The sequence below is a fragment of the Frankia canadensis genome (genome assembly GCF_900197875.1).
Taxonomy (GTDB): Bacteria; Actinomycetota; Actinomycetes; order Frankiales; family Frankiaceae; genus Frankia; species Frankia canadensis.
The window spans coordinates 1-52,475 of sequence record NZ_FZMO01000146.1 but is presented as its reverse complement, the minus strand read 5'-3'; the positions used below and the strand labels follow the sequence as shown (position 1 = coordinate 52,475).

General features: G+C 74.2%; 38 protein-coding genes. 34 read left to right on the top strand and 4 right to left on the bottom strand.

Going from position 1 to position 52,475, the window contains the following annotated elements; all coding sequences use genetic code 11:
- Positions 1-1,212: bis-aminopropyl spermidine synthase family protein (locus C1A33_RS13985; protein WP_115537950.1), on the bottom strand; the 1,212-nt coding region annotated here is incomplete at its 3' end.
- Between the two features lie 69 nt (positions 1,213-1,281).
- On the opposite strand from C1A33_RS13985, the gene hisD reads away from it, so the two are divergent.
- Genes hisD through hisH form a run of 4 tightly spaced genes read left to right on the top strand, consistent with a single transcriptional unit; the run spans position 1,282 to position 5,040 of the window.
- Complete coding sequence (gene hisD, locus C1A33_RS13980; protein WP_101831948.1) at positions 1,282-2,577, top strand: histidinol dehydrogenase; 1,296 nt, start codon at positions 1,282-1,284, stop codon at positions 2,575-2,577.
- Positions 2,574-3,788 (top strand): histidinol-phosphate transaminase, encoded by a 1,215-nt coding sequence (locus C1A33_RS13975; RefSeq protein WP_423748073.1) that lies wholly within the window; start codon positions 2,574-2,576, stop codon positions 3,786-3,788. The genes hisD and C1A33_RS13975 overlap by 4 nt, the downstream gene beginning before the upstream one ends.
- 44 nt (positions 3,789-3,832) lie before the next feature.
- The gene (gene hisB, locus C1A33_RS13970) at positions 3,833-4,420 is read left to right on the top strand and encodes an imidazoleglycerol-phosphate dehydratase HisB (protein WP_101831946.1); all 588 of its coding nucleotides are present in this window, start codon (positions 3,833-3,835) and stop codon (positions 4,418-4,420) included.
- Positions 4,417-5,040 carry an imidazole glycerol phosphate synthase subunit HisH gene (hisH, locus tag C1A33_RS13965; protein ID WP_101831945.1) on the top strand — a complete coding sequence of 208 codons (624 nt, stop codon included), beginning with the start codon at positions 4,417-4,419 and terminating at the stop codon, positions 5,038-5,040. Before hisB ends, hisH begins: the two co-directional genes overlap by 4 nt.
- 102 nt (positions 5,041-5,142) lie before the next feature.
- Here the strand turns inward: hisH and C1A33_RS13960 are convergent, their stop codons facing one another.
- A complete protein-coding gene (locus C1A33_RS13960; RefSeq protein ID WP_101831944.1) occupies positions 5,143-5,739 on the bottom strand; it encodes a DUF302 domain-containing protein in 597 nt (198 codons plus the stop codon).
- Between the two features lie 164 nt (positions 5,740-5,903).
- On the opposite strand from C1A33_RS13960, the gene priA reads away from it, so the two are divergent.
- From priA to C1A33_RS13925, 7 genes are all read left to right on the top strand, one after another.
- Positions 5,904-6,650, top strand: a complete 747-nt coding sequence (gene priA, locus C1A33_RS13955; RefSeq protein WP_101831956.1) for a bifunctional 1-(5-phosphoribosyl)-5-((5-phosphoribosylamino)methylideneamino)imidazole-4-carboxamide isomerase/phosphoribosylanthranilate isomerase PriA — start codon at positions 5,904-5,906, stop codon at positions 6,648-6,650.
- Entirely contained in the window at positions 6,647-7,411 is a 765-nt protein-coding gene (gene hisF / locus C1A33_RS13950; protein ID WP_101831943.1) for an imidazole glycerol phosphate synthase subunit HisF, read from the top strand. The genes priA and hisF overlap by 4 nt, the downstream gene beginning before the upstream one ends.
- A 75-nt stretch (positions 7,412-7,486) precedes the next feature.
- Positions 7,487-9,514, top strand: a complete 2,028-nt coding sequence (locus C1A33_RS13945; protein WP_101831942.1) for an ABC transporter ATP-binding protein — start codon at positions 7,487-7,489, stop codon at positions 9,512-9,514.
- On the top strand, positions 9,511-11,520 hold the full coding sequence (locus C1A33_RS13940) for an ABC transporter ATP-binding protein (protein ID WP_423748072.1): 2,010 nt from the start codon (positions 9,511-9,513) through the stop codon (positions 11,518-11,520). Before C1A33_RS13945 ends, C1A33_RS13940 begins: the two co-directional genes overlap by 4 nt.
- Positions 11,521-11,524: 4 nt before the next feature.
- Positions 11,525-11,926, top strand: coding sequence for a phosphoribosyl-AMP cyclohydrolase (hisI, locus tag C1A33_RS13935; protein WP_101831941.1), 402 nt, complete (start codon positions 11,525-11,527; stop codon positions 11,924-11,926).
- A complete protein-coding gene (locus C1A33_RS13930) occupies positions 11,923-13,467 on the top strand; it encodes an anthranilate synthase component I (RefSeq protein ID WP_101831940.1) in 1,545 nt (514 codons plus the stop codon). Before hisI ends, C1A33_RS13930 begins: the two co-directional genes overlap by 4 nt.
- Positions 13,464-14,147 (top strand): Trp biosynthesis-associated membrane protein, encoded by a 684-nt coding sequence (locus C1A33_RS13925; RefSeq protein ID WP_101831939.1) that lies wholly within the window; start codon positions 13,464-13,466, stop codon positions 14,145-14,147. The genes C1A33_RS13930 and C1A33_RS13925 overlap by 4 nt, the downstream gene beginning before the upstream one ends.
- On the opposite strand, the gene C1A33_RS13920 is transcribed toward C1A33_RS13925, so the two are convergent.
- Positions 14,148-14,483, bottom strand: a complete 336-nt coding sequence (locus tag C1A33_RS13920) for a hypothetical protein (protein WP_101831938.1) — start codon at positions 14,481-14,483, stop codon at positions 14,148-14,150.
- Between the two features lie 243 nt (positions 14,484-14,726).
- Here C1A33_RS13920 and trpC point away from each other — a divergent pair, with 243 nt between their 5' ends.
- From trpC to C1A33_RS13810, 23 genes are all read left to right on the top strand, one after another.
- Complete coding sequence (gene trpC / locus C1A33_RS13915) at positions 14,727-15,530, top strand: indole-3-glycerol phosphate synthase TrpC (protein WP_101831954.1); 804 nt, start codon at positions 14,727-14,729, stop codon at positions 15,528-15,530.
- Between the two features lie 90 nt (positions 15,531-15,620).
- Positions 15,621-16,958, top strand: a complete 1,338-nt coding sequence (trpB, locus tag C1A33_RS13910) for a tryptophan synthase subunit beta (RefSeq protein ID WP_101831937.1) — start codon at positions 15,621-15,623, stop codon at positions 16,956-16,958.
- A gap of 51 nt (positions 16,959-17,009) precedes the next feature.
- Complete coding sequence (gene trpA / locus C1A33_RS13905; RefSeq protein WP_101831936.1) at positions 17,010-17,837, top strand: tryptophan synthase subunit alpha; 828 nt, start codon at positions 17,010-17,012, stop codon at positions 17,835-17,837.
- Between the two features lie 59 nt (positions 17,838-17,896).
- On the top strand, positions 17,897-18,946 hold the full coding sequence (gene lgt, locus C1A33_RS13900) for a prolipoprotein diacylglyceryl transferase (RefSeq protein ID WP_101831935.1): 1,050 nt from the start codon (positions 17,897-17,899) through the stop codon (positions 18,944-18,946).
- 241 nt (positions 18,947-19,187) lie between these two features.
- Positions 19,188-23,768 carry a glutamate synthase large subunit gene (gltB, locus tag C1A33_RS13895; RefSeq protein WP_101831934.1) on the top strand — a complete coding sequence of 1,527 codons (4,581 nt, stop codon included), beginning with the start codon at positions 19,188-19,190 and terminating at the stop codon, positions 23,766-23,768.
- Positions 23,761-23,904: a hypothetical protein gene (locus tag C1A33_RS34880; protein WP_165818378.1), complete on the top strand. Its 144-nt coding sequence runs from the start codon at positions 23,761-23,763 to the stop codon at positions 23,902-23,904. The genes gltB and C1A33_RS34880 overlap by 8 nt, the downstream gene beginning before the upstream one ends.
- Positions 23,897-25,348 carry a glutamate synthase subunit beta gene (locus C1A33_RS13890; RefSeq protein ID WP_101831933.1) on the top strand — a complete coding sequence of 484 codons (1,452 nt, stop codon included), beginning with the start codon at positions 23,897-23,899 and terminating at the stop codon, positions 25,346-25,348. The genes C1A33_RS34880 and C1A33_RS13890 overlap by 8 nt, the downstream gene beginning before the upstream one ends.
- Before the next feature lie 178 nt (positions 25,349-25,526).
- Positions 25,527-26,123 carry an adenylate kinase gene (locus C1A33_RS13885; protein ID WP_101831932.1) on the top strand — a complete coding sequence of 199 codons (597 nt, stop codon included), beginning with the start codon at positions 25,527-25,529 and terminating at the stop codon, positions 26,121-26,123.
- A gap of 136 nt (positions 26,124-26,259) precedes the next feature.
- Positions 26,260-28,455: a phosphoinositide-specific phospholipase C-related protein gene (locus C1A33_RS13880; RefSeq protein WP_243407527.1), complete on the top strand. Its 2,196-nt coding sequence runs from the start codon at positions 26,260-26,262 to the stop codon at positions 28,453-28,455.
- 183 nt (positions 28,456-28,638) lie between these two features.
- A complete protein-coding gene (locus C1A33_RS13875; RefSeq protein WP_101831931.1) occupies positions 28,639-29,094 on the top strand; it encodes a tellurite resistance TerB family protein in 456 nt (151 codons plus the stop codon).
- Positions 29,095-29,236: 142 nt separating this feature from the next.
- A complete protein-coding gene (locus tag C1A33_RS13870) occupies positions 29,237-30,097 on the top strand; it encodes a sulfite exporter TauE/SafE family protein (RefSeq protein WP_243407526.1) in 861 nt (286 codons plus the stop codon).
- A gap of 417 nt (positions 30,098-30,514) precedes the next feature.
- Positions 30,515-31,066, top strand: coding sequence for a hypothetical protein (locus C1A33_RS13865; RefSeq protein WP_101831929.1), 552 nt, complete (start codon positions 30,515-30,517; stop codon positions 31,064-31,066).
- On the top strand, positions 31,056-33,305 hold the full coding sequence (locus tag C1A33_RS13860; protein WP_101831928.1) for a glycosyltransferase family 2 protein: 2,250 nt from the start codon (positions 31,056-31,058) through the stop codon (positions 33,303-33,305). The genes C1A33_RS13865 and C1A33_RS13860 overlap by 11 nt, the downstream gene beginning before the upstream one ends.
- Entirely contained in the window at positions 33,305-35,050 is a 1,746-nt protein-coding gene (locus tag C1A33_RS13855; protein WP_243407525.1) for a galactose oxidase early set domain-containing protein, read from the top strand. The genes C1A33_RS13860 and C1A33_RS13855 overlap by 1 nt, the downstream gene beginning before the upstream one ends.
- 167 nt (positions 35,051-35,217) lie before the next feature.
- A complete protein-coding gene (locus C1A33_RS13850; protein WP_101831951.1) occupies positions 35,218-36,390 on the top strand; it encodes a glycoside hydrolase family 6 protein in 1,173 nt (390 codons plus the stop codon).
- A 322-nt stretch (positions 36,391-36,712) separates the two neighbouring features.
- Entirely contained in the window at positions 36,713-37,942 is a 1,230-nt protein-coding gene (locus C1A33_RS13845) for a glycoside hydrolase family 6 protein (RefSeq protein WP_243407523.1), read from the top strand.
- Entirely contained in the window at positions 37,939-38,640 is a 702-nt protein-coding gene (locus C1A33_RS13840) for an SCO family protein (RefSeq protein WP_101831927.1), read from the top strand. The genes C1A33_RS13845 and C1A33_RS13840 overlap by 4 nt, the downstream gene beginning before the upstream one ends.
- Positions 38,641-39,153: 513 nt before the next feature.
- Positions 39,154-40,269: a type IV toxin-antitoxin system AbiEi family antitoxin domain-containing protein gene (locus C1A33_RS13835; protein WP_101831949.1), complete on the top strand. Its 1,116-nt coding sequence runs from the start codon at positions 39,154-39,156 to the stop codon at positions 40,267-40,269.
- Between the two features lie 115 nt (positions 40,270-40,384).
- A complete protein-coding gene (locus tag C1A33_RS13830) occupies positions 40,385-42,295 on the top strand; it encodes a methylmalonyl-CoA mutase family protein (RefSeq protein WP_101831926.1) in 1,911 nt (636 codons plus the stop codon).
- Positions 42,295-44,544: a methylmalonyl-CoA mutase gene (gene scpA, locus C1A33_RS13825; RefSeq protein ID WP_101831925.1), complete on the top strand. Its 2,250-nt coding sequence runs from the start codon at positions 42,295-42,297 to the stop codon at positions 44,542-44,544. The genes C1A33_RS13830 and scpA overlap by 1 nt, the downstream gene beginning before the upstream one ends.
- Before the next feature lie 29 nt (positions 44,545-44,573).
- Positions 44,574-45,599 (top strand): methylmalonyl Co-A mutase-associated GTPase MeaB, encoded by a 1,026-nt coding sequence (gene meaB, locus C1A33_RS13820; RefSeq protein WP_101831924.1) that lies wholly within the window; start codon positions 44,574-44,576, stop codon positions 45,597-45,599.
- A gap of 415 nt (positions 45,600-46,014) precedes the next feature.
- The gene (locus C1A33_RS13815) at positions 46,015-47,103 is read left to right on the top strand and encodes a zinc-binding dehydrogenase (RefSeq protein WP_101831923.1); all 1,089 of its coding nucleotides are present in this window, start codon (positions 46,015-46,017) and stop codon (positions 47,101-47,103) included.
- Between the two features lie 361 nt (positions 47,104-47,464).
- Positions 47,465-50,266: an Hsp70 family protein gene (locus tag C1A33_RS13810; protein WP_101831922.1), complete on the top strand. Its 2,802-nt coding sequence runs from the start codon at positions 47,465-47,467 to the stop codon at positions 50,264-50,266.
- Positions 50,267-50,675: 409 nt separating this feature from the next.
- Here the strand turns inward: C1A33_RS13810 and C1A33_RS13805 are convergent.
- Positions 50,676-52,475: WD40 repeat domain-containing protein (locus C1A33_RS13805; RefSeq protein ID WP_423748071.1), on the bottom strand; the 1,800-nt coding region annotated here is incomplete at its 5' end.

Genomic DNA, 52,475 nt, shown 5'->3' with positions numbered 1-52,475 from the left:
CCTCGAGGCGCCGGACCCCTCGTCCGCCGCCGCGGCCAGGAACCGGCCCGCCGCCTCGAGGACCGGCTCGGCGAGCGGTGCGGACCGGCTCTCCTCCGACAGCCGGCCGTGGGTGTAGATCGCCCGCGTCACCGGCTCGCGGCCGGCCGGCCGTTCCAGGCGCTTCCAGGTGGCCGGCGTCGGCTGGCAGACGTACATGTCGGCGCGGGCGCCGACCGCCTCCGCGCCGTCGTAGGTGTGGAACGCCGGCCAGATCGCCTCGAAGACGAGGCCCTGGTCGAGCAGCGCCCGCTGCACCTTGCCGCCGAGCGCGGGCGTGCGCTCGCTGTACCCGTAGGCGACGAGGACCCGCCCACGTTCCCGGTCGGCGAGGGCCTGCGCGCCGCGGGCGGCGAACAACGCCACCCCGGCCGCGGTGTACGGCGGGTCGGTGAAGGCGAGGTCAGCGGACGCGGCCACCGACGGCGGCAGCCCGAAGCGCAGATCCGCGTACCGGCAGCGCACCCGCACGCCGAGCCGGGCGGCCGCGCCGTCGAGGTATTCCAGCAGCTCCTCGTCGATGTCGACCACCGTGACCGACGGTCCGCCGCCCCGGACCGCCCGCCCGGCGGAGCCCGTCCCGTCGCCGCCCCTCGCACCCGCGGCAGCCGCGTCAGCCGCCGTGCCCGCGCCCGCCGTCCCCGTGGCGAACAGGGCGACGGCCAGCGACGTCAGGTCGTGGTCGCCGACGCACAGCAGGTGGGCGCCGCGCAGGTCGTAGTGCGTCCACAGCCACACCGCCCGGCGCACGACCGTCGCCGCGGTGGCGGGTACATGGTCCAGCTCGGCGCGGGGGCGTGGAGCCGCGGCGATCAGCTCGTGCATGGTCGTCGTCAGCGCGCCGCGGCGGCCGATCTCGGCGGCCAGCGGGTCGATCGACGTCGCCGTCCGCAGCTCCGCATAGTCGATCATGTCCCGGTATCGGTCGACGGTGCCCGCGCGCAGCACCAGCCGCCCGTCGGCGGCGGGGCGAAGATCGTCACCGAGGCTCGCCAGGATCTCCTCGACCGAGCGGCGCGGCAGGCCCGAGTCCTGCACCAGCGCGCGCAGCGTGTGAGGCCGCTCGGTCAGGGCCGCCACCACGCGGCGCGGGGCCCGCGCGTGCACCCGGTAGCCGTGTAGCAGCGTCGCGAGGGACTCGTCCGGCGCGGGCGCGGTGCGGGAATCGGTCATCGCACCAGCCTGACATCCCACGCCGCGCGGTGATTTCCCGGTCCTCGCGGCGCCAGTTACCCTCGTAGCGTGCTGAGAAGGCTGGATCTGCGAGGTGCGACGCCCGCCGCGGCGGAGGTCCGGCGGCTGCTGCCGCGTGCTCCGATCGACGTGGACGTCGCCGTCGACGCGGTCCGCCCGGTCTGCGACGACGTGCGCGCCCGAGGCGACGCCGCTGTCCTCGACGCGGCCGAGCGGTTCGACGGCGTGCGGCCCCCCGCCCTGCGGGTACCCCCGGCCGCGCTGGCCGCGGCGGCCGAGGCCCTCGACCCGGCGGTGCGCGACGCGCTGGCCGAGGCGATCCGCCGCGCCCGGCTGGTGCACCGCGCCCAGCTGCGCGAGCCGGTGACGATCGAGGTCGCCCCGGGGCTGACGGTGACGGAGCGCTGGGTGCCCGTCGAGCGTGTCGGGCTGTACGTGCCGGGCGGGCGGGTCGCCTACCCGAGCAGCGTCGTGATGAACGTGGTCGCCGCGCAGGAGGCCGGCGTCGCGTCGCTCGCCGTGTTCTCCCCGCCGCAGCGTGACAACGGCGGCCTGCCGCACCCGGTCGTGCTCGGCGCGTGCGCGCTGCTCGGCATCGACGAGGTCTACGCCGCCGGCGGCGCCCAGGCGATCGCGATGGCCGCCCACGGCACGGCGAGCTGCCCGCCGGTCGACGTGATCACCGGCCCTGGCAACGTCTACGTCACCGCGGCCAAGCGGCTGGTGCGCGGCCTCGTCGGCGTCGACGCCGAGGCCGGCCCGACCGAGGTCGCGATCCTCGCCGACCACACCGCCGACGCGTCGTTCGTCGCCGCTGACCTCGTCGCGCAGGCCGAGCACGACCCGATGACCGCCTGCCTGCTCGTCACCACCTCCGTCGAGCTCGCCGACGCGGTCGACATCGAGCTCGGCAAGCAGGTGCCCGCCACCCGCCACCGGGCGCGCGTCGAGGAGGCGCTGGCCGGCCAGGGGGCGATCGCGCTCGTCGCCGACGTCGACGCCGGCCTCGCCGTCGTCGACGCCTGGGCCGCCGAGCACCTGGAGATCCAGACCGCCGACGCCGCCGCGGTGGCCGCCCGGGTGCGTCACGCCGGTGCGGTGTTCGTCGGTGCCCACACTCCGGTCCCGCTCGGCGACTATCTCGCCGGCTCCAACCACGTCCTGCCCACCGGCGGCACGGCGCGCCACTCCGGCGGCCTGTCGGTCGCCTCCTTCCAGCGGCAGGTCCACCTCGTCGAGAGCACGCCGGACGCCCTGCACGCCGTGTCCGGGCGGCTGCGCGCGCTCGCCGGCGCCGAGGACCTCACCGCACACGCCGATGCCGTGGAGGTTCGATTCCGTTGACAGCCCAGGCAACCGGATTCGGCGGCGCCGTAGCCGCACCGGTGGGGGACGACCGGCCCTGGCGGCCGTTGGATCTCGACGGGTTGCCACTGCGGGACAGCCTGCGCGGCCAGTCCCCGTACGGCGCGCCGCAGCTCGACGTGCCCGTCCGACTCAACACCAACGAGAACCCGCACCCGCCGTCCATCGGGCTCGTCGACGCGCTCGGCAAGGCAGCGACGCTCGCTGCCACCGAGGCCAACCGATACCCGGACCGCGGTGCCGACGCGCTGCGCGCCGATCTCGCCTATTACCTGACGCCGGACGCCGGTTTCGGCGTGCACACCGCGCAGGTCTGGGCGGCCAACGGCTCCAACGAGATCCTCCAGCAGCTGTGCCAGGCGTTCGGCGGCCCGGGGCGGGTCGCCGTCGGCTTCGAGCCGTCCTACTCGATGCACCGGCTCATCGCCCTGGCCACCGCCACGGAATGGGTGGCCGAGCGGCGAGCGGCGGACTTCACGCTGTCCGCCGAGGCGGTCGCCCGGGCGATCGAGCGGCACCGCCCGGCGCTGCTGTTCCTGTGTTCGCCGAACAACCCCACCGGCACCGCCCTGCCGCTGGACGTCGTCGTCGCCGCCTGCGAGGCGATGCACGCCGTCGGCAGCGGGATGGTCGTCGTCGACGAGGCGTACGCGGAGTTCCGCCGGGCCGGGGTGCCCAGCGCGCTGACGCTGCTGCCGCAGCACCCGCGGCTGATCGTCACCCGCACGATGAGCAAGGCGTTCGCGCTGGCCGGGGCCCGGGTCGGCTACCTGGCCGCGCACCCGGCGGTCGTCGACGCGCTGCAGCTGGTCCGGCTGCCTTACCACCTGTCGAGCTTCACCCAGGCCGTCGCCCGCACCGCGCTCGCGCACGCCGACGAGCTGCTCGGCACGGTCGAGTCGGTCAAGGCCCAGCGGGACCGGATCGTCCGCGAGCTGCCCGCCCTCGGGCTTCGGCTCGCCCCCAGTGACGCCAACTTCGTGTTCTTCGGCGTCTTCGGTGACCAGCAGGCTGTCTGGCGGGCGCTGCTGGACGCCGGGGTGCTGGTGCGCGACGTCGGCATCGACGGCTGGCTACGGGTCACCGCCGGCCTGCCCGGCGAGATCGACGCGTTCCTCGCCGCGCTCACCCGCGTGCTGGCCGGCGCCGACGTCGACGCGGACGGCCGCGTCACACTCGCCACCCGCTGATCTCCGTCCGAACCGGTCCCGTCCGAGAGGTCCGAGTAACCCCGATGGCCCGCACTGCCCGTATCGCCCGCAAGACGCTGGAGTCCGACGTCCTGATCGAGCTGGACCTGGACGGGACGGGGGTGGCGAGCTCCGACACCGGTGTGCCGTTCTTCGACCACATGATGTCCCAGCTCGGCAAGCACGGTGGCTTCGACCTCACCGTGCGGACCCGCGGTGACCTGCACATCGATGCCCACCACACGGTCGAGGACACTTCGATCGCGTTCGGGACCGCGCTGCGCGAGGCGCTCGGGGACAAGGCCGGCATCCGCCGTTTCGGCGACGCCACCGTGCCGCTGGACGAGGCGCTCGTGCAGGCCGCCGTCGACCTGTCCGGCCGGCCGTACTGCGTGCACGTCGAACCCGACCTCGTCGGGATGATCGGCACCTACGACACGACGCTGACCCGCCACATCTTCGAGTCGATCACCGCCTCGGCGCGGATCGCGCTGCACGTGCGGGTGCTGTCCGGGCGCAACGCCCACCACGTCGTCGAAGCCCAGTTCAAGGCGGTCGCCCGGGCCATGCGCGACGCGGTGGCCCTCGACGCGCGCGTCGCCGGCGTGCCCTCGACCAAGGGCGTGCTGTGAGCGGGGCCGCCGGCCGGCGGGTGGTGGTGCTCGACTACGGGTCGGGCAACCTGCGCTCGGCGCAGCGGGCGCTGGCCCGGGTCGGCGCGGACGTCACGGTCACCGCCGACCTGGACGCGGCCCGCGCCGCCGACGGGCTGGTCGTGCCCGGCGTGGGTGCCTACGCGGCGTGCATGGCCGGCATCGACCAGGTCGGCGCGGGCGCGGTCGTGCGGGAGCGGCTCGCCGCCGGCCGGCCGGTGCTCGGCATCTGCGTGGGCATGCAGGTCCTCTATGAGCTCGGCGAGGAGCACGGGGTGCGCACGATCGGGCTCGGCGTGCTGCCCGGCCAGGTGCGCCGCCTGGCCGCCCCGATCCTGCCGCACATGGGCTGGAACACGGTTCGCCCACCCGCCGGCTCCGCGCTGTTCGCCGGGCTGCCCGCGGACACCCGCTTCTACTTCGTCCACTCCTACGCGGCGAAGGCCGACGAGGGTGCCGGGGACACGGTCGGCGAGCACGGCGAGCCGTTCGCCGCCGCGGTCGAGCGGGGGCCGCTCGCCGCCACCCAGTTCCACCCGGAGAAGTCCGGCGACGCCGGCGCCCACCTGCTCGCGAACTGGCTCGGTGCCCTGTCCTGACAGCCGCCAGCCGCCAGCCGCCCGTGACCGCCCGCTGTGGCGCGGTCACGAAAGTGCGGGCCCTGGCGGTGGTGGCGGCCGTGACGGGCTCGCCGGCGGCGGTTATACGCAGATGGCCGGCACCCGGCCGCTGGTGAGGGCGTCGGGGACGGGGAAGCCGAGCCGTTCCAGCAGTGTCGCGAGCTTGAGGTCCAGCTCGATGCCGACGATCGTGACGGCGCGGATGCCGTAGCTGCGGAAGTGCGTGCTCGGCTGGTCGACGCTGAACCGGGTGGCCCCCTGCCGGTCGGTGTGGATCGTGACGCGCAGCGGGGCGTGCAACAGCACTCCGGGGTCGTGGCGGAACATCCGCTCGGCGATCACGTGGTTGCCCATCAGGTACTCCACGCAGCGCCCCTCGTCGCCGGCCGCGCGCAGCATCCAGCCGAAGTCGCCGCGCCAGTAGCGCAGGAAGTCGGTGGTCGCGTGCGGCGCGGTGGCGGCGCGCACCTCGTCCCAACTGGGCCGGCCGGCGGCGAGAGCGGCGAAGCGCGTCTCGTCGAGGGTGGGGACCGCCTCCTCGAACCGGCGCACCGTCTCGTCGTAGGACAGGCCGGTCGCCACCGACAGTCGGTGAACTTCGTAACACACGGTGTCGACCGGGCGCGGGACGTGACCGCTGCCGACGGTGGGAGCGGACCGTGGATCTGGGTTGGTCATCTCGCGGGCCTCCCGTCCGGGTGGATGCCGGCGGCATGCCGGGGCGCGCCGCGTCCGGATCGCCGGGATCCCCGTCGTCGGTCGGGTTGAAACCCGGGCCGGACGAGCGGTCCCCGATCCGGTGGCGGATCCTTGGCCTGCGGGAAACCCGTAGGGTGGCGCTCATGGCTCTGACTCTGCTGCCCGCCGTCGATGTGGCCGACGGCAGCGCCGTGCGCCTCGTCCAGGGCGAGGCCGGTTCCGAGACGTCGTACGGCGACCCGCTCGAGGCGGCGCTGACCTGGCAGCGGGACGGCGCCGAGTGGATCCATCTGGTGGACCTCGACGCCGCGTTCGGCCGGGGTTCGAACCGGGAGCTGATCGCCAAGGTCGTGCGCGCGGTGGACGTCGCCGTCGAGCTGTCCGGCGGCATCCGCGACGACGACTCGCTCGACGCCGCGCTCGCCACCGGCGCCACCCGGGTCAACATCGGCACGGCCGCGCTGGAGAACCCCGACTGGGTCCGCCGCGCGATCGACCGGGTGGGGGAGCGGATCGCCGTCGGGCTCGACGTGCGCGGCACCACCCTCGCGGCCCGCGGCTGGACGCAGGAGGGCGGCGAGCTGTTCGACGTGCTGGCCCGCCTCGACGCCGACGGCTGCGCCCGGTACGTCGTCACCGACGTCCGCCGTGACGGCACCCTGACCGGCCCGAACGTCGAGCTGCTGCGCTCGGTGACGGCCGCGACCGACCGCCCGGTGGTGGCCAGCGGCGGCGTGTCGTCGCTGGCGGACCTCACGGCGATCGCCGCCGTGCCCGGCGTCGAGGGCGCGATCGTCGGCAAGGCCCTGTACGCCGGCGCCTTCACCCTGCCCGAGGCCCTCGCCGTCGCCGGCGGGGCGGCGGCCCCGCCGCGGGGGCAGGAGCGTTGACCCTCGCTGTCCGGGTCATTCCCTGTCTCGACGTCGACGGCGGCCGGGTCGTCAAGGGCGTGAACTTCACCGACCTGCGCGACGCGGGCGACCCGGTGGAGATGGCCCGTCTCTATGACGCCGAGGGCGCCGACGAACTGACGTTCCTCGACATCACCGCCTCCAGCGGCGACCGGCGGACCACCTACGACATCGTCGCGCGCACCGCGGAGCAGGTCTTCATCCCGCTCACGGTCGGCGGCGGTGTCCGCTCCGGTGACGACGTCGACCGGCTGCTGCGCGCCGGTGCCGACAAGGTCGGGATCAACACCGCCGCCGTCGCCCGCCCCGAGCTGGTCCGCGAGTGCGCGCACCGCTTCGGCAACCAGTGCATCGTGATCTCGGTCGACGCCCGCCGCTGCCCCGACCCGGACGGGCCCCGCTTCGAGGTGACCACCCACGGCGGACGCAAGGGGACGGGCATCGACGCCGTCGCCTGGACCGCCCGCGTCGTCGAGCTCGGCGCCGGCGAGATCCTGCTCAACTCGATGGACGCCGACGGCACCCGGGACGGCTACGACCTGGAGATGATCACAGCGGTGCGCGCGGAGGTCGACGTGCCCGTGATCGCGAGTGGCGGCGCCGGTGATCTGGCGCACTTCGCGCCGGCGATCGCAGCCGGCGCGGACGCGGTGCTCGCCGCCAGCGTCTTCCACTTCGGCCAGCTGCGCATCGGCGAGGTGAAGGCGGCGCTGCGCGGCGCGGACGTTCCCGTGCGCTGATCCGGCCGGTGCCGACGCCGCGGGCGCCGGCACGGTGACGCGCGGCAGGCACACGGGTTGGTACGGAGGATACGGATGGGTCGGCGGCTGGCGGGTGGCGACCGAGGCCCCGGGGTCCTGGCCCTCGGCTTCGCGAGCCTGTGGCGGGGCGTGCGGGGCGAGCCGCGGATGTTCGCCCTCGCCGCTCTCGGTGGCAGCCTGTTCACACTGACCGGGGTGGCCAGCTCCATCGTCCTCGGGGAGGCCACGGACCGGGTGCTGATCCCGGCCGTCCGCGACGGCCACGCCGACTGGTCGGCCGTCGCGGTGGCGGCCGGGGCGCTCGCGCTCGTCGGACTCGTCCGCGCGCTGGGCATGTTCCTGCGCCGCCTCGCCGGCGGAGCGGTGGTCTTCCGGCTGCAGGCCCACGACCGGCATGCCGTGACCCGCCAGTACCTGCGGCTGCCGCTGTCCTGGCACCAGCGCCACTCCACCGGAACCTTGCTGTCCAACGCCAACGCGGACGTCGAGGCGATCTGGTCGCCGCTCATGCCCCTGCCGTTCGCCCTCGGAGCCCTCGTCATGCTCGGGGCGGCGCTGGTCCTGCTGCTGCTCACCGATCCGGTGCTCGCGCTGATCGGGTTCGTCGTGTTCCCCGCGTTCGGCGCGCTCAACGTCTGGTACGGCCGGCGGGTGTGGCCGCGGTACGCCAGCGCCCAGCGGCTGCGCGGCAAGGTCAGCGCGGTGGCGCACGAGTCGTTCGACGGCGCTCTCGTCGTGAAGTCGCTGGGTCGTGAGGAGGAGGAGACCGTCCGCTTCGCCGAGCAGGCGACCCGGCTGCGCGACGCGATGATCAGCGCCGGGCGGCTGCGCGGCCTTTTCGATCCGCTGGCGGAGGCGCTGCCGAACCTCGGCATCCTGCTTGTCCTGCTGGTCGGCGCGATGCGGATCCGTTCGGGGGCGATGGACGTCGGGCAGCTCGTCCGGGTCGCCTACCTGTTCACCCTGCTCGCCTTCCCGCTGCGTGCCTTCGGCTGGGTGTTCGGCGATCTGCCCCGTGCGGTGGTCGGCTCCCAGCGGGTGGGCTCCGTGACCCGCGCCCGCGGCGAGGACCAGTACGGCGCCCGTGGCCTGTCGACCACCGGCCCCGCGGCACTGCGCCTGGACACGGTCGGCTACGTCTACCCGACCGCCCACCTCCCGTCCGACGACGCTCTCGCCGCCGGCGACGACTCCGCCGCCGATGACTCCGCCGCCGGCGACGCTTTCGCGGCCGAGGGCGCCTCGGCGGCCGGTGGTGGTCCCTCCTGCGCTGGTAACGCCGGCGGGCGGCGCGTGCTGGACGAGGTGAGCTTCGAGGTGGCACCGGGCAGCGTCGTCGCCGTGACCGGCCGCACCGGTGCCGGCAAGTCGACACTGATGGGCCTGCTCGCCCGGCTCGTCGACCCAGGCCACGGCGCCGTGCTGCTCGACGGCGTGGACCTGCGGGAGCTCGCGGCCGGCGAGGTCAGCCGGGCCGTCGCGATCGTGCCGCAGCAGGCGTTCCTGTTCGACGACACTGCCCGGGCGAACATCACCCTCGGCGCGGACGTCACCGATGAGGAGGTCTGGGCCGCACTGCACCGCGCCCAGGCCGCCGGGTTCGTCGCCGCCCTGCCCGATGGCCTCGACACGCGGGTCGGGGAACGCGGGACGACACTGTCGGGCGGCCAGCGGCAGCGGATCTGCCTGGCTCGAGCCCTGCTGCGCAGTCCCCGCCTGCTCGTGCTGGACGACGCGACGGCCAGCGTCGATCCCCGGGTGGAAGCCGAAATCCTGGCCGGCCTGCGGGCCAGCGCCGGCACCTCGACCGTGGTCGTCGTCGCCCAGCGCCGCTCGACGATCGCGCTCGCGGACGAGGTGATCCACCTCGATGGCGGCCGGGTGATCGGGCGTGGTCGACACGAGGACCTGCTTGCCTCCTCGCCGCGGTACGCGGCCCTTCTCACGGCCTACGAGGAGGCCGCCCGCGCCGCCGGCGCGGACCTCGCGCCGGAGACACCCCCCGGGCCACCACCTGGGCCGCATGAGGACCCGCCGGGTGATCCGCGGCCCGAGGAGCGGGTCGCGGAGGCAGCGCCTTGACGTCCTCCATCCCGCACACGCGGCCCGCCCCGTCCGCCCCGTCCACGCGGCCCACCCCGGAGCCGTCACCGGTGCCGCCGCCCTCGGTGGGGCCGCCGTCGCTGGCGTCGACGTTGCGGCGGCTGCGGGCGATCTCGCCGGGGCTGACCCGCGGCCTGCTGGGCACGCTGGCGCTGGCCCTGGTGGCGACCGTGGGCAAGGTCGTCATTCCGGTGGTCGTGCAGCAGATCCTCGACCGCGGCCTGGCGGGCGACACGGTCGATCTCGGCCTGGTCGGTGCTGCCGTCGGGACGGCCGCGGGGGTGATCGTGCTGACCACGGTCGCGACCTACCGGATGAACCTGCGGCTGTACCGGGTGTCGGAGGGCACGCTGGCGACCCTGCGGATCCGCGCGTTCCGCCACATCCACGACCTGTCGGTGCTCAGCCAGTCGGCGCAGCGCCGCGGGTCGCTGACCGGCAGGGTGACCAGCGACGTCGACCAGATGTCGCAGTTCCTCCAGTTCGGTGGCGTGATGCTGCTGGTATCGACCGGGCAGATGCTGCTGGCGACGGTGCTGATGCTCGTCTACTCCTGGCCGCTGACGCTGCTCGTGCAGGCCTTCTACATCCCGATGTTCCTGCTGACCCGGGTGCTGCAGCACCGCCTCGCCCGCCGCTACGCGCTGGTCCGGGAACGGGTCGGGGACCTGCTCGGCGCGGTCGCCGAGGCGGTCGTGGGCGCGCCGGTCGTCCGTGCCTACGGCATCGGCGAGCGCACCGCACGGCGCATCGACGGGTCCATCGACCGCTACCGGTCGGCGCAGACCTCCGCCCAGCGCCTCGTGGCCGGCGTGTTCTCGCTGAGCGAGCTCGTCGCCGCGCTCGCGACGGCCGCGGTCGTCGCCGCCGGGGTCGCGCTGGGCGTCGCCGGCGAGATCAGCACCGGGCGCCTGGTCGCCTTCCTGTTCCTCATGACGCTGTTCGTGATGCCGATCCAGTCGATGACGGAGGTGCTCAACGACGCCGCGAACGCCTTCGCCGGCCTGCGGCGGGTGCTCGACGTCCTCGACCTGCCCACGGACGTGCGAGACCCGGCGCTCGGCCTCGCCGGGCCCGCCGCGGCGAGCGTGGACGGCGAGGCGGGCGCGCGGCCGGGAGCGCCCGCCGGCCGGGACCTGCCCGCCGGCGCCCTGGGCGTGCGGTTCGCCGCCGTCGGGTTCGCCTACCCGCAGGGGCCGCCCGTGCTGCGCGACATCGATCTGGAGATCGCGCCGCGGACCCGGGTCGCCGTGGTCGGTGAGACGGGCTCGGGCAAGACCACGCTGGCGAAGCTGCTGACCCGTCTGATGGACCCGACCAGCGGCGCCGTTTCCGTCGGCGGTGTGCCGCTGCCCGAGGTGAGGTTCGCCTCGCTGCGCTCGCGGGTGCTGCTCGTGCCACAGGACGGCTTCCTGTTCGACCTGACGATCGCGGACAACGTCCGCTACGGCCGTCCGGAGGCCGACGACGCGGACGTAATGACCGCCTTCGAGGCCCTCGGTGTCGCTGACTGGCTGAGCGGGCTGCCCGCGGGCGCACGGACGCGGGTCGGCGAGGGCGGCTCGCGGCTGTCGGCGGGTGAGCGCCAGCTCGTCGCGCTCGCCCGGGCCTGGCTGGCCGACGCGGATCTGCTGGTGCTCGACGAGGCGACCTCGGCGGTGGACCCGCAGACCGAGGTGCGCCTCGCCACCGCGCTCGCCGAGCTGACCCGCGGCCGCACCTCGGTGACCATCGCCCACCGCCTGTCCACGGCCGAGGCCGCCGACGAGGTCGTGGTCGTCGACGCCGGACGGATCGCGCAGCGCGGTCACCACCGCGACCTCGTCGCACGGCCCGGCGTGTACCAGCGCCTGCACCGGTCGTGGGCGGCGGGCATCGGGTCGGCCGCGGGTGGCGCCGACCGCCTCGCCGTCCCGGCACCGGCCGGGCCCGCGGACGCCGACCCGGCCGGGCCGGCGGGGCGGGCCTGGCGGAGAGCAGAATGAAGCCGTGACCGATCGTCCCAGCAGCGCTCTGGATCCCGCCATCGCCGCCCGCGTGCGCCGTGACGGCGCGGGGTTGTTCCCGGCCATCACCCAGCAGCACGACACCGGAGAGGTGCTGATGCTCGGGTGGATGGACGACGAGGCGCTGCACCGGACGCTGACGACCGGCCGGGCCACGTACTGGAGCCGCAGCCGCCGCGAGTACTGGGTCAAGGGAGACACGTCCGGCCACCAGCAGTGGGTGCGCTCGGTAGCGCTCGACTGCGACGGCGACGCCGTCCTGCTCCGGGTCGACCAGATCGGTCCGGCCTGCCACACCGGCACCCGGACCTGCTTCGACGCCGATCCGCTGCCGGCCCGCGTGGGTAACCCGCCCGCCACGGCACAGGCGGGCACCGACCGATGACAACCGGGCGCATCGTCCCCGACCGGGCCGGATTCCACGCCGCCGCTGCGGCCCATCCGGTCGTCGCCGTCACCCGCCGCCTGCTCGCCGACGGGGAGACCCCGGTCGGGATCTACCGCAAGCTTGCCGGTGGCCCGGGAACGTTCCTGCTGGAGTCCGCCGAGCACGGCGGCGAGTGGTCGCGCTACTCGTTCGTGGGCGTGCGGGCGGCGGCAACCCTGACCGAGCGCGACGGGCAGGCGGTCTGGGTGGATGGCACCCCTCCGCCGGGCGTGCCGACCGACGGCGATCCGCTGGACATCCTGCGCGCGGTGGAACGCCACCTGCGCGCGGCGAACGGCCCCGACGTCCCGCCGCTGATGGGCGGCCTCGTCGGCTACCTGAGCTACGACATCGTGCGCCGCATCGAGCGGCTGCCCTCGCACGCCGTCGACGACCTCCACCTGCCCGAGCTGCGGATGCTCCTGGCCACCGACCTGGCAGTCCTCGACCATCGGGACGGCTCCTGCCTGCTGGTGGCCAACGCGTTCACCGGCCGCGAGGCGGCCCGCGACGGCGGTGCCACCGCGGTCGCCGGCGCGGCGGACCTGGACGCGCTGTACGACGACGCGGTGGCCCGCCTCGACGCGATGACCAGCGACCTGGCCAAGTGGAGCGAGCCGACGGTGGCGACCACGACGGGCGCGGTCACCGGCGTCGGGGAGTTCGTCTCCGCCACGCCGCCGGGGGAGTACCACTCCGCCGTCGGGCGGGCGATCGAGGAGATCCGGGCCGGGGAGTGCTTCCAGATCGTGGTCTCCCAGCGGTTCGAGCGGGCCACCGCCGCCGATCCGCTGGACGTCTACCGGGTGCTGCGGACCACCAACCCGAGCCCGTACATGTACCTGCTGCGGTTCGGCGACCACGATGTGGTCGGCTCCTCGCCGGAGGCGCACGTCAAGGTCACGGGCCGGCGCGCCCTGCTGCATCCCATCGCGGGCAGCCGCCCGCGGGGGACGACGCCGGAGCAGGACGCCGAGCTCGCGGCGCAGCTGCTGGCCGATCCGAAGGAACGGTCCGAGCACGTGATGCTCGTCGACCTGGTCCGCAATGATCTCGGGCGGGTCTGTGTGCCCGGTTCGGTGCGGGTCGTCGAGTTCGCCGCTGTCGAGCGGTACTCGCACATCATGCATATCGTCTCCACGGTGATCGGTGAGGTGGCGCCGGAACGCAGCGCCGTGGACGTGCTGACCGCGACGTTCCCGGCGGGCACGCTGTCCGGGGCGCCGAAGGTCCGCGCGATGGAGGTCATCGACGAGCTGGAGCCGACCCGCCGTGGCGTGTACGGCGGCGTGGTCGGCTATCTGGACTTCGGTGGCGACCTGGATACCGCGATCGCGATCCGCACCGCCGTGCTGCGCGACGGCATGGCCTACGTGCAGGCCGGCGCCGGGATCGTCGCCGACTCCGATCCGGCCACCGAGGACCTGGAGAGCCGCACGAAGGCGGCAGCGGTCCTGCGCGCGATCGAGGTCGCCGAGTCGCTGCGGCCGCCGGCATGACCCCCGACGGCCGGCCGCCCACCAGCCCGACCGGCACCCGCCACGCTGATCCCGCCGGGCGCCCGCCGACCTCCGCCGACCGGCAGGGATCGCAGGCCGACCGGCAGGGGCGGCGGGAGCGGGGTCTCGCCGTGCTCGGCTGCCTGCTCGGGTCGGGCCTGGTCCTGGCCTGCGGCGGGGCGACCTGGGTCTCCGCACGGATCGGTGCCCCGCACTCCGGCCAGGACGGCTCCGCCGTGGCGGCGCCGCTCGCCGTCCACTGGACCGGTAACCGACTCGCCTCGGCCGCGACCGCCCTCGCCCTGCTGGGGCTCGCCGCCGTCGTCGCGATCGTCGCGACCCGCCGCATCGGGCGTACCGTCGTCGGCCTGCTCGCCGCCGCCGCGGGGATAGGCGTCGTCTACGTGACCGCCCGGATCGGGCTCGATCCGCTGCCGGCCCTGCGGCGCACCGACGAGGTCCGCCCGTTCGCCGTCGGCGGCCAGGCGTCCATCACCGACATCCATCGCACGGCCGGGCCGTGGCTGGCCATGCTCGGTGGCGTGCTGCTCACCGCCGCCGGCGCGCTCGCCGCCGCGCGCGGCCGCCGCTGGCCGGTGATGTCCGGCCGCTACCAGGCCCGCGATGCCAGGCCGGTCGACGCCTGGGACGCGATCGAGCGGGGCCACGACCCCACCTGATCACCGGGGCCCACCGCGCCGGCCGGCCCCCCGCCCCCCACTACGGCTCGCCGGCCCGGACGAGACCGGGCGCAGGCCACCGCCCGGTCGGTTCGACCCGGCCGGGCGCGGGGCCGGCGCGGGAGGCAGGACAGGCAGGCCAGGCAGATCCGGCGCGGCCGCGAGCGCCGCCAGCGCGCCGCGCTGGCGATCCAGGTCGGCCTCCAGCAGGCTCATCAGTGTGTCCATCCGGGCCAGGCGGCGGCGTAGCCCTTCGAGCGGATCGGCCCGCTCGTCGGCGGCGCCGGGCGGCGCACATCCCGACAGCGACGGCAAGGAGGTGGGGCGAGTGTCCATCGGAACTCCCTCGATCTCGAACGCGTGTTCGACTATAGGGGATCGCGGGCGGGTTCGGCCAGCGCGCCGCGCCAGCCGGCGCGGCGAGTGGCGCGGCGGGCGGATCCGCCCGGGCGTGGCGGCCGGTCCCGCGGATGAGGGTGGCTGGTCGCGGGTGGTAGCAAGGCGCGGGTGCCTCGGGCCCGCCATGGCGCACTGGCCTACCATCGGCGGCATGACCGCGACAGCCGCGAGCGCGGGTCGATGAGCGTTCTCGCCGAGATCCTCGACGGGGTGCGCGCCGATCTGGCCGCGCGTGAACAGCAGACCTCCCTCGCAGACCTCAAGCAGCGCGTGGAGCGCGTCCCCGACCCCAGGGACGCCCTCGCCGTCCTGCGTGACTCCCCGGTGTCGGTGATCGCCGAGGTCAAGCGCCGCTCCCCGTCCAAGGGCAGCCTCGCGGCCATCGCCGATCCGGCCGCCCTGGCCCTCGACTACGAGGCCGGTGGCGCCGCGGCGATCAGTGTGCTGACGGAGGGCCGCCGGTTCGGCGGCTCGCTCGCCGATCTCGACGCCGTGCGGCGGGCGGTGGACGTCCCCCTGCTCCGCAAGGACTTCGTCGTCTCGCCCTACCAGGTCTTCGAGGCTCGCGCGCACGGCGCCGACATCGTGCTGCTCATCGTCGCCGCGCTCGACCAGCCCCGGCTGGTCGGCCTGCGCGAGCGGATCGAGTCGCTGGGGATGACCGCGCTGGTCGAGGTCCACGACGAGGCCGAGCTGGTCCGGGCGCTGGACGCCGACGCCCGGCTGATCGGCGTGAACGCACGCGACCTGCGCACCCTGGAGGTCGATCGGGGCACCTTCGCCCGGCTGGCCCCGATGATCCCGGCGGGTGTGCTCTCGGTCGCCGAGTCCGGCGTACGCGGGCCGCACGACCTGCTCGCCTACGCGGCGGCCGGGGCGGACGCGGTGCTGGTCGGCGAGGCCGCGGTGACCGGTGATCCCCGCCAGACCGTCGCGGACCTGGTGGCCGCGGGGGCGCATCCGGCGGCCCGGGTCGGACGCTGACACCCGGCGCCGGTGTCCACAGCCGGTGCGGTGTCCACAGCCGGTGCCGGCGTCGGCGTCCCGCCGGTCCGGACCGATACAGTCAGGACCGTGTCCAGTCGAACCGCTGCTCCGTCAGCCTCTCCCGCCGCGGCCTCGTCCGATCCGACCGAGGTCGGCACCGGTCGTCCGGGCGTGGGGGACTGGCAGGCGTTCCCTGACGCGTCCGGGCATTTCGGGCGCTTCGGTGGACGGTTCGTGCCCGAGGCGCTCATGGCGGCGCTCGACGAGCTGACCGAGTCCTACGACCGGGCCCGCACGGACGAGGCGTTCACCGCCGAGCTCGACGATCTGCTCGCCACCTACGCCGGGCGGCCCACGCCGCTCACCGACGCGCGCCGGCTCACCGAGCGGATCGGCGGCGCCCGCATCCTGCTCAAGCGCGAGGACCTGGCGCACACCGGTTCACACAAGATCAACAACGTGCTCGGTCAGTGCCTGCTGACCCGCCGGATGGGCAAGTCCCGGGTCATCGCAGAGACCGGCGCCGGCCAGCACGGGGTGGCCACGGCCACCGCCTGCGCGCTGCTGGGCCTCGAGTGCGTCGTCTACATGGGCGAGGAGGACACCCGTCGGCAGGCGCTCAACGTCGCCCGGATGCGCCTGCTCGGCGCGGAGGTCATCCCCGTCACCTCCGGCAGCCGCACCCTCAAGGACGCCATCAACGAGGCGCTGCGCGACTGGGTCGCGACCGTCGACCGGACCCACTACTGCATCGGCTCGGTCATGGGGCCGCATCCCTTCCCGATGATGGTGCGCGACTTCCAGCGCGTGATCGGCGTGGAGGCCCGCGCTCAGGTCCTCGAGCGCATCGGGCGCCTGCCCGACGCTGTCGTCGCCTGCGTCGGCGGGGGATCCAACGCGATGGGCATCTTCCACCCGTTCATCCCCGACGACGGCGTCGCGCTGATCGGCTGCGAGGCGGGCGGGGACGGCGTCGCCACCGGGCGGCACGCGGCGGCGATCGCCGGCGGCTCGGCGGGCGTCCTGCACGGCATGCGGACCTACCTGCTGCAGGACGACGACGGCCAGACGCAGGTGTCCCACTCGATCTCCGCCGGGCTGGACTATCCCGGCATCGGTCCCGAGCACTCCCTGCTGCACGAGACCGGGCGGGCCAGCTACCGCGTGGTCGACGACGCCGCCGCCATGGAGGCGCTCGCGCTCGTCGCCCGCACCGAGGGCATCCTCGTGGCGATCGAGAGCGCGCACGCCTTCGCCGGCGCCTTCGGGGTGGCCCGCGAGCTCGGCCCGGAGGCGACGGTCCTGGTCAACTGCTCGGGCCGCGGCGACAAGGACGTCGACACCGCCGCTCGCTGGTTCGACCTGCTCGATCCGGAGGCCGGTGGCGAGCCCGCCCCCGGCGAGGACGCGCCCGCGCGCGGCTGACCGAGCTCATCCACCCCGGCCCCCGCGGGCCCGACGGAGAACGGACGCACGATGCACAGCCGGTTGGACGCGTGTTTCGCGGCGGCCCGCGAGGAGGGCCGGTCGCTGCTGGTCGGCTACCTGCCGGCCGGGTATCCCACGGTCGACGGCGCGATCGCCGCAATGCGGGCGATGGTCGAGGCCGGCGTCGACGTGGTGGAGGTCGGCCTGCCCTACTCCGACCCGACGATGGACGGGCCGGTCATCCAGGATGCCGCCGACGCGGCGCTGCGCGGCGGGGTGACGACCCGGGACGTGCTGCGCACCGTCGAGGCCGTCGCCACGACCGGCGCTCCGACCGTCGTCATGACCTACTGGAACCCGATCGACCGCTACGGCCCGGCCCGCTTCGCCGTCGACCTCGCCGCCGCCGGCGGGGCCGGAACGATCACCCCCGATCTGCCGCCCGAGGAGGCGGGCCCCTGGCTCGCCGCCAGCGCCGAGCACGGCCTGGACTCGGTGTTCCTGGTGGCCCCGAGTTCGTCGGACGAGCGGATCCGGCGGGTCGCCGGTATCGCCCGCGGGTTCGTCTACGCGGCCTCGCTGATGGGCGTAACCGGGGCGCGCGCCGAGGTCGGGGAACAGGCCGCGAGCCTGGTCGAGCGGGTCCGCGCGGCGACGACACTGCCGGTGGCGGTGGGTCTCGGGGTCAGCACGGCGGCCCAGGCCGCCCAGGTCGCGGGATTCGCCGACGGCGTCATCGTCGGCTCCGCGCTGGTGCGGGTGCTGCTGGACGCCGAACGCCGCGGCCTCGGTGAGGCCGCCGCTCTGGACGGCATCCGGGCCCTGGCCGCCGACCTGGCGGCGGGGGTGCGCGCGGCCGTGCCCGCGTCCGCCTGACAACCGTTCGCCACGTCCCGATCGCCGTCGACCCCAGGCGCCGAGATAGCCTGACCACCGTGGTAGTCGCCGCCATCCCCAGTCCGTCCCGCGGTGTGGTGCATCTCGGGCCGGTGCCGCTGCGCGCCTACGCCCTGATGATCATTATCGGGATCGTGGTCGCCATCGTGGTCACCGGCCGCCGGCTGCGCGCCCGCGGCCTGGAGCCCGAGATCGCCAGCGAGATCGCCTTCTGGGCGGTTCCCTTCGGGATCGTCGGGGCCCGCATCTACCACGTCCTCAGCACGCCGGACCCCTACTTCGGCGCCAACGGGCACGTGGGCGACGTGGTGAAGATCTGGAACGGCGGCCTCGGCATCTGGGGCGCGATCGCCGGCGGCGCCCTCGGCGCGTGGATCGCCGCCCGCCGCCTCGGGATCAGCCTCGCCCTGTTCGCCGACGCGGCCGCGCCCGGCATCGTCCTGGCCCAGGCCATCGGCCGCTGGGGGAACTGGTTCAACCAGGAGCTGTACGGTCGGCCCACCACGCTGCCCTGGGCGTTGCACATCGACACGGCCCATCGGGTCTATCCCGACATCGCCACATACCACCCGACGTTTCTCTACGAATTCCTCTGGAACCTCGCCGTCGCCGGGATCCTGTTCTATGTGGACCGGCGTCACCGCCTCGGCCGCGGGCGCCTGTTCGCCCTGTACGTGGCCCTGTACACGTTCGGCCGGCTGTGGATCGAGTTGCTGCGCATCGACACGGCCGATCACGTGCTCGGCCTGCGGGTGAACGTCTGGACGTCGATGCTGGTCTGCGTCGCGGCGGTCGTCGCGCTGGTGGTCAACCGCAGCCCCGTCGACCAGGACGTCTCCGCGGCGGAGCAGCGGGAGCTCGGCCTCGCGGGCAGGGGCGCCCGCCGCCCCGCCGGCACGTCCAGCGGGTCCACGGGCGCAGGCGAGGGCGAGACCGTGGGGGATGGTTCGCCGGCGGACGACGGCGCGCCCACCGACGACGCCACGGACGGCACGTCGAGCCAGGCTGACGCGCCAGGCCAGGCGGATGCGCCACGTCAGACGAATGCGTCGAGCGAGGCGAACGCGTCGAGCACCGGGACGCGATGAACGCGGGGTGACGTCTCGGCGGCGATGCCATTACCGGGCCGCTCGGGGGGATGCCGGGAAATGTGACGTTATACGGCTGTGATCTCCGGGACATATATGATCAAGGCGTATCGCCGCTACGCGTGGCACACTCGACGGGAGGCATACAGCCGCTGGGCCAGCGTCGTCATGCCATGATCCACCCTCGGACAGCGTCGTCCGCCTCTCCTTCAGCCCCTGAAGACGGACAGGACTTCGCCGGATGCCGAGTGCGCAAGGTCTCTACGACCCCACCTTCGAACACGACGCCTGTGGTGTCGGCTTCGTCGTCGACGTGCACGGTCGTCGCAGCCATGAGCTGGTCGACCAGGGCCTGACCGTCCTGCGCAATCTCGATCATCGCGGCGCGTCGGGCAGCGACCCGGATACCGGCGACGGGGCCGGCATCCTCGTCCAGGTCCCGGACCTGTTCCTGCGCGACGTCGTCGACTTCGCGCTGCCGGCCCCCGGGCGTTACGCGGTCGGTATCGCCTTCCTGCCGCAGGTCGCCGGCGAGCGGGACGAGGCGGTGCGCACGATCAGCCGCATCGTCCGCCAGGAGGGCCTGCGGGTGCTCGGCTGGCGCGAGGTGCCCACCGTCAGTCACATCGTCGGGCACGCGGCCCGCGAGGTGGAGCCGCGGATGCGCCAGCTGTTCCTCGCCCTGCCGGGCAGCCTGGCGGGAACCGAGGCGAACGGTGTGGCGGGTGCGCAGGCGCCGGCCGACGGCGGCGACGGTGGGTTCGACGTGGCCGGCCTGGAGCGGCGCGCGTTCTGCGTGCGCAAGCGGATCCGCCGGGAGACCGGCGTCTACATGGCGTCGCTGTCCTCGCGCACCCTGGTCTACAAGGGGATGCTGACCACCCACCAGCTCTCGGCGTACTTCCCGGACCTCGACGATCCCCGTTTCTCCAGCGCCATCGCGCTGGTGCACAGCCGGTTCTCGACGAACACCTTCCCGAGCTGGCCGCTGGCCCACCCGTACCGCTTCGTCGCCCACAACGGCGAGATCAACACCGTTCGCGGCAACCGGAACTGGATGCGGGCCCGCGAGGCGCTGCTGGCCAGCGACCTCATCCCCGGCGACCTGTCCCGGCTGTCCCCGATCTGCGCCGAGGGCGCGAGCGACTCGGCGAGCTTCGACGAGGTGCTGGAGCTGCTGCACCTGGGCGGGCGCAGCCTGCCGCACGCGGTGCTCATGATGATTCCGGAGGCGTGGGAGAACCACGCCGAGATGGATCCGGCGCTGCGCGCCTTCTACCAGTTCCACTCGACGCTCATGGAGCCGTGGGACGGCCCGGCGTCGATCGCCTTCACCGACGGCACGGTCATCGGCGCCGTCCTCGACCGCAACGGTCTGCGCCCGTCCCGCTACTGGGTGACCGACGACGGCCTGGTCGTGATGGCCTCCGAGGTCGGCGTGCTCGACATCCCGCCGCACAAGGTGGTGCGCAAGGGCCGGCTGCAGCCGGGCCGGATGTTCCTCGTCGACACCGCGCAGGGCCGCATCGTCAGCGACGAGGAGGTCAAGACCGAGCTGGCGAACGCCGCGCCGTACGCGGAGTGGCTGCACGCCGGGCTGATCTCGCTTGATGACCTGCCCGACCGCGAGCAGGTCATCTACGGCCACTCGTCGGTGCTGCGCCGTCAGCAGGTGTTCGGCTACACCGAGGAGGAGCTGCGGGTCCTCGTCGCGCCGATGGCGCGCACGGGCGCGGAGCCGATCGGCTCGATGGGCACCGACACGCCCGTCGCGGTGCTCTCGGCCCGCCCCCGGCTGCTGTTCGACTACTTCACCCAACTGTTCGCGCAGGTCACGAACCCGCCGCTGGACGCGATCCGGGAGGAGCTGGTCACCAGCCTCGGGCGCACGCTGGGTCCGGAGGGCAACCTGCTCGCGCCGAGCCCGGCGTCGTGCCGGATGGTGCACCTGCCCTACCCGGTGATCAGCAGCGGCCAGCTCGCCAAGATCGTTGGCATCAACGACGACGGCGACATGCCCGGCTTCGCCTCGGTGACGGTGCGCGGCCTGTACGACGTCGACGGCGGGGGAGAGGCGCTCGCTGCGCGGCTCGACGAGATCTGTGCCGGGGTCAGCGAGGCGATCGCGGACGGCGCGCGCATCGTCGTGCTCTCCGACCGTGACTCCGACGAGCGCAAGGCGCCGATCCCGTCGCTGCTGCTCACCGCGGCCGTGCACCACCATCTGATCCGGGAGCGGACGAGGACGAAGGTCGGGCTCATCGTCGAGTGCGGCGACGCCCGCGAGGTCCACCACATCGCCCTGCTCACCGGCTACGGCGCGGTGGCGGTCAACCCCTACCTGGCGTTCGAGTCGGTGGGCGGGCTGATCGCCGAGGGCGAGGTCGTCGGCGTCACCCCCGAGCAGGCCGAGAAGCACCTGATCAAGGCGCTCGGCAAGGGCGTGCTGAAGGTGATGTCCAAGATGGGCATCTCCACGGTCGCCAGCTACACCGGCGCGCAGGTCTTCGAGGCGATCGGCCTCGCCCAGGAGTTCGTCGACCGCTACTTCGTCGGCACCCCGTCGCGCCTCGACGGCGTCGGCCTCGACGTCGTCGCCGCGGAGGTCGCCGCCCGGCACCGCCGGGCCTACCCGCGGGTCTCCTCCGAGCTCGCGCACCGCGGCCTGGAGGTCGGCGGCGAGTACCAGTGGCGGCGCGAGGGCGAGATCCACCTGTTCAACCCCGAGACCGTCTTCCTGCTCCAGCACGCCACCCGCACCCGCCAGTTCGACGTCTTCCAGCAGTACACCGACAAGGTCGACGAGCTGTCCCGGGAGAACTCGACCCTGCGCGGCCTGTTCGAGCTGCGCACGGGCGTGCGCCCGCCGGTGCCGATCGACGAGGTCGAGCCGGTCTCGGAGATCGTCAGGCGGTTCGCGACCGGCGCGATGAGCTACGGCTCGATCAGCGCCGAGGCACACGAGACGCTCGCCATCGCGATGAACCGGCTCGGCGGCAAGTCGAACACCGGTGAGGGCGGCGAGGACGCCCGCCGCTTCGTCCCCGACGCCAACGGTGACCTGCGCCGCAGCGCGGTCAAGCAGGTCGCCTCCGGCCGCTTCGGCGTGACCAGCGACTACCTGACGAACGCCGACGACATCCAGATCAAGATGGCGCAGGGCGCCAAGCCCGGCGAGGGTGGCCAGCTGCCCGGCCACAAGGTCTACCCGTGGATCGCGAGGACACGGCACTCCACCCCCGGCGTGGGCCTGATCTCCCCGCCGCCGCACCACGACATCTACTCGATCGAGGACCTCGCCCAGCTCATCCACGACCTGAAGAACGCCAACCCGAAGGCGCGGGTGCACGTCAAGCTCGTCGCCGAGGTCGGCGTCGGCACGGTCGCGGCCGGGGTGTCGAAGGCGCACGCCGACGTGGTGCTCATCTCCGGGCACGACGGCGGCACCGGCGCGTCCCCACTGACCTCGCTCAAGCACGCCGGCGCCCCCTGGGAGCTGGGCCTGGCCGAGACGCAGCAGACCCTGCTGCTCAACGGGCTGCGCGACCGGATCGTCGTGCAGGTCGACGGCCAGCTCAAGACCGGTCGGGACGTCATCGTCGGCGCGCTGCTCGGCGCCGAGGAGTTCGGCTTCGCCACCGCGCCGCTGGTCGTCGCCGGCTGCGTGATGATGCGCGTCTGTCACCTCGACACCTGCCCGGTCGGCGTCGCCACCCAGAACCCGGTGCTGCGCGAGCGGTTCACCGGCCAGCCCGAGTTCGTCGAGGCGTTCTTCCTCTACATCGCCGAGGAGGTCCGTGCCTACCTCGCGGCACTGGGCTTCCGCACCCTGCAGGAGGCCGTCGGCCGGGTGGACCTGCTCGACGCCCGCACGGCGGTGGAGCACTGGAAGGCCTCCGGGCTCGACATCACCCCGCTGCTGCACACCCCCGAGCGGCCTTTCGGCGGCGAGCTGCACAGCACCTCCAGCCAGGACCACGGGCTGGACAAGGCGCTGGACAACTCGCTGATCCAGCTGTGTGAGGGGGCGCTCGACGAGGGCCGGCCGGTGTGGCTGGAGATGCCGATCCGCAACGTCAACCGCACCGTCGGCACGATGCTCGGCTACGAGGTGACGAAGCGCTACGGTGCCGCCGGCCTGCCGGATGACACCATCCAGCTGCGCTTCACCGGGTCGGCGGGCCAGAGCTTCGGCGCGTTTGTGCCCCGTGGCATGACCCTGACCCTCGAGGGCGACGCGAACGACTACACGGGCAAGGGCCTGTCCGGCGGCAAGATCTTCGTCTTCCCGCCGAAGGAGTCGCCGCTGCGCGCCGAGGAGAACATCGTCGCCGGCAACGTCCTGCTCTACGGGGCGACGGCGGGGGAGGCGTTCTTCCGCGGCATCGTCGGGGAGCGCTTCTGTGTGCGCAACTCGGGGGCGACGGCGGTCGTCGAGGGCGTCGGCGACCACGGCTGCGAGTACATGACCGGCGGCACCGTGCTCGTGCTCGGGCCGATCGGGCGCAACTTCGCCGCCGGCATGAGCGGAGGCGTGGCGTACCTGTACGAGCCGGTCGAGGGGCGGATCAACGGCGAGATGGTGGACGTCGAGGAGCTCGACGGCGCCGACGAGTCGATCGTGCGGGACCTGCTGGTCCGCCACCGCCGCGAGACCGGCTCGACGACGGCCGCCCGGCTGTACGCCGACTGGGAGAGCGTGCGCGGCGCGTTCCGCAAGGTGATGCCGCGCGACTACAAGCGGGTGCTGGCCGTGATGCGGCGCGCCGAGGAGCAGGGCCTCGTCGTCGACGAGGAGATCATGGCGTCGACCCGTGGCTGAGACCGGGTGGGCGCTTCTCGCCGCGCCGGCCGCGAGCGCCGCGCCGATCCGCGCCGCCGCGCTCGCCGGCGACCACGAGCTGACCTGGACCTGGGCCGAGGGGCCCGCGCGTATTCGCGAGGAGTGGCATGGCTGACCCGACTGGCTTCCTGAAGAACCGCCGGGAGCTGCCGACCCGCCGGCCGGTCGACGTGCGCCTCCAGGACTGGAACGAGGTCTACCAGCCCTTCCCGGAGGAGGACCTGCGCGCGCAGGCCGCCCGGTGCATGGACTGCGGTATCCCGTTCTGTCACAACGGCTGCCCGCTCGGGAACATCATCCCCGAGTGGAACGACCTGACCCGGCGCGGTGACTGGACCGACGCGATCGAGCGGCTGCACGCGACGAACAACTTCCCCGAGTTCACCGGGCGGCTGTGCCCGGCGCCGTGCGAGGCCGCCTGCGTGCTCGGCATCGGGGACGACCCGGTGACGATCAAGCAGGTCGAGGTCAGCATCATCGACCGGGCCTTCGCCGACGGGACGGTCGTCCCGGTGCCGCCGTCGGTGCGCACCGGCAGGCGGATCGCGGTCGTCGGCTCCGGGCCGGCGGGGCTCGCCGCCGCCCAGCAGCTCACCCGCGCCGGGCACGACGTCGTCGTCTATGAACGGGCCGACAAGGCCGGCGGTCTGCTGCGCTACGGCATCCCCGAGTTCAAGATGGAGAAGAGCGTCCTCGACCGGCGCCTCGCCCAGATGGAGGCCGAGGGCACCTCGTTCGTCACCTCCTGCAATGTCGGCGTGGACATCACCGCGGACGAGCTGCGCTCCTCCTACGACGCGGTGGTGCTGGCCGGTGGGTCGACGGTCGGCCGCGACCTGCCGGTGCCCGGGCGCGCGCTCGGCGGCATCCACCTGGCGATGGAGTTCCTCACCCCGGCGAACCGGGTCGCGCTCGGCGAGCTGGACGCCTCGCCGATCTCCGCGGCCGGCAAGCGGGTCGTGATCATCGGAGGTGGCGACACCGGCGCGGACTGCCTGGGCACCTCGCACCGCCAGGGTGCGGCCTCCGTGCACCAGCTGGAGATCATGCCGCGGCCGCCGCAGCTGCGGGCGCCGGCCAACCCGTGGCCCTCGTACCCGATCATCTACCGGGTGTCGAGCGCGCACGAGGAGGGCGGCGAACGGGTGTTCGCCGTGTCCACCGAGCGCTTCCTCGGCGATGACGGCGACGACGGCGGCAACGTCCGCGCGCTGCGCATGCACGAGGTGCGCTTCGAGGGCGGCCGGTTCGAGAAGGTCGAGGGAACCGACGTCGAGCTGCCCTGCGAGCTCGTGCTGCTCGCGATGGGCTTCACCGGTCCGGAGCGGCCGGGCCTGCTCGCCGACCTCGGCGTCGAGCTCGACGCCCGCGGCAACGTGGCGCGCGACGCCGGCTGGTCGACGTCGGTGCCCGGCGTGTTCGTCGCCGGCGACATGGGCCGCGGCCAGTCGCTCATCGTCTGGGCGATCTCGGAGGGGCGCTCGGCCGCGGCCGCGGTGGACCGCTACCTGATGGGCAGCACGGACCTGCCGGATCCGATCACCCCGACCCGCCGCTGACCTGGACGGCGCCGCCGGCCGGGGGTGGCGGGCGGCGCCGCGGGTGACACGTCTGCGTGGTCATACCTGCGCGTCAGGTGAGAAAGTGCTGTGATCTGTGTTGCTCCCCGCGGGAAGTGCGCCGATTGACCGAGATCGGCGGTGGGAAGCGTCGCCGGTGGCGGTACCGTCCTGTGCCATGAGGCTCGTGCTGCTCGGTCCCCCCGGTTCCGGCAAGGGAACGCAGGGTGCGCGTATCAGCGCCCGGCATGGCATCCCGGCGATCTCCACGGGCCAGCTGTTCGACCGGCAGATCGCCGCCGGCACGCCGCTGGGCCGCCGCGCCGAGCGGTACGTCCGCGCCGGCGAGCTCGTCCCCGACGAGATCGTCCTCGACATCGTCGGCGAGCGGCTCGAGGGCAGTGTCGACTGTGCGGTCGGCTTCCTGCTCGACGGCTTCCCGCGGACCTTCCCGCAGGCCGAGGCCCTCGACCGGATGCTCGCCGTCACCTGCGGCCCGCTCGACGCCGTCATCGACCTCGACGTCGACATCGACGAGGTGCTCGACCGCATCCGCCGCCGCGCGCGTCTCGAGGACCGCCTCGACGACACCGAGGACACCGCACGGCGGCGGATGAAGGTCTTCGCCGAGGAGACCGCACCGCTGCGCCGGTACTACCAGCAGGCCGGCCTGCTGCGCACCATCGACGGTGCGGGCAGCCCCGACGAGGTCGCCGAGCGCATCGAGGCGGTGCTCGCCGACGTCACCCACCCCGAGCTGCGCCTGGGCGGCTGAGCGCCGCTGATCTGGGCCTACGCTGCCCGATCCGCACCTGCCCTGGGCCCGTGCGGCGCCGGACCAGCCGGTGTGACTGGCGCCGTACCCGTCCGCCCGGCGTGATGGACGGGCGCCGCCGCGCGATATCGTGCTGGTGGTGGGCGGAAACACCCGTGGCCGGCGTGTCGCGCATGTCGGGCTGGTGGCCCTGGTGGTGCTGTGCTGGCTGCCGCTGGTCGTGATCATCACCGCGTCGCGGACGGTGCTCAACCCGGCCTTCTACTCCCAGTCGCTCGACCGGGCCCACGCCTATGACCGCCTCTACACCGAGGTGCTGCCCGACCCGGCGGTCGACACCCTGCTGGCCGGCCTGCCGATCGACTCCAGCCTCGTCACCGCGAACCTGCGTACCGTCCTGCCGCCGGCGACGGTGCAGGCGATGACGGACGAGCAGATCACCCGCATCGTCGACTACCTGCGTGCCCGCACCGGCGACGTCGAGCTGGCCGTCGACCTGCGGCCGATCTTCGGCAACATCTCGGGTCTGGCGAACCGGTACATCGCCGGGGAGCTCGGATCCGGCTCCACCTACCGGGCCGCCTCCGTGCAGGACTTCACCCAGGGTGTGCTGAGCACGCTCGACGACATCGCCGCCGGCCGCCCGCCGCGGTCGCTGCCCACCATCGAGCTGACGGCCCAGGACACCGATCGGGTCCTGCCCGTCATCCTCGACCGGGTCGATCCCGCGACCCGCGACCGGGTCGGCCCCCAGCTGCGGGCGATGCTGCGGGCCGGGGACGTCGCCGGCGCGCTCGCCCTGGTCGGCCCGCAGCTCTTCCAGGGCGACGAGCGGGCCACCACCAGCCTGCGGACGTCGCTGCGCGGGTCCACCCTCGACCTCGGGGTGCGCCTGTCGGACCTGCGCGATCAGCCGGCGATCCGCGCGATCGACCGACTGCACGACGTCGCCGCGACGCTGGGCTGGCTGACGGTGCTGCTCAGCGTGGTCATGGCCGGCGCGCTGGCCGGGATCGTGGTGCTCGCCGGCTACCGCGGGGTGTCCCGGGTGCGGGCCGCGGCGACCGCGGTGGTGGCCGCCGGCGCCGGCGCCGCTCTGCTCGGCGTCGGCCTGCGCCTGGGTCTGCCCAATCCGCTACGCCCGCTCGCCGGGCCGCACTCGCCGCTGCCGCCCGGCGCGAGCGCGGTGCTGGTCGACTTCTCCCGGCGCGCCTACGGCGCGGTGGAGGGCGACTACCTGCGCGTCGTGGCCTGGACGCTGGTCGTCGGCCTCGCCGCCGGGGGACTGTCGCTGCTGGTCGCGATCTCCGCGCGGTGGAACCGGACGGGCCGGCGCCGCCGGGTCGCCACCGCGTTCGCCCTCACCGTCCCGGTGATGGTCACCGTCACCTGGACGGCGTTCCCGGGGGCCGCCGCGGAGGCCCGCCAGCTGTGCGAGTCGAGCCCGGTGCTGTGCGACCGGCGTTACGACCAGGTGACCTACCTCGCCACTCACAACGCGATGGCGAACAGCGAGGACCGCTTCCTCGGCCCGTCCCAGGACCCGACGATCACCCACCAGCTCGACCTCGGGGTGCGGGCGCTGCTGCTCGACGTCCACCACTGGACGCCCGCCGCGCAGGTCGAGACGTACCTGGCTGGCCTGCCGGCGCGGACCCGCGACGCGCTCGCGCCGCTGGCCCGGGGCGCCGTCTCGCAGCGGCCGGGCGTCTGGCTGTGCCACGACCTGTGCCAGCTCGGCGCGACGGACCTCACCGCCGAGCTCGGGGCCGTGCGGGACTGGATGACCCGCAACCCCACCGAGGTCGTCACCCTGATCATCCAGGACGACGACGTGCCGGCCAGCGAGATCGCCGGCGGTGTCGCCGCCGCCGGGCTCGCGGACATGGTCGCGACGCCCCCGGCTGATCCGCACGGCCGCTGGCCGACCCTGCGATCCATGATCGATTCGGGGCGGCGGCTCGTCGTCCTCACCGAGCGCCAGGACCTGCCCGGCACGTTCCTGCGCGGGTTCTACCGGTACGCCACCGACACGCCGTTCGACGCGAAGCGCCCGCAGGATCTGCGCGCCTGCCCGCGTAACCGCGGCACGGCCGGCGCCGGCCTGCTGCTGATGAACCACTGGCTCACCGACGCCGCGCCGAGCCGGCGCTCCGCGCTCGGGTCGAACGCCGCCGGCACCATCGTGGCGCGCGCCGAGCGCTGCGAGGCGGACCAGGGGCGGCGACCCACGTTCGTCGCCGTCGACTTCTCGACGATCGGGTCGGCGCAGGTCGCCGTCGACCGTCTCAACCGCGTCCCGACGTCGACCGGTCCGGCCGTCGGCGGCTGACCCGACGTCCCTCGTCCGTCAGCGCGCCGCGTGATGTTCGCCGCAGAGGCATCGCCCGGTGGGAGCATGGGCGGCCGACCGTGCGTTCACCCTGCGAGGACGCCGCCGCGTCGCTCAGCTGAGCGACGCCACACCGTCCGGGCGCCCCGGCGTCCGGGCATCCACCCGTGCGAGGGAGCCGAGGTGCCTATCTGGAACCAGCTGCGTCAGTCGGCCCAGACGATGCAGGGCCAGCTGACCGCGAAGAAGAACGACCTGAAGAGCGGCGCCTTCCGCGACGCGAGCATGGCGATCTGTGCGCTGGTCGCCGCCGCGGACGGCACGATCGACCCGGCCGAGCGGCAGCGGGTGGCCTCCCTGATTGTCTCCAACGATGTGCTCAACAACTTTCCCGCCGACGACCTGCAGCGCCGCTTCAACGAGTACGTCACGAAGCTGCAGGCCGACTTCGAGTTCGGTAAGGTGTCCGTGCTGCAGGACATCGGGAAGACCAAGAAGAAGCCGGCCGAGGCGCGCGCGGTCATCCAGATCGGGATCGTCATCGGCGGCGCGGACGGCTCCTTCGACAAGAGCGAGCAGGCCGTCGTACGCGAGGCGTGCTTCGCCGTCGGGATCAACCCGGAGGAGTTCGACCTCTAGTCCCCTCTAGTCCGGGGTCGGCGCGCGGCCGCCCGGTCGCGCGCCGACCACGTCACATCCGCACCCATCTCCGCCCAGGTGGTTGGATGCTCGGGCAGACCGGCAGCGAGAACGCGCAGGTCGGATGGGACGAGGAGGTCAGGTGGGCCCAGGCGGTGCCGCGCTCACCGCCGCCGCGGGCCTGCTCGCCGGTGCCGTCAACGCCATCGCCGGCGGCGGTACGCTCATCGCCTTCCCGGCCCTGCTGGCCGCCGGGCTGCCGGCGCTGACCGCCAACATCACCTCGTCAGTCGGCCTGGTCACCGGGTACGCGGGCGGCGCGCTGGGCTATCGCCGTGAGCTCGCCGACCAGGTGGACCGGCTGCGCGCGCTCGCCCCGCCGGCGGTGCTCGGCGGGATCCTCGGCGCGGTGATCCTGCTCGCCACGCCCTCGTCGAGCTTCCGGACCGTGGTCCCGTTCCTGGTCCTCGCCTCCTGCCTGCTGCTCGCGGTGCAGACCCGCCTGGCCGCGGTGGTCGCGCGCCGGCGGGCATCCTCGTCCAGCCGCACCGGCCCCGGCGCGCCGCGTCCCGGGCCGGCGCCGGCGGTTCCCGGCGCGGCATCGCCGCCGGCGGGCCCGCCCACCCAGCCGCTCGCGGTCGGCCAGCCCGTCACCTGGCCGACGCGGATCGGTGTGCTGGTGGCCGGGATGTACGGCTCGTACTTCGGGGCGGGGCTCGGCGTCCTGCTGCTCGGCGTGCTCGGGATCCTGCTCGCGGATGAGCTCCAGCGGACCAACGCGCTCAAGACGCTGCTCTCCTTCGGCGTGAACGCGGTCGGCGTCGTGGTGTTCCTCATCACGGCGCGGGTCGCCTGGGGCTACGCCGGCATCCTGGTCGTCGCGTCGCTGGTCGGCGGCCTGCTCGGCGCCCGGATCGCCCGCCGGCTGCGCCCGGACCTGCTGCGGGCGGCTGTGATCACACTCGGCGTGGTCGTCGCCGTCGTCCTGCTGGTGCGCGGCTAGCCACCGCTGCGGCGCGGTTCTGCCACCGTCCGCACCACCCGGCCGCCGGATTGCACGGCCAAAAGCACGTCACCCGCAACGATAACTCTCACGTTACTGTAACGTGCCGGCCGGCTGCCCGACCCCCGGCCGTCTGCTATTCGACCGCCGCTGCATAATCTGTATTCGCGGTGTTCCGCGGGAACGCTGACGTAACGGAACTCCTGTGCGGACGGCGCACCATTCTTGCGCCGCTGCGCGCCTGTCGGCCGGTGCTGTCGGGCGTGTCCGCGCGGGCGGACAGGTCCGGTCGTGCCAAGGGGTGGCGCGATATCGCGGCACGGCACGCGGGTTGGCCAGGTGCGCATACCACGCGCGGCCGTGCGCTGGGAGGGATTGCGTGTTCCACGACGAACCGATCACCGGGGCGGGTCGCCGATGACCGGCTCGGACCCGACGCCCGGCACAGCGGCGGTCTCCCCGCGGCCGTGGCGGGAACGGTCGCTGGCGCTGTGCGGGCTCGCCGGCCTGCTGGCGGCGCTGGCGGTGCCGCGCGGCTGGGCCCACGCGACCCTGTCTGACCGTGGCGCGGACCTGCTGGTCGTCACCCGTACTGGTTGGGACCTGCGTCCCAACGGGCCGCTGGTGGTCGCGCTCGGGCTGCTCGCGGTGGTGCTGTGCGTGCTGGCGCGCTGGAGCGGGCGCACGGCGCTGGCGCTGCCGCTGGTGGCCGCGGGGCTGGCCGTCGCGGGGCTCGCGCTGGGTGAACTGCACGCCGCCGATCCGGACGTGCACCGCATCGGGCGCCTGAGGATCGGCACCTTCCAGACCGACGAACCGGTCGCGGTGGGCACGGTCGGCGCCTGGCTGTGGGTCACCGTCCTGGCCGGCGCCGTGATGGCCGCCGCGGCGGCCACCTGGCTGGTGCTCAGCCGCCGCCCCGCGGCGGGCCCCGGCGGGGGACGCTCCGGAGCCGACCATGGCCTATGACTACGCCTCGTTCTCGACGCTCGCCGGTCCGCTGCGGGAACCGCCGACAAGCGGCGAGTACCACGTCGCGTACCGCAAGATCATGGTTGGCCGGCACCTCTACCAGGTGCTGCCACAGCTTGTCGCGACGGTGGGACTGTCGTCGCTGTTCTTCGTCTGGCTGATCCAGCCGCAGCACTACCCGCACGCGAAGTACCTGCCGACCGCGGTCTCGGTCGGCAACGCGGTCATGTTCTGGCTGATCGTGATCACCGAGGGCATCCGCCTGCTGAACTCGATCACGTTGTGCTGGTCGGCGTTCATCATGCGCAACCCCATCCCGGTCCGCCCGCCGCGCGGACTGCGGGTCGCGTTCACCACGACGATCGTGCCGGCGAAGGAACCGCTCGACGTCGTCCGGGACACCCTCATCGCGGCCCGCAACATCCGCCACGACTCGACGATCGACGTCTGGCTGCTGGACGAGGGAAACGATCCCGCGGTGCGCGCGATGTGCGCCGAGATCGGCGTCAACCATTTCTCGCGCAAGGGCGTGGAACGTTGGAACACCGCGCGCGGAAGTTTCCGGGCCAAGACGAAGCACGGTAACCACAACTCCTGGCTCGACGCGCACGGCGACGCATACGACGTGGTGCTCTCGGTCGACCCGGACCATATTCCGCTGCCGAACTTCGCCCAGCGGATGCTCGGCTATTTCCGGGATCCGAACGTCGCCTTCGTCGTCGGCCCCCAGGTGTACGGGAACTTCCGGCACTACCTCACCCGCGGCGCCGAGGCGCAGAACTACATGTTCCACTCGGTCGTCCAGCGCGCGGCCAACCGGTTCGCCTGCGGCATGTTCGTCGGCACGAACCACGCCTACCGCGTCGAGACGTGGCGGCAGATCGGCGGCTTCCAGGACTCGATCACCGAGGATCTCGCGACGTCGTTCGCGGTCCACGGCGCGCGCAACCCGGTGACGCGGCACCGCTGGACGTCGGTGTACACCCCCGACGTCGTGGCGGTCGGGGAGGGGCCCGCCACCTGGACCGACTTCTTCAGCCAGCAGCTGCGCTGGGCCCGTGGCGCGAACGAGGTGCTGGTCACCGAGGCGGCGGGCCGGATGCGCCGGCTGTCCTGGGGGCCGCGGCTGCACTACGCGACCCTGATGCTGCACTACCCGACGGTGGCGCTCACCTGGATCCTCGGCATGATTCTGACGACCACCTACATGGCGTTGGGGTCCACGGGCGTCGTCGTGCACGTCTCGGCCTGGCTCGCGCTGTATATCGACGTGTTCGCGGCCCGGCTGCTGCTGTACTTCTGGCTGCGCCGGTTCAACACCAGCCCGCACGAGGAACCCGGCAGCGCCGGCATGTCCGGCATCTTCGTCTCGGTGCTGTGCACGCCGTTCTACTCGACGGCGCTCGTTGGTGCGGTGTTCCGGCGCAAGCTCGGCTTCGTCGTGACCCCGAAAGGCGACCAGGCGAGCCCCGACCGCCTGCTGACCTTCCGCAAACACCTGTTCTGGGCGGCCTGGTCGGCCGGGTCGATCGCCGCGGCCGCCGCGCTCGGCCACCTGTACCCGGCGAACATGGTGTGGGTCTCGCTGTCGTTGCTGACCTGCCTGCTGCCGATCGGGCTGTGGCGCCTCGAACCGTTCCTGGCGCCGCGCCGCGCCGCCGCGCCGAACCCGCTGCCCGCCGCGCACGTCCCCGCCCCGCGACGATCCCCGGAACCCGCCCGGGCCTACCCGGCCGATCCGGTCACGGAGGAGGTGGCGGCCGTCGTGGCCGCCGCCTTCGCGGATCCGGTCACTGAGGATGTCCGGATCCCCGAGGAGATCGCCGGCCTGGCCACCGGCGTCACGGCGGACACCATCACCATCTCGCCGTCGCAGATCCCGCGGCGCGACCCGGCCCACAAGCCGCCGGGCCGGCGTGCCCGGCCCGCCGCCGGCCGCCCGCAGGAACCGGCCGCCGCGGCGACGCCGGCGGCCTCCGCCGCGGGCCGGGCCGGGCCCGGCGACAGGGACGGTGGGCTCGCACTCGACCAGGACACCGTCGTCACCCGGTCGCTGCCCGCCCCGGTGCCGGCCGGCGTCGACCAGGACACCGTGCTGACCTCGCGCCGGGAGGCGCTCGCCGGGGTCGCCGCCGCAGCCGGTGACCAGCCGGCCTACGTCGAGGACGTCACGATGCGCCTGACGCCACGCCGCCGCCGAGTCTCTCCTGACGGCATGCTCGAGGAGCTCGCCTGATGGCCGACCGTTCCCACCCGCCGCGCGGCGGCGGGGATCCGCGTCCGGGCGGCCGTCCGACCCCACGCCCGGATCTCGACGCGCCGACGGTGAGCAACCTGCCCGCCGTCGACGCCCCGGAGCCGGTCGACGACCCGCGGATGGCCCCGGTCGTCGCGACGCCGTCGAAGTCCCGGCGCCGCCGCCGGATCCTGCAGGCCGCGGTCATCGTGCTGGTGGTCCTCGGCGGCAACATCCCGTACATGAACTCGTGGGCGTCCGACCGCTACAACGAGTGGCGCTCCCACCAGCCCGACTACATGCGGGCCAACGGGCGCTGGGACATCGTCGCGGACAGCGGCTCCCGCTCGATCCACGCGGCACTGCTGCGCACCGGCAAGGTGCTGCTGATGGCCGGCTCCGGCAACGACAAGAAGTCCTTCGACGCCAAGCGGTTCGAGACCATCCTGTGGGATCCGGTGGCGAACACGTTCCAGAAGGTCTACACGCCCTGGGACGTCTTCTGCGCCGGGCACGCCTTCCTGCCCAACGGCGACCTGCTCATCGCCGGCGGCACCAAGGCGTACGAGGTGCTGGCCCAGGACTCGCCGGACGGCAAGAAGAAGGAGTACCGGGGCCTCAAGGACTCCTACCTGTTCGACCCGATCGCCGAGCGCTACGTCAAGACCGGCTTCCTCGCGCACGCCCGGTGGTACCCGACGCTGGTCACGCTGGCCAACGGCGCGGTGGTCGCGGTGTCGGGGCTCAACGAGAAGGGCGACATCGACCCGGGCAACACCGAGTCCTACGACAGCCAGAGCGCGAGCTGGATCCAGCATCCCGACCTGCGCAAGGAGTTCCCGACCTACCCGTCGCTGCTGCTCGCCGCGGACGGCCGGCTGTTCTTCTCCGGGGCCAACGCCGGCTACGGACCGGCGTCGCTGGCGGCCCGCCAGTCGGGGCTGTGGAACCTGACGAACAACGCCTTCCAGGCTGTTCCCGGCCTGCCGCTGCCCGAGGTCAACGAGACGGCCGGCACCGTGATGCTCGCCCCGGCGCAGGAGCAGAAGGTGATGTTCATCGGCGGTGGAGGCGTGGGTGACACCCAGGTGGCGACCGACCGCACCGCCATCGTGGACCTGACCCAGCCGCAGCCCGCCTGGGAACGCGGCCCGGACCTCAGCTCGCCCAAGCGCTACCCGGGCGCCGTCGTCCTGCCCGACGACACGGTGCTGGTCGCCGGTGGCTCGCGCCGCTACCGGGCCAAGGACACGCTCAGCGCCGAGATCTACGACCCGGCCACCAACCGGTTCCGCCGGGTGGCCGACCCGCACGTCGGCCGCGACTACCACTCCGAGTACCTGCTGCTGCCCGACGGCCGGGTGGCGGTGTTCGGATCCAACCCGCTCACCGACGACAACATCTTCGAGACCAGGGTCGAGATCTACTCGCCCGCCTACCTGTACGCCGGGCCGCGGCCGGTCGTCAGCGGCGCGCCGACGACGATCGGCCGGGCGACCTCGGTCAGTTTCAAGGCCTCCCAGAAGATCGACAAGGTGCGGTTGATCCGCCCCGGCGCCTACACGCACGTGACCGACACCGAGCAACGGTCGGTGGCTCTGCCGATCACCGCCCAGGCGGACGGTACGGTCACGGTGAACGTGCCGGACAATCCGAACGTGCTGCCGGGTGACTGGTACATGCTCTTCGCCGACAACGAGGCAGGCGTGCCGTCGGTCGCGACGTGGGTGCACGTGACCCCGTAGCGCCCGCGCGCGGCCGTCACGCCCGGGCGACGGCCCGCGATGGTCCGCGGCCCGCGCCCGGTCCGTGCCGTCCGTGCTGGTCGGGCCGCCCGTGCCGACGGGTGGTCCGGACGTCACGGACCGTGCCGGTGAGGACACCGCCAAGAGGGAGGAGTGCCTTCGTGCCGATGTCCAGGCCGACGTCGAGGTGGACGGCGGGGTGGGCACCGAGGCGGACCTCGGCGCGCGCCCGCGGCGGGCGGGCCGGCACCGCCCTCGCGGGAGTGCTCGCCGCCGCCCTGCTCGCCGGCTGTGGGCTGGGCGGCTCGCGGGACGCGGGTGGCGGGCAGCGGGACGCCGGTGGGCAGGGCGCCACGGGGACGAGCACGAAGGCCTTGCCCGCTCCCGACCCGACCCGCTGTCCGGCGGGGGCCGGGCAGAGTGGCGGCGGCCAGGACGCCGGGGGCGCCCCCGGCCCCGGGCGCGACCGGGCGCCGCGGGGCCCGTTCCTGGTCGACCCGCGCAGCCAGGCGGCGCAGGTGGCGGCCGCGAACCCGGCGACCGCGCAGGCGATCGCCCCCCTGGTCCAGACGCCGACCGCCTTCCCGGTCGGTGACTGGCTCACGGACGTGACGGGCGAGGTGCGCTCCCGCACCGCCGCGGCGACCGCGTCCGGATCCACCGCCGTCTTCATGATCTATGCCATTCCGCATCGTGACGTCGCCGCCGGCTTCTCGGCCGGCGGGCTGCCGGACGCGGGCGCCTACCGCCAGTTCACCAGGCAGGTCGCCGCCGGCATCGGCGCGGCGCGGGCGGTGCTCGTCCTCGAGCCGGACGCGCTCGGGCAGATCGACGAGCTCGCCCCGGGCCAGGCGGCGGAGCGCTATGTGCTGTTGCGTGACGCCGTCGACGTCTACGCCTCCCTGCCGGCGACGAGCGTCTACCTGGACGGGGCCAACTGCGGGTGGATCGCGCCCGGCGAGATGGCCCGCCGCCTGGCGCAGGCGGGCGTGGCCCACGCCCGCGGGTTCGCCGTCAACGTCGCGAACTACTATCGCACCGGCGACGAGGTCAGCCGTGCCGAGATCGTGGCCGGCCTGCTCGGCGGGGCCCACTACGTGGTCGACACCTCGCGCAACGGCCGGGGCCCGGCCAGCGGCCTGGCGAACGCCTGGTGTAATCCGCCGGGCCGCGGGCTTGGCATCCGGCCGACGACGGAGACCGGCTATCCGCACGCGGACGCGTTCCTGTGGGTGAAGACACCGGGCGCCAGCGACGGGGAATGCGGCCGCGGCGACCCGTCCGCGGGGACATGGTGGCAGCGGGCGGCGACGGACCTCGTCCGCAACGCCTCGGAATGAGCACCGGATGACCGGACGAGCACGGGGATGAAAGGCCGCCGCGCCGCCTGATCGGCTGCGCGCCCGGGCCATCGCGGTGCGCGGAGTATTCGCCGCCGTGACGGAATGGACACTTCCGCAACGGAAGATTTCCGGCTGACCGGACGAGTGCCCCACAACGGCGGTCAGTATGCTTTGCCCGATATGGGCCGCCGTGATGCCCCCGGCCCCGGCGCGAGCAGAATCCGGAGGTCGTGTGTCGCACGCCCGGACCCGCTCCCGGCCTCACCGTCGCGGCCGGTCCGGACCTCGTCGCCTTCCTGGCCTTCCTGGCCTTCGTGGGTTGCCCCGGTCGCTGTGGGCGGTCGCGGCGCTGATGGTCTGCGCCGGATTCGTGCTGGAGCAGGTGGCCCTGGCGCCGAGCGGCGGGTCGAGCACGGTGTCGGCGCGGCCCGGTGTCGTCACGGCGGTCTCGACGGACACCGCCGCCGCCCGCGGCGCCACACCGGCTGACACGGCCGCCGCCACCGGCGGACCCGCCGGGGCGGCCGGACCGCCGCCCCCGGCGGTGCCCACCCCCGGCGGCGTGCGGGGGCGCGTGCCGGCACCCGCCGGTGCCCCGGCGGGCGGCGCCACCTCCGCGCCGGCGGCGCCGGCCGGTGGTGCCACGCCCGCGCTCGGCGGCGCGTTCGCCGGGAACCCGTTCGCCGGCGCCACCCTCTTCGTCGACCCGAACGGTGACGCCGCTGCGGCGGTGCGTGCCCTGCGGGCAAGCGATCCCGCCGGTGCCGCGACGCTGGCCCGCCTCGCCGAGCATCCGCATGCCGACTGGATCACCGACCCCGACCCGGCGGCGGCGCGCGCGCGGGTCAGCGCCCGGGTGGGGGCGTCGCGCGCGGTGGGCGCGCTGCCTGTGCTGGTCGCCTACGCCATCCCGCAGCGCGACTGTGGGGGCGGGCAGTCGGCCGGCGGGGTGGGCGGCGCGGCGGCCTACCGGGCCTGGATCGCCGCCTTCGCGGCCGGCCTCGGCGGCCGGGCGACCGTCATCCTCGAACCGGACGCGCTGGCGCAGATCGACTGCCTGGCACCGGCCGCCGCCGCGGCCCGCTACGCGATGCTCGGCGACGCCGTCGACCAGCTCACCGCCGCCGGTGCCCAGGTCTACATCGACGCCGGCAACGCGACCTGGCATCCGGCCGCCGACATGGCCGCCCGGCTCCGCCAGGCCGGCGTCGCCCGCGCCCGCGGCTTCGCCCTCAACGTGTCGAACTTCGACGAGACAGCCGACGAGACCGCGTACGGCGACGCGATCGTCGCCGCGCTCGGCGGCGGCGCCCACTTCGTCGTCGACACCTCCCGCAACGGTCGCGGCCCCGCGCCGGACAACGCCTGGTGCAACCCGTCCGGGCGCGGGCTCGGCCCGGCACCGACCGGCGCCACCGGTGACCCGCGGGCCGACGCCTTTCTGTGGATCAAGGTGCCCGGCGAGTCCGACGGCGCCTGCAACGGCGGCCCGCCGGCCGGCCAGTGGTGGCTCGACTACGCCCTGGGCCTGGCCAGCCGGGCCACGTGAGAGCCGCCGTGACCCACGCCCGCCGGACGGCCGTGCTCGGGTTCGGTTGCGTGCTCGTCCTGCTCGGCGGACTGATCGCCGGCTGCGGAGCCGGCGGCTCGTCGGCCTCGCCGGGCGGTGGGGCGGCGGGCGGATCGGCGGTGGTGCGCCTCGACGACGTGGCGGGGGCCAGCGGCGTGCGCGGCGTGCGCCTCGACCCGCCGGTGCGCCTGCCGGCCATCACCCTGACCGACACCGCCGGCCGCCCATGGACCCTGCCGGCGGCCACCGACGGCCGGCTCACCCTGCTGTTCTTCGGCTACACGTCGTGCCCGGACATCTGCCCGACCACCGTCGCCGACCTCGCCGCGGCGCTCAGCCTGCTCACCCCGGCGCAGCGGGCCCGCGTCCACGTCGTCGTCGCGACGACCGACCCGATCCGGGACACCGGGCCGGTGCTGCGCCACTGGCTGGACCAGTTCGACAGCTCCTTCGTCGGCCTCACCGGGCCCGCGGACGCCATCACCCGACTCGCCGGCGCGGCCGGGGTCACGTTCAGCACGCCGACGACGGCTGCGGATGGCGGCATCATCGTGCCGCACAGCAGCCAGGTCACTGCCATCGGGCCGGACGGCGTCGCCCGGGTCGGATACCAGGCCGGCACGGACGTCGCCGACTACGCCCACGACCTCCCGCTGCTGCTGGCGGGGCACAGCTGAGCGGTGGGGCCGGCGCCCGTCCCGCCGCGCTGCCCACGCCCCGCCGACCAGCCGGGCGGTGGGTACGCACCGGGTCGAGTACCGGCCCGACACCGGCGTGGAGGCCGGGTGGCTGAGGGAGGCGGGCCGGATGCGTCTGGCGGAGGTCTGTCGTCTCGTCGTCTCGTCGCCCGGCCCGTTCCGCCGGTGGTGCTGACGGTCGGCTGCCTGCTGCCCTCGCCGGCGGGGTGTTGCCGGCGGATCCCCGACGAGTGGGGCGGCGGCGCCGCGACCGCGGGCACCTGCTGACGCCACCGGCCCCAACGCCCGGCGAACCCGGTTGCTTCGCGCCTTTCCCGTGCGGACGACCATTTCCGTGAGCGTCGTCCGAATACTCGGGGGAATGGTGCGACGGGAGCATCCTCGGATGGGCGGAAAGGGCAGACGATCTGCTTACCGATGGTCGCGCGCGTGGTTATCCACAGATTTCTCCCGGGGCTGGATCGCTCGCCGCCGATACTGGATTCTGTGGTCATGACCTCTTCGACCTCGGCCTCGACCCAGCCGACCCGACCCGTCATTCCTCTCTATCCGGGCCTTGACCCGGCCATCGCGGTGGCGCGCCGACAGGGCGGGATGATCACCTTCCGGCAGGCGATCGCCGCCGGCCTGACCCGCGGCCAGCTGCGCCAGCTCGTCCACTCCGGGCAGTGGAACCATCCCGTCCGCGGGGCCTTCGTCGTGCCCGGAGCGCAGGGGTGCCCGCCGCTGCGCCTCGCCGGCCTCCCGGCGGTGGCCGAGGGGCCCGCCGGCCCCCGCCCGACGGCCGAGGTCGAGGCGCTGCCGGTCGTCGCCGCCGGTCCCGTCACGTTTCCGCCCCCGCCGTTCCCGCTGGCCGCCCGCGCCCGAGCGGCGCTGGTCGGGCGTCCGCAGGCGGTCGTGTGCGGGGTGAGCGCGGCGCGTCTGCTCGGTTTTCCCGCCGCGGATTCCGACAGCGCCGAGGAGCCGGTGCACCTGATGCTTCCGCCGAAGCTCACCCGGGCGCAGCCGCGCGGTATTCGCCTGCATTTCACCGAGCTGGGCGCGGACGAGCGGATCGAGCTCGACGGCATCCCGCTGACGTCGCCCGCACGGACGCTGGCCGACCTGGTCCTCTCAGCCCCGGCGCGGGAGGCGGCCGTCGCCGAGATGGACGCCGCCCTGCGTGGCGGTCTCGTGCGGGACCTGCAGGGCGCCCAGGAGTCGGCGCAGGGGCGACGCGGATTCCGCACGGTGCTGCGGTGGTGGCCGCTGGCCGACGGGCGCGCCGAGTCGGCGCTGGAGACCCGGCTACGGCTGCTGCTCACCGACGCCGGTCTCGCGCCGCCCCACCTGCAGTGGCCGGTCACCGACGCGGCCGGGGAGGTGGTCGCGCGGCTCGACCTCGCCTGGCCGCGCCACCGGCTCGACGTCGAGGCGGACACCTGGACCGCCGCCAGCTCGGCGGGTGTCGTGCACCACGAGCGCCAGCGCGGCAACGCGCTGGCGGCGCTGCGCTGGACGGTGCTGCGGTTCAGCGCGCTCGACGTCGCGTGGCACCCGGAGCGCATCGTGGCGGCGGTCGGCCAGGTCCTCGCCGGGAACACGGGCCAGGCGCTGCGCGCCTCCTGAGACCGGCGGATCGCCGGCCGTGAGCAACGCCACCATCCGGGCAAACGGATGCCAGGCCGTGTGATGGGAAGTACATTCCAAGCCCACCGGACGTCCCGCGCCTACGATCCGGAGCATGAGCGTTCCAACTGCCGGAATGTCGCTGGCGGCCGACTTTCCGGAAGCCACGCGTGCCGAGTGGCAGAAGCTCGTCCTCCAGGTGCTGCGCAAGTCCGGCGCGGCCACCGAGGCGACCACCCCGGACGGCGCCGAGGACCTTCTGGCCACGCCGACCTACAGTGGTCCGCGCCTGCGGCCGCTGTACACCGCCGACGATGCCCCCGTCGACGGTGTGGGCCTGCCGGGCCTCGCCCCGTTCGTCCGCGGCGGGCGGGCGCAGGGCGCGGGCAGCGACGGCTGGGACGTACGCGCCCTGCATGCCGGGCCGGACCCGAAGGCGGCGGCGCAGGCCGTGCTCGGCGACCTCGAGAACGGCGTCACGTCGCTGTGGCTGCGCCTCGGGCCCGGCGGCCTGCCGGTCGACGCGCTCGGCACGGTGCTGGCCGAGGTGTTCCTCGACCTCGCGCCGGTCGTGCTCGACGCCGGTGCGCTGACCGTGCCCGCGGCCGAGGAGCTGTTCCGGCTGGCCGCGGCCCGCGAGCTGCCCGGCTCGCGGCTCGCGGGCAGTCTCGGCGCCGACCCGATCGGCCTCGCGGCCCGCGCGGGCCTCGCCGCCGACGGGCCGGCCGGGCTCGGGGACGCCACCGCCCTCGCGGCCCGGTGCGTACGGGAGTTCCCGGGCCTGCGGGCCGTCGTCGTCGACGCCCAGCCCTACCATCGCGCCGGCGCCAGCGACGCCCAGGAGCTCGGCGCGTCGCTGGCCACCGGGGTGGCCTACCTGCGCGCCCTCACCGACGCCGGGCTGGGCCTCGCCGAGGCGCTCGGCCAGCTGGAGTTCCGCTACGCGGTCACCGCCGATCAGTTCACCTCCATCGCGAAGCTGCGCGCCGCCCGCCGGCTGTGGGCGCGGGTCGCCGAGGTGTGCGGCGCGGAGCCGGACGCGCGGGCCCAGCGCCAGCACGCGGTCACCTCGTCGGCGATGATGACCCGTCGTGACCCCTGGGTGAACATGCTGCGCACGACGCTGGCGTGCTTCGGGGCCGGCGTCGGTGGTGCGGACGCGGTCACCGTGCTGCCGTTCGACAGCCGTCTCGGCCGGCCCGACGACTTCTCCCGCCGCATCGCCCGCAACACCCAGACCCTGCTGCAGGAGGAATCGAGCCTGATCCGGGTGATCGACCCGGCCGGCGGCTCCTGGTTCGTCGAGTCCCTCACCGCCGAACTCGCCGAGGCCGCCTGGGCCACCTTCACCGAGATCGAGCAGGCGGGCGGCATCGTGGCGGCTCTGCGCGGCGGAATCGTCGCCAGCCGGATCGAGACGACCCGGCAGGACCGCTTCGACGCGATCGCCCACCGCCGTGACCCGATCACCGGCGTCAGCGAGTTCCCCAACGTCGCCGAGAAGCTGCCCGAGCGTCCCGCCGTCCCCGTCGAGGAGCTCGACGTGCCCGCGGGCGCGGCGCCGGGGCTCCCGGAGATCCACTACGACGCCGACTTCGAGGCGCTGCGGGCCCGCGCCGACGCGCACGCGGCCACCGGCGCCCGCCCGGCGGTGTTCCTGGCGACGCTCGGCAGCGCGTCCGCGTCGACCGCGCGTGCCACCTTCGCCGCCAACCTGTTCCAGGCCGGCGGTTGCGAGACCCCGACATCCGGGCCCGGCACCGACCCGGCGGCGATCGCGGCGGCCTTCACCGCCTCCGGCGCCGCCGTCGCCTGCCTGTGCTCGGCTGACAAGGTGTACGCGGAGCACGCCGCCGGGGTGGCGCGGGCGCTGCGCGAGGCCGGTGCCCGTCAGGTCTGGCTCGCGGGCCAGGCCGGCGAGCGCGCCGGATCCGATGCCGAGGCGGGTATCGGCGGGTACGTGTTCACAGGATGCAACGCCGTCGCCGTGCTCCAGGCGACGCTGGCCGAGGCGGGAGTGGCCTGATGTCCGTCGAGAACTCCACGGCGCGCTCCACCGCGATCCCGGACTTCTCCCACGTCCAGCTGGGCGGGCCGCCGGCCGGCGCCGACGCGCCCACCGACGCGTGGCGCGCGGCCGTCGAGGCCGCCACCGGCAAGGACGTCGAGGCACTGACGTGGGACACCCCCGAGGGCATCGCGGTCAAGCCGCTCTACACCCCCGAGGACACCGCCGGCCTCGACTTCCTGCGCACCTATCCGGGCGTCGCCCCGTTCCTGCGCGGTCCCTACCCGGCGATGTACGTCACCCAGCCGTGGACGATCCGCCAGTACGCCGGCTTCTCCACCGCCGCCGCGTCCAACGCGTTCTACCGGCGCAACCTCGCCGCCGGGCAGAAGGGCCTGTCGGTCGCCTTCGACCTGCCCACCCACCGCGGCTACGACTCCGATCACCCGCGGGTCACCGGCGACGTCGGCATGGCCGGGGTGGCCATCGACTCGATCCTCGACATGCGCCAGCTGTTCGACGGCATCCCACTGGACCGGATGAGCGTGTCGATGACCATGAACGGCGCCGTGCTGCCGGTGCTCGCGCTCTACATCGTCGCGGCCGAGGAGCAGGGGGTGGCCCCCGAACAGCTCGCCGGGACCATCCAGAACGACATCCTCAAAGAGTTCATGGTCCGCAACACCTACATCTATCCGCCGCAGCCGTCGATGCAGATCATCTCGGACATCTTCTCGTACACCTCGCAGAAGATGCCGCGGTTCAACTCGATCTCCATCTCCGGCTACCACATGCAGGAGGCCGGCGCGACCGCCGACCTCGAACTCGCCTACACCCTCGCCGACGGCGTCGAGTACATCCGGGCCGGCCTCGGCGCGGGCCTCGGCATCGACGCGTTCGCGCCGCGGCTGTCGTTCTTCTGGGCGATCGGCATGAACTTCTTCATGGAGGTCGCCAAGCTGCGCGCCGCCCGGCTGCTGTGGGCGCGGCTGGTGAAGCAGTTCGACCCGAAGAGCGCCAAGTCGCTGTCGCTGCGCACCCACTCGCAGACCTCCGGCTGGTCGCTGACCGCGCAGGACGTGTTCAACAACGTGGTACGCACCTGCGTCGAGGCGATGGCCGCCACCCAGGGCCACACCCAGTCGCTGCACACCAATGCCCTCGACGAGGCGCTGGCGCTGCCCACCGACTTCTCCGCCCGCATCGCCCGCAACACCCAGCTGCTGCTGCAGCAGGAGTCGGGCACCACCCGCGTCATCGACCCGTGGGGCGGCAGCCACTACGTCGAGCGGCTCACCCACGACCTGGCACGCCGCGCCTGGGCGCACATCAGCGAGGTCGAGGCGTCGGGCGGCATGGCCCAGGCCATCGACGCCGGCATCCCCAAGATGCGCATCGAGGAGGCGGCCGCGCGCACCCAGGCGCGCATCGACGCCGGCCGCCAGCCGCTCATCGGCGTCAACAAGTACCGGGTGGACGCCGACGAGGCGATCGAGGTGCTCAAGGTCGACAACTCGGCGGTACGCGCCGAGCAGATCGACAAGCTGCGCCGCCTGCGCGAGGAGCGCGACCAGACCGCCGTCGCCGCCGCGCTCGGCGCGCTGACCGCGGCGGCGGAGGCGGCCCGCGACGGCAGCCGTCCCGCCGACCTGTCGCACAACCTGCTCACCCTCGCCGTCGACGCGGCCCGGGCGAAGGCCACGGTCGGCGAGATCTCCGACGCCCTGGAGAAGGTCTACGGGCGCCACGCCGGCCAGATCCGTACCATCTCCGGCGTGTACCGGGACGAGGCGGGCTCCGCCGGTAACGTCGACGCCGCCCGCGAGGCCGCCGCCGCCTTCGAGCGGGAGGAGGGTCGCCGGCCCCGCATCCTGGTCGCCAAGATGGGCCAGGACGGCCACGACCGCGGCCAGAAGGTCATCGCCAGCGCCTTCGCCGACATCGGCTTCGACGTCGACGTCGGCCCGCTGTTCCAGACGCCCGCCGAGGTCGCCCGCCAGGCGGTCGAGGCGGACGTGCAGATCGTCGGCGTGAACTCCCTCGCCGCGGGTCACCTCACCCTGGTGCCCGCGCTGCGTGAGGAGCTCGCAGCGCTCGACCGGTCCGACATCCTCATCGTGGTCGGCGGGGTCATCCCCCCGCAGGACTTCGACGAGCTGCGGGCCGCCGGGGCCGCGGCGATCTTCCCGCCGGGGACGGTCATCGCCGACGCCGCGCTGGAGCTGCTCGCGACCCTGGCCAGGCAGCTCGGCCATTCGGGCACCTGAACCGCCCGCGTCATGACATACCTGGCATCGTGACCCGGCGACCCATCGATCTCACCGAGTACGCGGACGGCGTGCTGGCCTCGTCGCGAACCTGGATCGCGCGGGCCATCACGCTCGTCGAGTCCACCCGGGCGGACCACCGGGAGCTCGCGCAGCAGCTGCTCGTCATGCTGCTGCCGCAGGCGGGCAAGGCGCGGCGGGTGGGCATCACCGGCGTGCCCGGCGTCGGCAAGTCGACGTTCATCGACACGCTCGGCACCATGCTCACCGGCCGCGGCCACCAGGTGGCGGTGCTCGCCGTCGACCCGTCCTCGACCCGGACCGGCGGCAGCGTCCTCGGCGACAAGACCCGGATGGCCGCGCTGTCGGTGGACCCGGCGGCCTTCATCCGACCGTCGCCGACCGCCGGCACCCTCGGCGGCGTCGCCAAGGCCACCCGTGAGGCCATGGTGATCATGGAGGCGGCCGGCTACGACATCGTGCTCGTCGAGACGGTCGGCGTCGGCCAGTCCGAGACGACCGTCGCCGACATGGTCGACACCTTCCTGTTCCTCACCCTGGCCCGCACCGGCGACCAGCTGCAGGGCATCAAGAAGGGCGTCCTGGAGCTCGCCGACGTCATCGCGGTGAACAAGGCCGACGGTCCGCACGAGATGGACGCCCGCCGCGCCGCCCGGGAACTCGCCGGGGCGCTGCGGATGCTGCAGGGCGCCGCCGGCCCGCGGGACTGGAACACTCCCGTGCTGACCTGCAGCGCCGCCGAACGCACCGGCATCGACACCGTCTGGGCGCAGATCGTCAAGCACCAGGACACCCTCGACGCCTCCGGCGAGCTCGCCGCCCGCCGCCGCCGCCAGCAGGTCGAGTGGACCTGGGCGATGGTCCACGACCGCCTGCTCGCCGAGCTGCGCGCCCACCCGCGCGTCCGCGAGCTCACCCCCGACCTCGAGCGCCGCGTCCGCGACGGCACCCTCACCCCGGCGCTCGCCGCCGACGCCATCCTCACCGCCTTCGCCGAACCCGTGCCGGCACCTCGGTCATCCGCTCCCGCCTAGGCCGAACCCGGTGGAAGAACCCCTGTTCTCCCCCGGCCTACACGCCCTGACCAGCGGCCTCGCCCGCAGCTACCGACCGTCGCCTCGAGCGGCCGTGGTCGAGAACCGGGTTCGGTCGCTCCCGGTACGTCGCATATCGCGCGCACTTCCCTCGGATGGGAAGTGATTGCGGGGGACAGCGGCACCGTGTCGCGAATTCGTGGTTCCCCGTCCGGTTCGCCCGGATTATGCGACACGCGCTGCCGTGAAACGGCCATCACGCTGCCAGGAGCCGTCGCGCGACACCATCCGCGAAGATCACGACCCGAGGTGCGGCCTGGAACCAGACCGGTACAGCCCCATTGGTCGATACTGCCCGGATGGTGGCCTGCGGCACTATCGTCAACGACTGATCGTGCGACGGGGAGGAGCCGCGATGGCGGGCAGAATCGGCAGGTCGGTGGTGTTCACGGGTTCCGGGGACGCGCTGGACCTGCGGGAGCACGCCGTGCCCGAGCCGCGGTCGGACGAGCTCCTGCTGCGCGTCACGCACGCCGGAGTCTGCGGCACGGACCTGCACCGCCTCTCGGGCGACCTGCCGAGACCGCCCGCGCCGATCTGCTTCGGCCACGAGGGCGTCGGCGTGATCGTCGCGTGTGGCGCGGACGTGCGGACCGACAGGGCCGGTGCGCCCATCGGACCAGGAGACAGGCTGTACTGGTTACCTCCGACGCCATGTGGTGAATGTGGGCACTGCACCTCCGGTGGCACGACCGCACTGTGCGAGCGCATGGTGTGGCCGGCGCCATACGGTCCCGGGACGTCGGCCGGTTTCCAGGAGTACGCGATCGTGCGCCGCACGGCGGCCTTCTTCCGGGTGCCGGGCGAGGTGTCGTCCGAAGCGGTCATCGCGTTCGGCTGCGCGATGCCGACGGCGCTCGGCGGGCTGGAGCGCCTCGGCTCGGTGGAGGGGGCCTCCGTGGTGATCCAGGGCTCGGGACCCGTGGGGCTCGCCGCGATCGTGGCGGCGCGCGACGCCGGCGCGCGACGCGTCATCGTCATCGGCGACCCGCGGCCTCGGCTCGCGGCCGCGACGCGGCTGGGGGCGGACGAGGTGCTGTCCCTGGAGTCCACGTCGATGGAGGACCGGCGGGCCCGGGTGTTCGCCGCCACCGACGGGCGTGGCGCGGACGTCGTGGTGGAGGCCGCCGGGCATGTGTCGGCGTTTCCCGAGGGGATCGATCTCCTGGCACCGCAGGGGCGATATCTCATCATGGGGCTCTACTCCGGCACCGCGACCGTCGACTTCAACCCGGTGGTCGTGAACAACCGTGCCCTCACGATCCTGGGGACGCTTGGCGGCTCGACCGAGAGCTACCACAGGACCGTGGAGATCGCGGCGAAGTACGGCGCGGAGCTCGGATTCGAGGAGCTCGTGACGCACCGGTTCCCGCTGGAGCGGACCGAGGAGGCCATCAGGGCCGTCGCCCGCGGAGAGACGATCAAGGTCGTTGTGAACCCCTGAGGCGGCGCGGGCGGTCTCGCTCACCAGGCGCCGGCACCCGCCATGATCTGGCCACGGCCCGATGGTGCCGGGCTGGTCGAGGAGGCCGGATCGCGACGGGCCGAGTGCGGATGGCGGCGTCGCGGGCGGCGAGCGGCGAACTCCGGAGCCGGCCAGCGGTGTTACCGCCCGATTCTCCTTGAGCACGACCCGGCGGCGGTTTCGGTTCAGCGTGAGCACGACTTTTTCTGTCCGCCAGCGGACACGAAAAATGCCTGGTCGGACGCTTACGATGTTTTCACCATCTGGGGGGAGGGTCTCCGATGGGCGGGTTCGACTCCCGATAGGGGCGGGCCCTGTGACGCGTGGTTCGGGAGACGCTGTGGGTTATCAGCTCGGCATCGACATCGGATCCGCGCACACGATCGTCGGGATCGCGGACGGCGGCTGGCCACGCGTCCTGGAACTGGGCGGGCAGCGGCGGCTGCCGTCGGTCGTGTACGCCCCGGCGGGCGGCGGGCTGGTGTTCGCCCGCGCGGCGGCGCGCCGCGCCCGCACCGACCCGGACCGGTCCGCCACCGACCTGCTGCGCCGCCTCGGCGACGACGGCCAGGTCCTCCTCGGCGGCGCCGCGTACAGCCGGGAGGGCCTGCTCGGCCGGCTCGTCGCGCACCTGGTGACCACCGCCGCCGAGCAGCTCGGCGGCCTGCCCGACCAGGTGGTCGTCACCCATCCGACGTTCTGGCCGGCGAGCCGGCGGGAGGCCTTCGCCGAGGCGATCGGGCAGCTGTCGGGCCTGGAGATGCCGGTGGTGGCCATCCCCGCCGCCGACGCGATGGGCACGCTGCTCGCCCGGGCCTCGCTCACCCAGACCGTCGACCTCGTCGGCTGGTACGACCTCGGCGCCGGGTTTCTCGACAGCGCGGTGCTGTCGTTCTCGCCGTTCGGCTACCAGCTCGTCGGCACGGCGGCTGGGATGCGCCACGGCGCCGGCCTCGACCTCGACGGAATGCTCGCCGAGCGCGCGCTGGACCACGCGGGCGTCGCCGCCGGCCTGGACCGGTCCGACCCGGCCGTGCGGACCGCGCTGGCCCGGCTGCGCCGCGACGCCGCGCAGGCCAAGGAGGTCCTCGCCGAGGAGGACGAGGCCGACCTCACCGTCAGCCTGCCGGGCGTGGAGACCACGACCACCCTGACACGGGCCGAGCTGGAGACGCTGGTCGGCCCGACGATCGACGACACCGTCGAGACGCTGCGCCGCGCGATGCGCTCGGTGCCGGCGGGGCCCGCCGACCTGTCCCGCATCCTGCTGTCCGGCGGACTCGCCTACCTGCCGCTGGTGTCGCGCCGGCTGCGCGCCGCCTTCCCGGAGATCACCAGGATCGAGCACCGGTCCGACGCGGACCTGGCGATGGGCGCCGCGATCCTCGCCGCGGACCTCGCCGACCGCGCGACGCGGGCCGGCGGCGCCGGCGCCGAGCAGACCTACGACACGACCGCGCTGATCCGCCCGCCGGACGCGGCGAGCCTGAGCTCGCTGCCCCCGTACCTGGCCGGTGACGGCAGCACGCCGCCCGCCGCCGCTGCCTCCGCCGATCCGGCCGCCGCGGCCGCGGCCGGACCGGGTGCCAGCGCTGCCGGTGCCGGTGCCGCGATGGCCGGCGGCGGCGACATCGACGGGCCGACCGCGCGGTGGGTCGTCGGTGACGGGCCGGACGGCCGCACCGGCACGCCGGGTCAGAGCGCCGACGCGGCCGCTGGCGGCTGGGGGACGTCCGGCGCGGCCACTGTCGCCCCGGGCGCGGCCTACGGCCAGGCGACGGTCTACGGCCAGGCTACGGACACCGGGCAGGCGACAGGGTACGGCCAGGGCCACGGCCCAGGCGGTGGCGCGTGGGCGAACCCGGGCGTGGGTGCCGCGGGTGTGGGTGGTCCCGCGGCCGGCTCCGGCGGGGCCGGCGATCGCCCGGTGGCGGCCGCGGCCGGCGCCTACGGGCTCGTCGGTGCCGAGGGCGGGGCCTCCGCCGGCGGTGCCGAGGCCTCCGTCGGCGAACCGGCGCCCGCCGGCGCGTCGGGTGGCGCCGCCGGCCCGGGTGGTCGCGGAGCCAGGCGCGGCGGTAGCGGGGGCGGGGGCGGGATCTTCGGGTCGCGCCGAGGCCTGATCGCGGCCGCGATCGTCGCGGTCCTGTTCGTGGCGGCGGGCACGACCGCCGGGGTCGTGCTCACCGACCGGGGTTCCGATTCCGGCACGCCGGTGGCCTCGGTGTCGACCTTCCCGACGACCGATCCGATCCCGCCGCCGGCCACCTCGTCGCCGGAGCCGCCGCCGGCGCCGAACCTGGTCCGGGTCGCCGGCTCGTCGGAGGTCGCGCCGATCACGGAGACGGCCTACAACGAGTTCCGCCGGACCCAGCGCAACGTCACCGTCAGCATCGAGGCGACGAGCACCGAGGACGGTTTCGCCGCCCTGTGCAGCGGTAAGGCGGACCTCGCCGACGCCTCCTTCGAGCCGAACCCCGGCTCGCTGAAGGATCCCGCCTGCGAGAAGAAGCTGGTGGGATTCGAGGTCGCCCACCACACGCTGCCGATCGTGGTCAACCCGCAGAACACCTGGCTGCACTGCCTGACGCTGAAGCAGGTCAAGAAGATCTGGGGCGCCGACTCGTCGATCACCCGGTGGAACCAGATCGACTCCTCCTTCCCGGACGAGCCGGTGTCGTTCGTCGGCCCGCCCCGCACGTCGGTGCAGGCGCAGGTCTTCAACGCCACCATCAGCGACGCCAGCGACCGGTCCCGCTCCTACCGGCAGGCCGACCTCAGCGGCGTGGCCAACGACGTCGCCGGCGATCGGCTGTCCATCGGCTACCTGGACTTCCCCACCTTCGAGACGTTCGGAGACCGGCTGCGCGGCGTTGAGATCAACAACGGTGAGGGCTGCGTGGCGCCCACGGCGGTCGCGGTCGGCACCGGGCTGTACCTGCCGCTGTGCAAGCCGCTGTACATCTACGCGCGGATCGACGCGGTACGCCAGCCGGCGACTGCCGCCTTCCTGCGCTACTTCCTCGAGAACGGGCGCAAGATCGCCTTCGACGCCCACTACGTGCCCCGCACCGACGACACCGTGGGCCAGAACGTCTCCCGGCTGAACGCGCTCACGGCGGGGGTGGGACCGGTACCCGCCTGACCGGGGCCTCGCCGCCCGCCACGCGCGGTGCGGCTCAGGCGACCGGGAGGTTGAAATCTGTTGCCGGTTGAGCGCCAGATAGCGCCGATTGGTGCCGTCTGGTCATCGGCGGCTTCGCCGCCAGGACCGCCCTCGTTGTCGGCATCGTCGCCGCGGTGGCGCTCGCGGGATCCTGTTCCTCGGCGTCCGCCGCCGGCGCCGGCGCGCTTTCGCGGGCACGGACGCGCCCAGGCCGTCGGAGTCCTGACGTGCCAGCGCCGCCGCGGTGGAGACACCGCCCTGGTCAGCGCGTCGCCGTGGTCGAGGCGTCGCGTGGTCAGCGCGCCGCCCTGGTCAGCGCGCCGCCTGGTCGAGGCGCCGCCCTGGTCGAGGCCGCGCGGCCGCTCCACCGGCCGGCGCGGGCGCCCGATCAGCCGGCGCAGGCGTCGGTGTAGGGGACGCCCGGGGCGAGGCTGGCCCACTCGGCCCGGCTCGGCGCGGCGGCGGGGTCCGCGCACGCCAACCGGCGCAGCCGCTGCGGCTCGAGTGTCCCGAGCAGGATCGTGCCCCGCTCGGCGGTCAGGCCCACGGCACCGTTGTCGGCCGTGGTCATCGCCCGTGGCGCGCCGTCGAGCGCACCCAGCGAGGTGAAGGCCGGTGCGGCCGCGGCCAGGTTCCAGTAGACGACGGTGCCGCCGGCGTCGGCGCTGAGCAGCTGCTCACGGCCGGCGAAGGCGACGGCGGCCACCGGCGCGCCATGTCCGGTCAGGCGGCGCGTCACCCGGGGGTGCGCCGGATCGGTGACGTCGGCGACCTGCAGGGTCCGGTCATCGCCACCACTCGCGAGCAGCGTGCCGTCGGGGCTGAACGCGACGCTGTTCACCGCGCCGGCGTGCCCGGAGACCGTGCCCGTCTGCTGCGGGTGACGCGCGTCGCGCACGTCCCACAACTGGACGGTGCCGCCCACCCCGGCGATGGCGAGGACGGCGCCGTCCGGGCGCAGTGCCATGCCCGTGACCGGCCCGGCGCGGCCGATCAGCAGCTGCAGCGACACCGGCCGGCTCGGGTCGGTGACATCCCACAGCCCGACCGACCAGTCGACGCCCGCGGTGGCGAGCAGGTGGGCGTGCGACGACAGCGCCAGCTGGTGTACCGGCGTCGCCTGGGTGCCCAGCGAGCCGAGGGCATGCGGCCGAGCCGGGTCGGTGACGTCCCACAGCCGGCCCGCGTCGGTGGCGCCGCCGGTGGCGAGGGTGCGCCCGCTGCTGTCGAACACCACGCCCGCCGCGTGGTCGCCGTCCGAACCCTCGGCGGCGACGGTGGGCCGTCCCTGCGCGTCCACCCGCCACAGATGCAGCCGGCCCGTGTCGTCGGTGCCGGCCAGCACCGCGCCGTCCGGGCTCAGCGCGAGCCCGGAGTACGCCGGGCCCGCGGCCGCGACCTGGGTCGCGGTCGACCGGGTGAACGACGCGATGAGGGCGTCGCGGGCGGCGGCGGTCGGGGAGACGGCGTAGGCGGCGAGCGCGAGCTTCGCGGCGCTGTGCGGGTCCTGGGCGCGCCGGGCCGCGGCGTCGGCCGCGAGACGCGTGGACGCCGCGGCCCGTTCGTCCGCACCGAGCCGGGCGGAGCCGCCGTCGTCGCCCAGCACGACCAGCGGCACCGCCACCGCGGCGGCGGCCAGGAGCGCCACCGCACCCGCCAGCATGACGACGCGGCGTCGCCGACGGTCCCGGCCGGGCGCCGGAGGTCCCACGGGGCCGCCCGCCGGTCCCGCCTGGCCGCCCGCCGGGACGGCGGGGTCACCGGTGCCGGTGGCGGCGGGCGCGGCCGCACCCGGGGGTGGCGCGAGCGCGGGCAGGCGGGCCACGTTCAGTCCTTCGACGGTCCCGGTCGCGTTCTGTCCGCCGGCGGCGGGCGGCGGCGGGGGACCCGACGCGGGTCCCGGCCGGCCGGGACCCGTAGGACTCCCTGGGCCCGAGGCCGGCGGCGCTGCCGGGCGGCTGCCGACCAGCGGCGGGGCGGCGAAGGGCGGCGGCGACAGCTGCGTGCGGGGCATCTGCGTGCGGGGCATCTGCGTGCGGGGCATCTGCGCGCGGGGCATCTGCGTCGCCGGGCCGTCGCCGCCGGCGCCGCGCCGCTGGGCCTCCCGCCCGACCGCCGGGCCGGACGGCGCCGCCAGACCCGGAAGCCGCGTGGCCCCCGGCACCGGTCCGCCCGCCCCCGTTTCCGG

What these genes read in the sequence shown, in the direction of transcription:
- hisB (WP_101831946.1), top strand. Translation starts at nt 3,833, where the DNA reads ATGGCCCGCACTGCCCGTATCGCCCGCAAGACGCTGGAGTCCGACGTC.
- C1A33_RS13960 (WP_101831944.1), bottom strand. Translation starts at nt 5,739, where the DNA reads ATGACCAACCCAGATCCACGGTCCGCTCCCACCGTCGGCAGCGGTCAC.
- priA (WP_101831956.1), top strand. Translation starts at nt 5,904, where the DNA reads ATGGCTCTGACTCTGCTGCCCGCCGTCGATGTGGCCGACGGCAGCGCC.
- C1A33_RS13945 (WP_101831942.1), top strand. Translation starts at nt 7,487, where the DNA reads ATGGGTCGGCGGCTGGCGGGTGGCGACCGAGGCCCCGGGGTCCTGGCC.
- C1A33_RS13930 (WP_101831940.1), top strand. Translation starts at nt 11,923, where the DNA reads ATGACAACCGGGCGCATCGTCCCCGACCGGGCCGGATTCCACGCCGCC.
- C1A33_RS13925 (WP_101831939.1), top strand. Translation starts at nt 13,464, where the DNA reads ATGACCCCCGACGGCCGGCCGCCCACCAGCCCGACCGGCACCCGCCAC.
- C1A33_RS13920 (WP_101831938.1), bottom strand. Translation starts at nt 14,483, where the DNA reads ATGGACACTCGCCCCACCTCCTTGCCGTCGCTGTCGGGATGTGCGCCG.
- trpC (WP_101831954.1), top strand. Translation starts at nt 14,727, where the DNA reads ATGAGCGTTCTCGCCGAGATCCTCGACGGGGTGCGCGCCGATCTGGCC.
- trpA (WP_101831936.1), top strand. Translation starts at nt 17,010, where the DNA reads ATGCACAGCCGGTTGGACGCGTGTTTCGCGGCGGCCCGCGAGGAGGGC.
- gltB (WP_101831934.1), top strand. Translation starts at nt 19,188, where the DNA reads ATGCCGAGTGCGCAAGGTCTCTACGACCCCACCTTCGAACACGACGCC.
- C1A33_RS13890 (WP_101831933.1), top strand. Translation starts at nt 23,897, where the DNA reads ATGGCTGACCCGACTGGCTTCCTGAAGAACCGCCGGGAGCTGCCGACC.
- C1A33_RS13885 (WP_101831932.1), top strand. Translation starts at nt 25,527, where the DNA reads ATGAGGCTCGTGCTGCTCGGTCCCCCCGGTTCCGGCAAGGGAACGCAG.
- C1A33_RS13865 (WP_101831929.1), top strand. Translation starts at nt 30,515, where the DNA reads ATGACCGGCTCGGACCCGACGCCCGGCACAGCGGCGGTCTCCCCGCGG.
- C1A33_RS13860 (WP_101831928.1), top strand. Translation starts at nt 31,056, where the DNA reads ATGGCCTATGACTACGCCTCGTTCTCGACGCTCGCCGGTCCGCTGCGG.
- C1A33_RS13855 (WP_243407525.1), top strand. Translation starts at nt 33,305, where the DNA reads ATGGCCGACCGTTCCCACCCGCCGCGCGGCGGCGGGGATCCGCGTCCG.
- C1A33_RS13850 (WP_101831951.1), top strand. Translation starts at nt 35,218, where the DNA reads ATGTCCAGGCCGACGTCGAGGTGGACGGCGGGGTGGGCACCGAGGCGG.
- C1A33_RS13835 (WP_101831949.1), top strand. Translation starts at nt 39,154, where the DNA reads ATGACCTCTTCGACCTCGGCCTCGACCCAGCCGACCCGACCCGTCATT.
- C1A33_RS13830 (WP_101831926.1), top strand. Translation starts at nt 40,385, where the DNA reads ATGAGCGTTCCAACTGCCGGAATGTCGCTGGCGGCCGACTTTCCGGAA.
- scpA (WP_101831925.1), top strand. Translation starts at nt 42,295, where the DNA reads ATGTCCGTCGAGAACTCCACGGCGCGCTCCACCGCGATCCCGGACTTC.
- C1A33_RS13815 (WP_101831923.1), top strand. Translation starts at nt 46,015, where the DNA reads ATGGCGGGCAGAATCGGCAGGTCGGTGGTGTTCACGGGTTCCGGGGAC.